Raw genomic sequence first — 48,555 nt, 5'->3', positions numbered from 1 at the left:
CCCCTCCCCACAGTCCGCTCCCCGGGCGGCCCCGTGCCTCGTCGCCCGTCGGATCGTAGAATCGACGACGGGTCCGCGCGCCGCGGGCCCGCGTTCCGTGCCCACCGTCGGTCGCGCGCTCCCGGACCGACGGCAGCGCGCACTCGCGCACCCGCGCTGACCTGGTGGAACACGTGCGCCCCGACTGTTCAGCGGGATCGGACAGCCCGTCGGCCACCACTGGTCGACGATCCCGACGCCGACCGACCCCGTGACCGAGATGAAGGAGCCCGCACCCGATGAGCCTCGTCGTGCAGAAGTTCGGCGGTTCCTCCGTCGCCGACGCCGCCTCGGTGATCCGGGTGGCCTCCCGCATCGCCCAGTACGCGAAGGCCGGCCACGAGGTGGTCGTCGTGGTCTCCGCGATGGGCGACACCACCGATGAGCTCATCGACCTCGCCGAGCAGGTCACGCCGAACCCGCCGCCGCGCGAGCTCGACATGCTGCTGACCGCCGGCGAGCGGATCTCGATGGCCGTCCTCTCGATGGCGCTGAACAACAGCGGCGTCGCCGCCCGCGCCTACACCGGTTCGCAGGCGGGCGTGATCACCGACGAGGTGCACGGCAAGGCCCTCATCCAGAAGGTCACGCCGGGCCGCATCCGCAGCGCGCTGGACGCCGGGAACGTCGCGATCGTCGCGGGCTTCCAGGGCGTCTCGCAGGGCACGAAGGACATCACCACCCTGGGTCGCGGCGGCTCCGACACCACCGCCGTCGCGCTCGCCGCGGCGCTCGACGCCGACATCTGCGAGATCTACTCCGACGTCGACGGCGTCTTCACCGCCGACCCCCGCATCGTTCCCAGCGCCCGCCGGGTCCCCGTGATCTCCTGCGAGGAGATGCTGGACCTCGCGGCCAACGGCGCGAAGATCCTCATGGGACGCAGCGTCGAGTACGCCCGCCGCTACGGCGTCCCCCTCCACGTGCGCAGCTCGTTCTCCGGACGCCTGGGCACGATCGTCTCCGACGACGCCGAGCGCATGGTCCCCGTGGACCCCGGCGTCACCGTCCGCATCGCCGATGTGCCGCACCTGGATGCGGCCGACCCCAGCAAGGAGCTGTCCGTGGACACCACCGATCCCGGCCTCGAGGCGCCGATCATCTCCGGCGTCGCCCATGACCGCAGCGAGGGCAAGATCACCGTCGTCGAGGTGCCCGACCAGCCCGGCAAGGCCGCGCTGCTGTTCGACGTCGTCGCCTCCTCCGGCGCGAACATCGACATGATCGTGCAGAACTCCTCGACGACCGACGACACGGTCGCGATCTCCCTGACGCTCCCGGAGGCCGACTCCGACGTGGCCCTCGCCGCGATCGAGCGGGCGCGGGAGACGATCGGCTTCTCCGAGGTCCGCTACAACAACCAGATCGGCAAGGTCTCCGTGGTGGGCGCCGGCATGAAGTCCTCCCCGGGGGTCTCGGCCACGCTGTTCCGCTCGCTCGGTGAGGCCGGCATCAACATCGACATGATCTCGACCTCGGAGATCCGCATCTCCGTGGTCACCGACATCTCGCGGCTCGACGACGCCGTGCGCGTGATCCACACCGCCTTCGGCCTGGACGCCGAGCAGACGGAGGCCGTGGTCTACGGAGGGACCGGACGATGACCAGCACCGACACCACCCGCACCGCCGTCGACTTCACCGGCACGCCCGGCTATGCGGCCGACGGGCCCGTGATCGGCGTCGTCGGCGCCACCGGCCAGGTGGGCCGCGTGATGCTCGCCCTCCTCGCCGAGCGCGCCCTGCCGCACTCCGCCGTGCGCGCCTTCGCCTCCGCCCGCAGCGCCGGCAGCACCGTGCGCTACGCCGGGCTCGACCTGGTCGTCGAGGACGCGGAGACCGCGGACCTCGAGGCCACGCCCGTGCACATCGCGATCTTCTCCGCCGGAGGCTCGACCTCGAAGGCTCTCGCGCCGCGGTTCGCCGCGGCCGGCGCGGTCGTGGTCGACAACTCCTCCGCGTGGCGCAAGGACCCCGAGGTCCCGCTGGTCGTCTCCGAGGTGAACCCCGAGGCGATCGCCGATCGTCCCCGCGGCATCATCGCGAACCCGAACTGCACCACGATGGCCGCGATGCCGGCGCTGAAGGCTCTGCACTCCGTGGCCGGCCTCGCGCGCCTCAAGGTCGCCACCTACCAGGCGGTCTCGGGCTCCGGCGTCGCGGGCGTGAAGGAGCTCGCCGCGCAGGTCCGCGCCGCCGCCGATCACCTCGAGGAGCTCGCCCTGGACGGCTCGGCGGTCGAGCTGCCCGCGCCCGAGACCTACGTGAAGCCGATCGCCTTCAACGCGCTCGCCTACGCCGGGAACCTCGTCGAGGACGGCTCGGGCGAGACCGACGAGGAGCAGAAGCTGCGCAACGAGTCGCGCCGCATCCTGAACCTCCCCGACCTGCCCGTCGCCGGGACCTGCGTGCGCGTGCCCGTGTTCACCGGCCACAGCGTCGCGATCCACGCGGAGTTCGACGAGGGGATCACCCCCGAGCAGGCCCGCGAGGCTCTCGCGGACGCGCCCGGCGTGACCCTCGAGGACGTCCCCACGCCGCTCGAGGCGGCCGGCAAGGACGGCACCTTCGTGGGCCGCATCCGCCAGGACCAGTCCGTGCCGGATGGCAAGGGCCTCGTGCTCTTCGCCGTCTCGGACAACCTGCGCAAGGGCGCGGCGCTGAACGCCATCCAGATCGCCGAGCTCGTCGCCGCGGAGCGCTCCGGCCAGGCCTGATCGGCCGCATTTCCGACGGGCCCGACGGACATGGCCGATTCGGCCGGCCGTCGGCTCGTCAGCCGTCACCCGCTGACGCGGATCCCCAGGTGGGCGGCGAAGTCCTCCGCCCAGGCGGTCGCCTGCGCGACGGAGACGACGGCGCCGCGCATGCCGCCGATGCCCGCGAGCGCGCTCGTCTCCAGTCCGCGCAGGTCCACGTCCGCGAGGCGCGCGCCGGTGAAGGTCACCGTCTCGGCGCGGCAGTTCTCGAAGCACACGCGCGTCGCGTCGGCCTCGCCGAGGTCGAGCTCCGTGAGCGTGCAGTCGCGCAGCACCACGTCGACCAGGTGCGCACCGCGCAGGTTCAACCAGTCCAGCTTGCAGCCCGTGAGGACGACCGAGTCGAGGTCGGCGTCGAACAGCTCGAGCGCACCGATCCGCGAGGCCGTGATCTCGGCGCCGTGCAGGGTGGCCCGGCCCGCCTTCAGCGCGGGGGCGTTCAAGCGCTCGATGCGCACCTCGGTGAGACGGGCATCCTGCAGGTCGGTCTCGTGCGCCATGACATCGACCAGCTCGCACTCGTCGAGCGCGAGCCCGTGCAGGTCACGGCCGGAGACGTCGCCCCCATCGAACCGCCGTCCCTCGAGGGACGCGTAGGAGTCGAGGGCGTCGGCGGGGGAGTCCTCGAGGTCCCGCAGCACGAGCGGATCGATGCGGGGCGCGGCGACGGCGTCGGACCGACCGGCCGAGTGCGTCCGACCAGAGGATCGGGCGGGCCGGGTGCTGCGGGGAGTCATCGGAGTCTCCTTCAGGTGAAGGCGGGGACGCTGAGCGGTCGTGATCAGGGCCAGCGGCTCCCGGCCGTGTGCGGCGTCGGACGGCAGGGCGGACCCGCGCGGGGGTGCGACGACGAACGCCATCCTCCACCCTCCTGCGGACATCCCGGGTCCCGGGCCCGGGACCAAGGTGCTCCGCAGGGCGCTGGAGCGGGTGCCACCCCTCAGCGCAGCCCGAAGATCCTCACGAACATCGGGGTATCGATGAGGACGTGCGGCGCGATCGCGTGGTAGGCCCAGACGTGCGTCCAGGCGTTCGCTGTCCGCAGGGTGATGAACGTCTTGAACATGCCCGGCCCCGTGTAGAACAGCAGCAGGTACAGCAGGGACATGGCCGCGTCCACGGGCGAGGCGAACGTCGTCCAGCCGTCGAAGAAGTGCATGAGCGCATAGGTCACGCCGCCCAGGACGACCGTCGCGGGGATCGAACCGGTCAGCCGCAGATACCTCGGGGCGAGGATGCAGTAGATGAAGACCATCGTGGGCAGCACCGTCCCGGCGAAGGACAGCGCGAAGGTGAGCGGGACGCCGAGCAGGAGCTGTCGGGCCCCGAGCCCCAGGATCGCCGCGTCGGAGGACAGCAGCTGCACGGCGGATTCGACCAGGAGCACCACCAGGACGAGAACGATGTCAGCCCGGCGATCGGACGAACGCAGGCTCAGCTGCGCGGTGGTGTACCGGCGCCGGAACACGAGGTAGGGGATCAGTGCGTAGGCGATGACGTTGTAGAGCGCCCAGCAGACGGCTTCGGCGGGCACGACGGGCTGCCCGGTGCTGATCACCATGCCGTCCAGATGGAATCCGAAGGCGTGCCATCCCATCAGCCGGCTCAGCGTGAAGCCGCCCAGCATCGCCGCCAGCCCGTACCCCAGCATGAGCGTCACCTCGCGGCGTGACGTGGCGCGCTCGGGCGCGCGAGCCGAGATGTCCGGGACCCGTCGGCGCCGTGTCAGCAGGTGCACGATCGCCATCTGCACGAACACCTCCACGAACATCGCGTCGGTGAGCAGCACCTTGTCGAGGGCCGGCGGCATCGCGAGCGAGGACGCGCGGAAGGGAAGGTGTCCGCCGGCGAGGGCGAGCAGCGCGAGGTTGGCCGCCAGCCAGGCCGCTGCGGTGATCTGGACGCTGCGGCGGCGGAGCAGGTGGAGAGGACGGAAACTCTGCGGCGGGAGGAGCGGCGTCTCCGTGGGCGTCACCCCGGTCTGTGGGGCCATGACGCGCATAATACAACCGTATTATACGGATGTATAGGTCCCGTGTATCCTGGGGCGATGGCCGAGAACAGCGTGCGGGAGCGGGTCCTGGATTCCCTCCTCGACATCATCGCCGGGCAAGGGCTCGAGCGCGTCACCATCCGTGAGGTCGCCGCCGGCGCAGGAGTGTCGATCGGGTCCGTCCAGTACTACGCGCGCAGCAAGGAGGAGATGCTGCGCCTCGCCTTCGAGCACGTCATCGACAGCGCGCTCGCCCGCGCGGACGCGATCCCTCGTGAGGGCCCTGTCGGCGAGGTGGTGCGCGCTGTGCTGCGCGAGTTCCTGCCGCTGGACGGGACGCGCATCCGGGAGACCCGGGTCTACCTCGCTTTCGCCGCGCGGGCATTGGTCGACCCGGCGCTGGCGGAGAGGCAGCAGGCGATCATGGCCAGGCTCCGCGCACTCGGCGCCGATGCCGTCCGCGTCGCACAGGAGCGTGGCCAGGCCCTTCCGGAGGCCGATCCGGAGCTCTTCGGGATCGCGACCGTGGCGCTGCTCGACGGGCTGAGCCTCCAGCTGCTCACGGAGCCCGGAGGCATCGACGCGGCGACCGCGCTGCGCCTCGCCGACCTCCATGTCACGCAGGCCTTCCGGATGGACGGCGTGGTGCGCTGAGCCGACCCTGCGGGTCGACGGGACGGCGCGCCGACCTCACGGAAGGGGTGCCGACCTCACACGCGCCGCGCCGCCCGGAAGGCAGGCAGCACGACCTCCTCGCGCAGCGCACGGCGCTGCTCCTCAGGGGCGAAGCCGTTGTCCAGGCCGATGAGCGTCGTCTGCTCGAGCTCGTCGAGCCCCCAGGAGAAGGCGTCCACGATCCGTCCGAGCTCCCGACTTGTCCAGGTCCTGCTCATGAGGCGGTTGTCGGAGCTGACGGCGACCTTCATCCCGGCTCGACGCAGCGCGTCGACCGGGTGGGAGGCGATGGTCGGGAATGCGCCGGTCTGCAGGTTCGAGCTCGGGCAGACCTCGAGCACCACGCCGTGGTCGCGGACTCGGCGGGCCGTCGGGCCGAGCTCGCCCGAGTCGATGTCGTCGATGAGGCGCACCCCGTGGCCCAGGCGCTCCGCGCCGCAGTCCAGGGCGCCGGCGATCGAGTCGACGCCCGCCGCCTCCCCGGCGTGGATCGTCACGTGGACGCCGGCGGCGCGGGCCCGCTCGAGCTGTGGGCGGAAGCGGGAGGCGGGGAAGCCGTCCTCGGGACCGGCGAGGTCGATGCCGACGACTCCGCGGCCCCGGCGCGCGATCGCGAGGTCCACGATCTCCTCGCGCGGGGCGTTCTGGCGCATCTGGCAGAGGATCTGGCCGACGAGGATCCGCCCGCCCGACGCCTCGACCTGCGCGGTGCCCTCGTCCAGGCCCGCCTGCACCGCGTCGACGGCCTCCTCCATGCTCAGCCCGCCCTCGAGGTGCTGCTCCGGGGCCCAGCGGGTCTCGGCGTAGGCGACGCCGTCGGCCGCCATGTCCTCCACGAACTCGCGGGCCACGCGGCGCAGGGACTCCGGGGTCTGCATCAGCTCGAGCACGCGCGAGAAGGTCTCGAGGTAGCGGGAGAGGGAACCCGAGTCGGCGGCCTCGGCGAACCAGTCGGCGATGCCCTCGGCGGTCGGCGCGGGCGGCTCGATGCCCAGCTCGCGGGAGAGGTCGAGGACGGTCTGCGGGCGCACGCCGCCGTCGAGGTGGTCGTGCAGGACCGCCTTCGGCAGGGCGCGGAGGTCGAGATCGGAGGCGGTCATCGCTTCTTCCTGGGTCGTGGCGGTCGTCGGACCGCAGGGCGCAGGACGCCCGGTGTGCGGTCTGAAGTCCAGTATCCCCGGCCGCTCCGACGACCGGCGCACAGCCGCGGGCGCAGAGGTTGCCGCAAGTGCTACTCGGTATTACTATCTACCGGTAGTCGGTGTTACAGAGTAGCGACGGAAGGGGTGCAGTGGGCAAGCAGCAGACCGAGATGCTCAAGGGCGTGCTCGAGGGCATCGTCCTTGCGATCATCGCCGCAGAGCCCGCGTACGGGTACCAGATCACCGCACGGCTGCGCGAGCGGGGCTTCGACGAGCTGGCGGAGGGCACCGTGTACGCCCTGTTGGTCAGGGTCGAGCAGCGCGGTCTCGTGGACGTCGAGAAGAGGCCCTCGGAGAAGGGCCCTCCGCGCAAGGTCTACACGCTCAACCCGCAGGGTCGCGAGCACCTCGAGGAGTTCTGGAGGACGTGGGGCTTCCTCGCGGAGCGATTGAACGAACTGCATGAAGGAGACGGGAACGCATGAATCTCATCGAGAAGGTCACGGGAGACTTCGGGGACAAGCGCCGATGGCGCGCATACAGGGCGCGCGTGAAGGAGATGCCTCCCCCGTACCGCACGGCGATCGAGGCCCTCGAGCGCTACCTGCTGTACTTCGGCGCCACCGCCGGCGACATCTGGCTGGACGCCTACGAGGACCTCGCGGACCTCTTCGAGCGCGCGGCCGCCGACGGGACGGCCATCCGGGACATCGTCGGTGCGGACCCCGTGGACTTCGCGGAGACCTTCGCCGCGAACTACGGCGGCGCCGGATGGATCAACACCGAGAAGAAGAGGCTCGTCGAAGCCGTGGAGCGCGCCGAGCGGGCCGAGTCGGGCGAGCGGTGATGACGGCCGCGCCGGCCGAGCGTTCCCCCGCGATCCGCGTGAGGGGCCTGGAGAAGTCCTACAGGGGTCATCGCGTCCTGCGCGGTGTGGACCTCGACGTCGCCAGGGGGAGCGTCTTCGCCCTGCTCGGCGAGAACGGGGCCGGCAAGACGACCCTCGTGCGGATCCTGGCCACGCTGCTTCCGGCCGACGCCGGGTCCTGCCTCATCGACGGTGCCGATCCCATGCGGCATCCCGAGCGGGTGCGCCGGTCCATCAGTCTGACCGGTCAGTTCGCCGCGGTGGACGAGATCCTCACCGGACGGGAGAACCTCGTCCTCATCGCTCGGCTGCGCCGCGCGCCCCGCCCGCGGGCCGTGGCGGACGACATGCTCGAGCGGTTCTCGCTCGCCGATGCGGGCGGGCGTCGAGTCGCCGACTACTCGGGCGGCATGCGCAGGCGGCTCGACCTCGCCATGAGTCTGATCGGGGACCCGGCGGTGGTGCTTCTCGACGAGCCGACGACGGGTCTGGACCCGCGGGCACGGATCGAGGTCTGGGATTCCGTGAGGGCCCTCGCCGACCGTGGAACCGCAGTGCTGCTGACCACGCAGTACCTCGAGGAGGCGGAGCGACTGGCCGACCGTGCGGCGATCCTGCACGCGGGGCGCATCCTCGTCGAGGGCTCCCTCGAGGAGCTGCGGCGGCTCGTGCCGTCGCCGGTGGTCGAGCAGGTCGAGAAGCAGCCGACGCTCGAGGACGTGTTCCTCTCCCTCGTCGGCCCGGAGAGAACGGGCCCGGAGAGAACGGACCCGGAGAGCACGGAGGAGAGCGCATGACCACACACGGACTCGCCGATACGGCAGTGCTGACGGGGCGATCGCTGCGGCACGTCCTGCGCAGTCCCGACACCATCGTCACCACGGCGCTGATGCCGATCGCGATGATGCTGATGTTCGTCTACGTGTTCGGCGGCGCGATCGGCACCTCCCTGCCGAGAGGAGTCGCCTACGTGGACTACCTCCTCCCGGGCATCCTGCTGATCACTGTCGCCTCCGGCGTCGCGTACACGGCGTTCCGACTCTTCAATGATGTGAAGAGCGGCGCGGTCGAGAGATTCCGCTCCATGCCCATCGCGCGGTCGAGCGTCCTCTGGGCACACGTGCTCACCTCGCTCGTGGCCATCCTCGCCTCGCTCCTCGTCGTCCTCGGCGTCGCGCTGATCATGGGGTTCCGGTCGACGGCGGGGCCCCTCGCCTGGCTCGCGGCCGCGGGCATCATCGGGCTCTTCGCCCTCGCCCTCACCTGGATCGCCGTGATCCCCGGACTGACGGCCCGGTCCGTGGACGGCGCGAGCGCCTTCTCCTACCCCCTGATCTTCCTGCCCTTCCTCAGCTCGGCGTTCGTGCCGACCGCGTCGATGCCCGGGCCCGTGCGCTGGTTCGCCGAGAACCAGCCGGTGACGGCGATCGTCGAGGCGACGCGCGCCCTGCTCGCAGGCGCTCCGGTGGACGGGAGCATCGCGACAGCGCTCGCGTGGTGCGGGGGAATCCTGGTCGCCGCCTCTGCTGTCGCGACGGCCGTCTACCGACGCCGCGTCGGCTGACGCGTTCGGGACCCGACCCGCGGCGCGGGTGGCCGCGGGGTGGGCTCATCGGTTTGCTCGTGCGGCCCGCGAGGGTGAGCGCGCGGGCGGGAGAGTTCGGTGAAGACCTCCCCGTGGCGTGCTCGATGCGCGATCATGCCAGGAGCGCCCGACGGATGACGGCGCTGCGCCGCCCGCCGCCGGACGGCGCCACCGACCCGGGGAGGTCCCATGCCCGCACTGCCCGTCGACCCCGAGAGCGCCCTCGCCGACTCCGCCGGCGACGGTGCCGCGCCAGCCGGCAGGATCGCTGCGCCTGAAGAGGCGCCCACACCCTCCGGCGTCCATTCCGAGGTGGGACGACTGCGGAAGGTGCTCGTGTGCCGGCCCGGGCTCGCCCACGAGCGACTCACCCCGTCCACGAGCGACGAGCTGCTGTTCGACGACGTCATGTGGGTCGAGGCCGCCCAGCGCGACCACGCCGACTTCGTGGAGACCATGACCTCGCGCGGCGTCGAGGTGCTCGAGCTGCACGACCTGCTCGGCGAGGCCATGGACATGCCCGAGGCCCGCACCTGGCTGCTGGACCGCAAGGTGATCGCCAACCGCGTGGGCCTGGGGCTCGTGGACGCGACCCGCAGCAGCCTCGACGCGCTCGACGGCCCCGAGCTCGCGCGCGTCCTCATCGGCGGCATGGCCACGACGGAGCTGCCCGCCGACCTGCGCACCGCCTACGCGAACCTGGCCCGCGAGTCCGTGGGCACCCCCGAGTACCTGCTGCCGCCGCTGCCCAACACCCTGTTCACGCGCGACACCACCTGCTGGATCGGCGACGGCCTCACCCTGAACCCGCTGTACTGGCCGGCCCGCAAGGACGAGACCCTGCTCATGCAGGCCCTCTACCGCTTCCATCCCGAGCTCTCCGGCTCGCGCGTGTGGTGGGGCGACGCGGAGCGGGACTGGGGGCAGGCGACCCTCGAGGGCGGCGACGTGATGCCCGTGGGCAACGGGACGCTGCTGATCGGCATGAGCGAGCGCAGCTCCCGGCAGGCCATCACCCAGCTCGCCGCCGAGCTCTTCGCGGCAGGCGCCGTGGAGAGGATCGTCGTCGCGGGGATGCCGCGGCTGCGGGCCGCCATGCACCTGGACACCGTGTTCACCTTCGCCGACCGCGACCTCGCGACGATCCACCCGGCGATCGTCGACGGCATCCACGCCTTCACCATCCGCCCGGCCGACAACCCCCTGGGCATGGAGGTGCGCGACGAGGGCGAGCGCCGCTTCGTGGACGTGGTCGCCGAGGCCATGGGCCTGAAGGAGCTGCGCACGGTCGCGACCGCGGGCGATCTCTACGCCTCCGAGCGCCAGCAGTGGGACAGCGGCAACAACGCCGTCGCCCTCGAGCCCGGCGTCGTCATCACCTACGACCGCAACACCCAGACCAACGCCGCCCTGCGCGACGCCGGCGTCGAGGTGCTGACGATCCGCGGCGCCGAGCTGGGCCGGGGCCGCGGCGGAGGGCACTGCATGACCTGCCCGATCGTGCGCGATCCCGTGCAGTGGTGAGGCGCGGCGTCGGCCGGTGAGGCGCGGCGTCGACCGGTGAGGCTCAGCGCCGACCGAGCCCCGACGCGTCCCAGCCGGCCCGTCGCCACGCCGCGAGATCCAGCACGTTGCGGCCGTCGATGAGGCGCCGCGCGGCGACGAGCGTGCCGACCCGCGCGGGATCGAGGTGCCGGTAGAGGGGCCATTCGGTGAGCAGCAGCACGAGCTCGGCTCCCGCGAGGGCCTCCTCGACGTCCTCGATCGCGTGCAGCGAGGGGAAGCGGGCGCGCACGTTCGCGAGCGCGGCCGGATCGGTGATGGACACGTCCGCCCCCTCGCCCACCAGGCGCACCGCGATATCCAGGGCGGGGGAGTCGCGCACGTCGTCCGTGTCGGGCTTGAAGGCGGCGCCGAGCACCGCGACCCGTCGGCCCTCGAGGCTGTCGCCGAGGGCGGCGCGGGCCCGGCGCAGCATGTACTCCCGCCGTCCGGTGTTGATCGCGTCGATGTCGCGCAGGAAGGCGAAGGAGTCGACGGCGCCGAGCTCCCCGGCGCGGGAGATGAGGCCGCGCAGGTCCTTGGGCAGGCAGCCGCCGCCGAAGCCCACGCCGGCGCGCAGGAACTTCCGTCCGATCCGGTCGTCCATGCCGATCGCCTCGGCGACGTCGGCGACGTCCGCCCCGGTGATGTCGCACAGTTCGGAGATCGCGTTGATGAAGGAGATCTTCGTGGCCAGGAACGAGTTCGCCGAGACCTTCACGAGCTCGGCCGATTCGAGCGAGTACACCTTCCGCGGGATGCTCGTGGCCAGCATCGGCGCGTACACGCGGTCCAGCAGGGCGATTTCGTGCTCGGCCTCGGCGCCCGCGGGATCGGCGAGCCCGTAGACGAGCCGGTCGGGGCGCAGGGTGTCGGAGACCGCGAAGCCCTCGCGCAGGAACTCCGGGTTCCACACCACCGTGGCCCCGGCGATGCCGGCCACGCGCGCGTGCAGGCGGCGGGCGGTGCCCACGGGCACGGTGGACTTCCCGGCGATGAGCGTCCGCGCCCCGCCGCGCGCCGCGAGCAGCGGGACCAGGGAGTCCAGCGCCGACTCGATCATGCCGAGGTCCGCGCCCAGACCGTCGGCCCGCTGCGGCGTGCCCAGCGCCAGGAAGTGGACGTCGGCCCCGGCGAGATCGGCGTAGTCCGTGGTGAAGGTGAGACGGCCGGAGGCCACGGTGCGTGCGAGCAGCTCGGCGAAGCCCGGCTCGTGGAACGGCGGACGCGCCGCGCTCAGAGCGGCGACCCGCTGCGCATCCACGTCGAGCCCGATCACGCGATGCCCCAGCTCGGCCATGGCGGCCGCGTGGACGGCGCCGAGGTAGCCGCATCCGATCACGGAGACCGTGAGGGGCGGGAGCGATCCGGGAGTGTTCACAGGTCAGGGGCCTCTCGCCGTCGGGACGGGGATGATGCGCACGACCAGGGTGCCCGGCCCTCATGGAGCGGGTGGGAAGCCGCCGGTGACGGTCGTCCGGCGCGCACGTGAACTCTCGCGTCACGCCCTGTGGTGCACATCACCGGTTCGAGGTGTGAGGATCGGGCGTGAGATGACGTCCTTCCCGTGGCGCCTCTCGCGATGTGCCCTCCGGGGCGGGTCGCGGCGGGCCCGGGCCGGCCGGCAGATCGGCCGACGGAACGACCGGCAGGACGGCCGACGGAGTGAACGGCAGGACGGCCGACGGAACGGCTTGCAGGACCAGGACGAACGATGAAGGAGCGGTGGGTGAGCGAGGCCTCCCAGGAGCGGCGCATGGATGAGCGCACCCTCGTGCTGCGCGCCCAGGACGGCGACGTCGACGCCTTCGAGGTGCTCATCGACCGGCACCAGTCCGCGCTGCTGCGTCTGGCATCGGCGGCGCTGCGCAACCGCGCCGACGCCGAGGACGTGGTCCAGGAGACCCTGCTGACCGCGTGGCGGCGCCTGCACCTGCTGCAGGACCCGGACGCCTTCCGCTCCTGGCTGCTGCAGATCTGCGCCCGGCGGTCCACGGACGTGGTGCGGCGCAGCGCGCGTCGCGGCACGGACCCGCTCGCCCCGGAGGACTTCCCCGAGCAGCCGGGCGTGGGCGGGAGCGTGGGCGCCGTCGGCTCCGGCAGCGGCGGCGCGAACGCGGGCGGCCATGGCGACCCGTTCGACGCGGTCGTGGTCGACGCCCAGATGCGCACGCTGCGCCAGCTGCTCGACGGGCTCGAGGCGAGCCAGCGGGAGTGCTGGGTGCTGCGCGAGATCGACGGCCTGGGCTATGCGGAGATCGCCTCCGCCCTGGACCTGCCGGAGTCCACCGTGCGCGGCCGCCTGGCCCGTGCCCGCGCGCACATCATCGCGAGGATGGAGGAGTGGAGGTGAGCATGCAGACGCCACACGAGCCGGAGGAGAGCGAGCAGGGCGCGCCGGTCGAGCAGGGCGCGCCCGTCGAGCACGAGCTGCCCGTCGAGACCGCGGAGCAGTCGGCCGCCTACGACAGCCTGATCCGCTCGGCCCACCAGGAATGGGCGGAGCTGGAGAAGTCCGGCGACCCCAGCGTGTCCGTGTCCTCCGGGGCGCTCGCCGCGCTCAAGCGGTCCGTGCGCGCCGAGGTGCGCCGGGGTGCGCAGGTCGCGGTCCCGCCCACGCGGCGCGGCCCGATGTCGGTCTCCGAGCTGACCCTGCACACGGTGCTGCGACGGGCCGTGGACACGGTGCCGGACGCGCGCAGCCTGCGCGCCCGCGTCGAGTACGAGGAGGAGGACGCCGCCTCGCACGGCGGCCGGTCCGGCGAGAGGGGGATGCCGCGCGCGGTGACGCTGCGGATCTCCGTCCAGCTGGGCAGCCCCGGCGCGCGCGACCTCGTGCGCCTGGCCGAGGACGTGCGCGGCGCCGTCGCGACCGCCCTGCGCCGCGACCTCGGCATCGACCCCGACCGCATCGACGTGCACATCGAGGACCTCCATGACCAGTGACAGCACCCGCATCAGTGAGAGCACCCGCATCAGCGACGACGCCCCCGCCGCGGCCGGCCCGACCGGCCGAGCCGGAGAGCGCGCGAGCAGGAGCAGCACCGGCGTCCTCACCGACGACCTCGTGCAGGCCGTGCTCGCCGTGCCGGGCGTCGGCGGTCTCGAGCCCGGGGTGACGAGCACGCTGCGGGCGCTCGACGCCCGGCTGCGGCGCCGGCCCGACGCCGTCGCCCGCTACGGCCTGCACCTCGAGGAGGCGCAGGCCCGGGTGGTCGTCGAGGTGGGGCTGCGCACCCAGGAGCCGCTGCGGCAGGTCGTCGAGGACCTCCAGGCCACGGTCTCCGAGGTGCTCGAGGACGCCGGCCACGGCGACCTCGAGGTGCTGGTGCGCGTGCAGTCCGCCTGAGCTGCAGTCCGCCGGAGAAGAGCGGACACACAGGAGTCCGTCGCCTGCTCGCAGGGGGTGCGAGCGGCGGCGGCAGGCACGGGTCCATGCGGACGCGCGGGTGTGCGCGTCGGATCGGACCCGGCCATTTCCGGGGGGAGTGCCCGGTGCTCGGGGGAGCACCGGGCGCTCGGGGGGTTCCCGTGGACACGGGATGCCTCCCGGAACCGGGGGATCCCCGGACACCGGGAAGCGAGGGGACCAGGGACCCGCGAGGGGATCGAGGGAGAACAGGGCTCTCGGCGCGCAGGTGGGCGTGCCGGGGGCCCTGAGTCATGCCCGGCCGACGGGCGACGGGCGACGGGCGACGGGCAGATGGGCCGACGGGCCGACGGGCCGGGTCAGCGGCGGGCGCGGCGGCCGTGGCCGTCGGCCGCGGCGCTCCGGCGCCGCAGCACCACGACGGCGACGCCCACGGCGCCCAGCAGCACGAGCCCCGCACCGCTGATGGCGAGGGCCGGGCCGACCCCGGCGCCCTCGCGTGCGGACGCCGCGCGCGCCTCCGCGTCCTGCGCGTCCCCGTCGCCTCCACCGGAGGAGGAGACGGGGTGCCCGTCGGCCGAGCGGCCGTCGCCGTCGGCGCTCGGATCCCCGGTCGAGCCGTCGCCCGTGTCGCTCGCGGACCCGGTGTCCTCGCCGTGGTCCGGGTCGGCCTGCGCATCATCGGCCGTGCCGCGCGAGGAGTCGTCCGACGCCGTGTCGTTCGAGGAGCCTGATCCGGAGCCCTCGGCGCGCTCGCCCTCGCCCGCATCGGACCCTGCGGCTCCCGCGCCGGACGAGTCGTCGCGGCCCGAGGCGCTCGAGGAGCCATCGGACCGGTCGGCGCCGGATCCGTCCTCGGCCGCGTCCGCGCTGCCGCGGCCCCCGGAGCCTGCGTCGTCCCCGCTCTCGTCGCTCGAGACGCCCGCACCGGAGGACGAGCCCCGACCCGAGCCCGCATCCTGCGAGGCAGAGTCGTCGGAGGCGTCGCCGCCGGTGCCATCGGAGCCGCTCGTGCTGCCGGAGTCGCCGGAGTCGTTCGACGTGCCGGAGCCGCCGGACGAGGAGTCGTCGGACCCGTCGGCGTCGCTCGCGCCGCCGGAATCGGCGCCGCCCGATCCCGCGTCACCCGAGTCCTCGCCGGCAGAGGAGCCCCCGCCGGTCGAGGACCCCGAGCCCGTGCCGGAGTCGTCGTCGGAGTCGTCCGCGTCGGAGGAGCCGGAGCCCGAGGAGCCGTCGTCGCCGGAGCCGCTGCCCGACTCCGAGCCATCGTCCTCGCCGTTGCCGTTGCCGCCGCTGCCACTGCCGCTGCCACTGCCGCCGGCGTCCGACGACCCCGAGCCGCTGCCCGTGTCGTCGGAGCCTCCGTCGGCCCCGCTGCCATCGGTCCCCGACGCGTCGTCCCCGCCGACGTGCACGCGCACCGAGCCGGACTCGCTGCTGTCGCGGCCCTCGAGGGTGATGCGCACGTCGCCGGAGTCGGGGAGCGCGACGCGCGTGCGGACCGTGCCGTCGGGCTCGACGGCGACGGGGCCCGTGGTGGTCGTGCGGTCGCCCACGATATTCACGTCGACCGAGGTCGTGGAGTCGGAGAAGCCGCAGGCCTGCATCTGGACGCTGTCCCCGGGGGAGACGTCCTCCGCGTCCGCCACCACGGTGAGCGCGCTGCACACCGTGGGGAGCTGCGCGGCCTGGGCCTGGGCGGGCAGGAGCAGGCAGGGGAGCAGCACCGCGGCGCCCGCGGCGCCGATGCGGCGTCGTCCCTGGGGCACGTGGTCGTCCTCCTCGCGGGCGGTCCTGGCCCTGTGCTGCTCGACTGCTGATGGCTGTGCGGCTCCTGGCCGCTGCGTCCCGGTCCGCGCCGGGAGGGTCCGCCGGCGGCGGCCCGTGGCCGCCGATTCCGGCTGTGCCGCGCCTGTGGCGCGACTGCGCGGTGCGTGTGCACCGCCCGGGAACCCTGGTCGGCCCGCGGGCCGCTCCGTAGAATCTATGAACAGGACAGCATCCGTGCGCGTCGGACCGGGCCAAGGTCTGGCAAACATGTGGTCCGGGTCCATGCATGCCTGTGCATCGGCGCACGGATGGGTGCGTGGGACGGTCCGCAGTGGTCGACTGTGCGCTTCGTGCCCGCCCAGCGGGCCCCGACCCCGGTCGGGACGCGACGTCGCGCGGAGCGTCCGACGTCCGCGAACGAGGAGAGCAGATGACACAGAGCCCGATGAGGACCGCGGACACCCCCGCACCCGACGGCACCGGCCCCACGGGCCGCCGTCGGGCGAACGGCGCGTCCGACGGGACCGGCAGCACGGCCGGGTCCGACGCGGCGGGCGCCTCCGACGCCCCGCTCTCCCCGGCCACGCTCGAGGAGATCGCCGGCACCGCGCGCGACGTCGTCGACGAGATCTCGACGGTCGTCGAGGGCAAGGCCGACGCCGCGTCGCTCGCCGTGATGGTGCTGCTCGCCGGCGGCCACGTGCTCGTCGAGGACGTCCCCGGCACCGGCAAGACCATGCTCGCGAAGTCCCTGGCCGCGGCGCTCGGCGCCGACCGTCACCGCATCCAGTTCACGCCCGACCTGCTCCCCGGCGACGTCACCGGCGCGAGCATCTTCGACCAGGCCGCGGGTCGCTTCGAGTTCCGCCCGGGCGCCGTGTTCACGCAGGTCCTGCTCGCCGACGAGATCAACCGCGCCTCCCCGAAGACCCAGTCCGCGCTGCTCGAGGCGATGGAGGAGCGGCAGGTCAGCGTCGACGGCCAGACCTACGCCCTGCCCGAGCCCTTCATGGTGGTCGCGACCGCGAACCCCGTGGAGATGGAGGGCACCTATCGCCTGCCCGAGGCGCAGCGCGACCGCTTCCTCGCCCAGATGACCATGGGGTACCCGGTGGCCTCGGCCGAGGCGCGCATGCTCTCCGCCCAGGCCGGGCCCGTGCCCGACGGCGACCGCGAGCTCGTGGACTCCGTGCGCGCCCGCACCGATCCCGCGACGATCGCGGCGTACGTGCGCGCGATCCGCCGGGTCCACGCCGCGCCCGCGCTCGTCGAGTACGCGGTGCGTCTCGCGGCCGCGACCCGGGAGCATCCGCGCAGCGTGCTGGGCGCCTCGCCGCGCGCCGGCGTGCACCTGCTGCGCGCCGCGAAGGCGCACGCGGCGATGGGCGCCCGCGGCTTCGTCGAGCCCGGCGACCTGCGCGCCGTGATCAGCCCCGTGTGGCGCCACCGCCTGCACCTCAGCCCCGGGGCCCTGTCCCGCGGCGCCACGGCCGACGACGTGCTCGAGGACGTGCTCGCGCAGGTCCCGGTGGCCTGATGAGGAGCGCATGATGGCGACCGCGACGACCGGAGCCGTCGGTGTGACGGGTGCGGCCGGGGCGTCGAGCGCCGTCGGCGCGGCGGGCGCCGCGAGCGCCCGCGCCCGGCGCACCCGGATCCGCCCGACGGCCCGCGGCGCCTGCCTGCTGGTCGTCGCCGTGCTGCTGTGGGCGGGCGGGGAGATCACCGGGCTCGCCGCCGGCCGCCTGATCGGCATCGCCCTCGTGCTCGCCCTGCTGCTGTCCCTGGTCGCGGTGGTCCTGCTGCGGATCGGGCTCGGGCTCTCGCGGCGCGTGCTCGACGACGCCGTGACCGCGGGCGCCCCCGCCCGCGTGGACCTGCGCCTGCTGCCCACCGCGCTCGCCGCCCGCGTGCCGCTGGGCAGCGGGACCGTGACCGCGCAGCTGCCCGCGGGCCTCGGCGGCCCCGGCGACCTCCGCCTCGCCCCGCGCATGCCCCACCACGTGCAGGTGGGCGGGCGCGGCATCCACGAGCTCGGCCCCTGCCTGATCCGGCTGCGCGACCCCTTCGGCCTCCTGCAGCTCAGCGCGCGCATCGAGCTGCCCGGCCGCATCGTCGGCCTGCCCGTCGTCGAGCCCGTGGACGACGCCGGCACCAGCCGGATCGGCATCGGACGGCGCGACCTCGAGCGCGCCGGCGCGGCGATCGGCAGCGGAGAGCTCGGCGTGATCCCGCGGCCCTACGCCCCGGGCGACGACATGCGCCGCATCCACTGGCGGGCGAGCGCCCGCGCCGGACGGCTGATGACCCGCGAGGAGGAGCCGCCCCGCAGCGAGGGCGCGGTGATCGTCCTGGACACGCGCCTGCCGCGCGACGCCGAGGGCGACGAGGTGGGCGCCGAGCGCCGCGACCCGGTGCAGGACAGGATCCTCGACCATGCCGCATCCCTGCTGGTCGGCCTCGCCTCCCACGGATGGGAGACGCGGGTCGTGGACGCCGACGGCGACGAGATCACCCGCATGGTCGGACGCGCCGGCGGGGCCTCGCCGCTCGATGCGGAGGCCGGCGCGATCGGCGTGCGCGCCGCCCTCATCGACCTCGCGGGCGTGGGCTTCGGCGACGCCCCGCAGGAGCGCGGGAAGCCCGTCGCCCTCGACCACGCCTCGGGCCGTGTGGACCTCGCGATCGCGCTGGGCCCCGACCACGGCGACCCCTTCGGCGCCCTCGAGCTGGACCGCTTCGCCGCCCGCGCCCCGCAGCGCACCGCGATCGCCGTGCGCCCCGCCGCGGCCGGCGACGAGCGCGTGCGCAGTGCCCACGACGGCACCTGGCTGCGTCTGGACGCCCCGGCCGACGCGCGCCTCGGCGACGTGCTCGAGGCCGGATCATGAGCGCCCCCGCCCCGAGCGGTGCGACCGCCGCCTCGACCGACCCCGGGAGCCGTGGGACGAACGCTTCGGCGCCGGCCCATCCGCGCTCGCCCGGCGAGGCCCTCCGCGAGAGGCTCATGGCGCGCCCCGTGCGGATGAGCCTCGTGCTCGCCGTCGCGGTGGTGCTCGCCGCGATCCCCCTCTCGCAGCTGCTCGACGGCGCCGACTGGTTCACCCTGCCGCTCGGAGCGGCGGTCGTCGTCGGCGGCCTCGGGGCGATCGTGCGGGCCTTCAGCCCTCGCCGGATGCGCGCCCTCCCCGTGCAGGTCGTGGGCCTGGTCCTGCTGTGCGTGGGGGTCGAGGCGGCCACCGGTGCGCTGCCCGCGGGCGGCCCGGCGGCCCTCGTGACCGGGCAGGTGGACGTGATCCGCCAGGGCGTGAGCATCCTCTTCCAGGCGCAGGCGCCGCTGGTCCTGGCGCCCTCCTCGCGCATCGTGGTGCTCGCCCTCATCGGACTCGTGGTGCTCGCGCTGGACATCCTCTGCGTCGAGGGCGGCTGGCACATGGTCACCGCGCTGATCCTGCTGGGCTTCATGCTCGTGCCCGCCCTCATGCGGCCCGACGGCGGCGGCTTCGCGAGCAGCGTCGGCCCGATCCTCGCCGCGCTCGCCGTCCTCGCCGTGAGCGGCCTGCCGGATCGCCTCGGCCCGCGCGGACCGCGCGGCCCGCGCGGGCAGGGGACCGACGGGGGCGAGGAGGCGCAGCCCGGCGCGGCTCGTCCCGCCGGTCCCGGCGCCGCCGGGGACCGCATGGGCCGACGCGCCGCGCTCGGCCTGATCGGCGCGGGCGCCGTGGCGGTCGCGACGCCGGCGGTCTCGGCCGTGCTGCCGCGCGCCCAGGACCCCGTGTTCCCGATCGACCTCGACCGCATCAACGCCTGGCAGGGACGCGCCGGGGCGCTCGGCGGGGCGATGATCGACGACTCCGTGTCCGTGCGCCGCAACCTCATGCAGGGCCGCGAGCGCGAGATGCTGCGCATGACGACGGACGTGGCGCAGCCCGGCTACCTGCGCCTGCAGGCGCTCACCCAGTTCGACGGCCAGAGCTTCCAGGCCGGCAAGCAGCGCGGATCGACCTCCCGGACCACCTCGGAGTCGTTCTCCGACCGACGTCTCGCCTCCTCGCGGCCCGACGGCGATCCCGTCTACGACCTGCACATCACCGAACTGATCGGCGACCGCCTGCCCACGCCGTTCCCGATCCGCTGGACCGACGCCGGGGACTCCACCGAGCTCGCGCGCACGGGCGCCAGCAACGGCGAGCTCGTGGTCGACGGGGGAGCCCGGGACCTCTCCGGCATGCGCTACTCGGTCGCCGTCGACGACACCTCCTTCGGCCCCGACGAGCTGCGCGACGTCTCCGACGCGGACATGCGCATCCCGTACGACAACGGGTACGTGAACGTCAGCTCGACCCCGTCGATCCACGCGCTCGCCACCGAGATCTCGCAGCAGGCCGATTCCGAGGCCGCCTACGACGTCGCCACCGCGCTCGCCGCCTACTTCCACGAGAACTTCGAGTACTCGCTCACGGTCACCTCGAAGCCCGGCGAGAACCCGATCGACGCCTTCCTCGCCGAGCGCGTGGGCTACTGCGAGCAGTTCGCCGCCACGTTCGCCCTGGTCATGAACGACCTGAGCTTCCCCACACGCGTGAGCATCGGCTTCACCGCGGGCGATGTCGACGGGGACGCGCGCACCATCACCAACCACCACGCGCACGCCTGGCCCGAGACCTGGTTCGGCCCCGACCACGGATGGGTGCGCTTCGAGCCCACGCCCGCCGCGGCCGACAACGGCGTCTCGACCCCGACCTTCGCCACGGACACGCCCGACCCGGACGAGAGCGCCGAGGACACCCCCAGCAGCGAGGCGACGCAGGCCGAGGACACCACGAGCGCCGACGAGGAGACCACCGAGGCCGACACCACCACGGAGGACACGACAACATCGAGCGAGAGCAGCTCCGCGAGCGACGACGGCGCGGGCCCCGCCGCCGCCGTCCCCTGGTGGGGATGGGGCCTGGGCGGCGTCGGCGTCGCCGGAGCCCTCGTCGGCGGAGGGGCGCTCGCCCGCTCGGGCGTGCGGCGACGTGCGCTGGCCGCCCGCGAGCAGCGCTGGGCGCAGCTGGACGCGTCGCAGGCCGCCGAGCTCGCCTGGACCGACGTGGTGCGCGCCGTCGACTACCGCGCCTGGGCACTCCACCTGCTGGTCTGGACCCGGCTCTACGGGAAAGATCCGGTGGTGCTCGAGCTCGATGCGGCGCGGCCTCCCGGTGAGGCACTCACCAGGCTGCTCGATGACGCGGAGGCGGCGGGCCTGGAGGTGCCCGACGGGACCCGCGAGGCAGCAGCGCGGATCGCGGCGGCGGTCACCACGGCGCGGTACGCCCCCACGCCGACGGCGGGGGACACGACCTCAGGGAAGGCGGGAGCCGCGGAGCAGGGCGAGGCCGATCCCGAGGGCGAGGGCCCTCGGGGCCGGCGGGAGGCGCAGGGCCTGCGCGAGGATGCGGATGCGGTGCGTGCCGTGGTGCTCTCCCGCGCCCAGCGGCGCCCCGGAAGCGACGATCTCCGGGATTGATGCCTCGTCGCTGCCGGCGTCCCCGCTCCTCAGTGCGGCCCGGGGACCGGCGACCCGGGCGCTCCCGCGATGAAGCTGTGCTGGATGCCCGCGATGCGCCAGTCGCCGTCGACCCTCACCATGCTGAACGTGGTGCGCGTCGTGGGAAGGGGATGGCCCCGTGCTTCTCCGCGGACATCGAGGCGAGCGATCACGAGGGCGCAGTCGCCGTGCTCGCGGATGGTCACCTCGTTCAGCGAGAGCGCGTCGTAGCGGAGGTCGCCGCTGCGGAGACGGTCGATCCAGGCGTCACGGGGGAGCTGGAACCCGACGGGGCCGATGCCCTGGAAGTCCTCCGTCAGCAGGGTCTCCGTGGTGCGGGCGTCGCACCCGCGTTCGGCGTCGGCCCAACGGGTGATGGTCTGATCGATGGTGTTCATGACGGCTCCTTCGGTGTGGTGATACGGGGCGCGGTGGTGCGGGTCCGGGTGGCTCCGGACAGTGCGAAGCCGATGACGACGAGCCAGACGAGCGCGGCGAAACGGCCGAGGAGGGCTAGGAATCCCAGTGGGGCGATCACCAGCGAGAGGACGCTGACCTCGCAGATCGCGGCGACGACGAGGCCCGCCCAGGGGAGCGGCGCGGGAAGCATCCGCCCGAGGAGCCCCGGGACCGCGATCCCGGCCACGAGCAGACCGAGGCCGAGGGTGTGCGCGACACCGCCGGAGCTCTGCGCGAGGAGTTCCGACGCCCGTGCGAGTCGGGGATCGGAGGCGATCGCCTCGTGGCTCAGCGTCCATGTGACCAGGGCGGACAGCATGAGTATCGACGAGGCGACGATGCCGCCGAACAAGGCGATCGCCGGTCCGGGAACGCGGAACCCCTGTCCGCGCAGGTGCGAGTAGAGCGTCGCCGCGAGGATGCCCAGCGGGACCGCCGAGCCGAGCAGCAGCATGGCCGACCACTGCATCGCGGTGCCGTACTGGTCCTGGGGTGCACCGGCGAGGCTTCCGAACGATGGGGAGCCGCCCATCGGCGCGGCCACGAGCAGGCTCGCGATCACGAGTGCGAGGGACACGGCGCCGACGATCCCCGGGTGCGGGCCCATGGGTCTGTGTCGTGCATGGGCGGCGGGGGTCGTACGAGGGACGTCTTTGAAGTTCATGCCAGCGATAGTACACGCTATGAATGATGTGTCCAGTGCTCTATTCTCGTGGCATGACGCCCTCGCCACCGCCTCGCCACCGAATCGCGTTCCTGCTCTCCCAGCTGGGGTCCGACGCCTCGGCCGGCTTCGAGCGGGCGCTCGGGGAGCTCGGGATCACGCCCGGGGACGCGGGGGTGCTGCGCCTGGTGGGGCGGAATCCCGGCGTCAGCCAGCGAGCGGTGAGCGAGCAGGTGGGAGTGGGGCCCAGCCGGATCGTCGCGGTGCTCGACCGCCTGGAGGGCAAGGGGCTGCTCGAGCGCCGCCGCAGCCCCCGGGATCGCCGCAGCCACGAGGTCAGCCTCACCGAGCACGGCAGGGAGGTGCTCGAGAGGCTGGGTCCGATCGCGCGGGATCACGAGCGTGCGTACATCGAGCCCCTGGAGCCCGAGGAGGTCCACCAGCTCCAGTCGCTCCTGGAGAAGGTCGCCACGGCCCGGCAGCTCTCCGTCGAGGTGCATCGCGGGACCTGAGGCGGTCACCGGCCGATGTGCCGGAACCGGTCCTCATCGGTCGCCCCTCGTTGGGGCGCGTTGTTCAGTTCAGCTCCCCACGGCCACGGCCACGGCCACGTCCGCGCTGGGCTGCCAGCCGAGCCGCACGGCGCGGACCCACGCGGGGCGGTCGGCGGGGATCGGCGACGCGGCGCAGTGGATTCTCCACGCGCGTCCATCGGGGACGGGGGAGCCGATTGCGTTCCTCGGTGAGCCCATGCTGTCCGCGGCAGACGGCGGGACCTCGGGCTCGTGTGCCGCGGGCGGGTCATCGGACCAGATGATGGTGGCGGAGGATTCGCTGCAGCGGGCTTCGACCGCGCCGTGCGCGACGACGACCTCGGGTTCGGGTGTGCGCGGCCAGTCTCCGCCGGGGCGCCAGCGCTCCTGCAGCTCGTCCTCGGTGAGGAAGCCCAGGTCGCCGATCCGCTCCTGCCAGTCTGTGAGAGCGGTCGAGAGCCGGGCCAGGGTCTCTGCGTGCTCTCGATCTCCCGCGAGGTCGTGCTCCTCGTGCGGGTCCTCGAGCAGGTCGTACAGCTCCTCCTCGGGTTTGCTGGGGGCGACGAGGGTCCTCTGCAGCGGCGTGAGGGAGCTCGGCAGATCGCCGATCGCCCGCTGGGTGACCTCCGCGGTCGCCAGCCGTCGCATCTCCGCCCAGGTGCTCAAGCCGTCGGGGTAGGTGCAGTGCTGCATCGGCGAGCGGTCCGGGTGGTAATGCCGGATGTAGCGGTAACGGGAGTCCCTGACGGTGCGGGACATGTCGTGCAGATCGCCCATCCTGTCCCTGCTGGCGAAGACATAGTCGTTGGTGTGCTCGTCGAGGCGGCCCGAGCTGTCGAGGAAGGGTCTCGCCTGCATGTGGTCGGGAACCTCGAGACCGGCCGCAGCGAGCATGCTCGGGGCGAGATCCATGAGGTGCACGAGCGCCTCTGTCCTCGCGCCTGGGGTGATGCGACCAGGCCAGCGGATGATGAGAGGTTCGTGCAGGCCGGAGTCGTTCGCCCAGCGCTTGGCACGGGGCATCCCGCGACCGTGGTCGCTCCAGAAGACGACGATGGTGCTCTGCGCGAGACCGTCGTCCTCGAGCTGCTGGAGGATCGTGCCCACCCAATGGTCCATCTCGCCGATGAGGTCGAGGTAGCGGGCCCAGGCGACCCGGAACACCTGGGTGTCCGGATAGTAGGGCGGCAGTTCGACGTCCTCCGGGGCGTGGCGGTCCTCGGGGCGCACGTGCGGCACGCGCTCCTCGAAGGACTCGTCGTCCAGATGGATCTGCGACTCGTGGGTGATGAGCCCATGGAAGGTCGCGAAGAACGGCTGGTCAGGGTCCGGACGGTCTCGCCAGTGCGCGGTGTCGCTGCACTCGTCGAAGGCGCTCGACGGCGTCGCCATCTGGAAGTCCGTGAAGGAGTTGTTGGTGACGTAGTAGCCGGCCTCGCGGAAGTGCTCGGTGAACATGCGGACACCGGCCGGCGGGACGGCCTTCGAGCGCATGTGGATCGTCCCGATGGACGCAGGATGGCAGCCCGTGATGATCGCCGAGCGCGAGGGCGCGCAGATCGGCGCCGAGGCGAACGCATTGTCGAAGCGGAGTCCCTCGGACGCGAGATCGTCGAGGTGCGGGGTCACCGCGTGCTCCGCGCCGGGGTAGGCGCCGGCGTAGCAGCCCAGGTGGGGATTGATGTCGTGGGTCGTGATCCACAGGATGTTGGGTCTGCGAGGCGGGGACTGCGTCTTCTCGTGTGTCATCCGAGGTCCTTTCAGGCGGAGGGCACGGCGCTGCGACGACGCGCCTCGAGCTCGTCGGTGACCCTCCGGGCGTCCCGAGGGTAGGTGAAGTAGAGGGCGCCGAGGATGACCCCGTTGACGGCCATGAGCACGAACAGCACCCAGAAGAACACGCCCTGGATGCCCAGTGCCTCGGCGAGGTACCCGGCGGAGAGCGAGAACAGCGCCCAGGCGATCGTCTGGAAGAACGACAGGAAGATCGCGAAGGCCTGGCCGCGCAGCTCCGGCAGCACCACGGACATGACGATCGGGCGGTTCACCGGCGGGTTCATGCCCTGCGTCGCCCCGAACAGCGCCCAGAAGATCGCATACACCCCGATCGAGCCCCATTCGAACTGAGTGCCGAGCAGTGCTGCGATCGCGAAGAGGAACTGAGCCGCCTGGATGAAGACCACGCGACCGTGGTCGGGCAGGACCCTGTCGAGGAGCTCGACGGCGTAGCCGCTGAGGAAGGTCGCGATCACGTATCCCAGTCCGAAAGGCACGAGGACCGTCGCGGCGGTGGCATTCGAGAACCCCCGCTCGGTGACGAGGAACTGGATGCCGAAGACGGTGATCAGGAGGTGTCCCGAGAGCAGGCGCGAGAGCATCATGATCGAGAAGGTGGGGATGCGGAAGAGCGCGAGGACGCCGCGGAGTGTCACCTTGGACGCTCGGCGCGACTCATCGAGATCCGCGAGCTGGGCCTCCGCCGCCCCGATGCCCGGCTCGCGGTAGAAAGCGGTGATCAGCAGGGAGGACAGCAGACAGATCCCGCCGATGATCCACATGCCCCAGCGCCACCCGTCCGGGTGTCCGGAGAACAGTGCGAGGACGGGGCCGATGAAGGACGAGACGGCGGTGAGCACGCCGTAGTAATAGCCGGTGGCCCGCGCCCGGGACCGCTCGTCGAACGAGTCGGCGATGATCGCGTTCGTCAGCGGCTGTCCCGAGCTCACAGTGCCGGCCAGGAGAGTGTTGAACAGCAGCAGGCTGATGAAGCCCGGGGACATGCCGGCGGCGATGCCGAGCAGTCCGCCGATGACGTTGTTGAGGACGAGCGCCTGCTTGCGGCCGATCCGCGTGGCGATCCAGACCCACATCGGACCGAACGGGATCGCCGCGAACTTGCCCAGGGCGCTGAGGATGCCCAGGTGGCCGTTGTCGAGGCGCAGCGCGGCGGCGATCGAGGGGAACAGAGTGTTCAGCAGGCCGGCCTCGGTGTTGTCCACGACCTCGGCGCCGGTGATCGTGATGAGGTTCCGCCAGCGGTGGGGCACCTTCGTGGAGGGGGTGGGTCCGGTGGGTTCGAGTGCGGGTGCAGCCGTGCCCTGTGCGGGATGGGTCATGGTGACTCCTGTCGTCGTCGTCAGGTGCGGGGCGTGACTGCTCGCCGACGAGCGGTCCGGGCCGACGGGGGGCTTCCGCGTCGGGCATGACACAATGCGAATGCCCTGCTGCGCAGACGATGACACAACTGGAACGGTTCCGTCAATGGATCCGTCGGCGATGCTCCGTTGCGCAATCCATTCCACATGTGTAATGGTGGGGAAGCCACAGCTGCAGCTCCGAAGGAGGACGCGTTGAAGCTCGAGCACCTGCTTCTCGGTGTGCTGGCCATGAAGCCCGCGACCGGCTACGACCTCAAGAAGTACATGGACACCCACGGGCGATTCCTGCGTGCCAACACGCAGATGAGCCAGGTCTACCGCTCGCTCGCAGGGATGGAGCAGCGCGGGTGGGTCGTGCACGACGTCGAGCCGCGTCCCGGTGCGACGGACGCGAAGCGCTACCGCCTCACCGAGGAGGGGTCGACCGTCTTCCTCGAATGGCTCACCGGCCCGTACAGCCCGCCCACGCGCTTCGAGGAACCGGATCTCCAGGCGCGTCTGGCCTTCGCCGGGTTCATGTCGCGGGAGGACCTGATCGGTCTCCTGGACACGGAGCTCGCGGCGCGCACCCAGGAGGTCGCGCGCTACCGGTTCCGCGACAGGCGCCTCGAGCGCACCCCGGAGCTGCCCTTCGACGAGGAGCTGGCGGACGCGGTCGGGGAGTGGTCCCACCGTGCCGGAGCGGAGGCCAAGGACGCGCACATCGCGCGGATCGCGGCGCTGCGCGATCAGATCCAGGATGCGCCCTCGCTCTCGCCGAGGAAGCCCGCAGTGCAGTCCGACGATCCGCAGACCACCGAGGAGCCCGCCCGATGAAGGCCATCATCCTGATGTTCGACAGCCTGAACCGGCACATGCTCGAGCAGTACCGCGACACGATCGTACAGGCGCCGAACTTCGCCCGCCTCGCCGAGCGCGCCGTGACCTTCGAGAACTTCTACGCGGGCTCGATGCCGTGCATGCCCGCCCGCCGGGAGATGCACACCGGCCGGTACAACTTCCTGCACCGCTCCTGGGGTCCGCTCGAGCCCTTCGACGACTCGATGCCGCAGATCCTCAAGGACCACGGCGTCCACACGCACCTCGCCTCCGACCACCCGCACTACTGGGAGGACGGCGGCGCCACGTACCACACCCGGTACTCGACCTGGGAGTTCTTCCGCGGCCAGGAGGGGGATCCATGGAAGGGCGTGGTCACGCAGAGCGCCCCCGACGCCCCGCTGCACGAGCGCATGGTCGCCCAGGACAGCGTGAACCGCACCCACATGGCGACCGAGGCCGACCACTCCCAGACCCGCACGGTCGACGCGGGCATCCACTTCATCGACACCAATGCGGCGGCCGACGACTGGATGCTGCAGATCGAGCTGTTCGACCCGCACGAGCCCTTCTTCAGCCACCAGGCCTACAAGGACCTCTACCCCCACCAGTACGACGGCCCCGCCTTCGACTGGCCCGGATATCAGAAGGTCACCGAGCCCGAGGCGCAGGTCGAGCACGCCCGCCGCGAGTACGCGGCGCTGGTCTCGATGTGCGACCGCTCGCTGGGGCGGGTGCTGGACGCCATGGACTCCCACGGCCTGTGGGAGGACACGATGCTCATCGTCAACACCGACCACGGCTTCCTGCTCGGCGAGCACGGCTGGTGGGCGAAGTCCGTGCAGCCCTGGTTCAACGAACTCGTGCATCTGCCGATGTTCCTGTGGGACCCGCGCGCCGGTGCGGCCGACGAGCGCCGCGGCGATCTCGCCCAGACCATCGACATCGCCCCCACGATGCTGCGCTTCTTCGGCATCGAGCCGACGCCCGACATGCAGGGACGGGACCTCGCGCATCCGCTGGCCCGTGAGCGCAGTGCGCTGTTCGGCGTCCACGGGGGGCACGTGAACATCACCGATGGCCGGTACGTGTACATGCGCTCGAGCGCGGGCAGGGACAACGCCCCGCTCGAGGAGTTCACGCTGATGCCCACGCACATGCGCTCCCGCTTCGGCGTCGAAGAGCTCACCTCATGGGAACCGGCCGAGCCCTTCGCGTTCACCAAGGGTCTGCGCACCATGCGGATGGACGCGCTCGGCGGCTGGATGAACCCCTGGCAGCACGGCACCCTCCTGTTCGACCTCGAGGCCGATCCCGACCAGCTCGAGCCGATCATCGACGACGAGCTGGAGCTGCGGATGGCGGGCCGTCTGGTCGAGGCGATGCGTGCCGCGGACGCTCCGCGCAGCCAGTACGAGCGCCTGGGCCTGCCCGACGAGGGCGAGGTGACGCAGGAGCACCTGCTGGTCCGAGCGCACGCCGAGCGCGCGGCGGAGATGGCGATCGCCATGCCCTCGCGCGACGACCTGCCCGGCGCCGATCTGCTCGAGCTCCCGCTGCTCGAGCTCGCCTCCCGCTCCCGCGCCCGCGAGGCCCTCGCGCGCGAGGTCCCGGGCGTCATCCACACCGAGGCCGTCAACGTGCCGGCGGGCATGAGCCTGTACGACATGGCCGTCGCAGGACTGGTGAGCGTGGCGCAGCTGCGGCGCGTGGGGGAGGCGCTCGCCGCGCGCTGAGCATGCGACGCCCCGCCGCTGGTGGGCCGGGTCGTCGCCGGCCCGCAGAGCCGCGAGGGCCGGATCCGATCCCCGGATCCGGCCCTCGCGCTGTCAGCGGGCTGTGCTTACCGGCTGGTCGCGTCGATCTCGGCGACGTACTGCGCCACGCGGGCGAAGACCTCCTCGTCATACGGTCCCCACTCCGGGCGCGGGGTGTCCTCGCCGCGGTAGGGCTCGTCGGCGTAGCGCTGCTGGTACTCGGCGAGCTTCGCCTCCATCTGGGCCCGCACCTGGGCGTACGCGGGGTCGTCGACGACGTTGCGGACCTCCGTCGGGTCCGACTGCAGGTCGTAGAGCTCCCATTCGGGCTCGAAGATCCGGTCCGACGCCCCCGGCACCCCGAGGCCCGCCCCGTAGTAGTGGATGTACTTGAAGCGGTCGGTGCGGATCCCGTAGTGGGCGGGGGCGTGGTGGATCGGGTCGTCGTGCTCCCAGTAGCGGTAGTACATGGCGTCCGGCCAGTCCACGACCTGCTCGCCGCGCAGCAGCGGCAGGAAGCTGCGCCCCTGGGACGTGGGCAGGACGGTGCCGGCGTCCAGGCCGCAGACGTCCAGGAAGGTGGCCGCGAAGTCCACGTTGGTGATGATGGAGTCGCAGCGCGAGCCGGCCTCGATCTGCGAGGGCCAGCGGATGAGCATCGGCATCTGCAGCGACTGGTCGAACATCAGGCGCTTGTCGAACCACCCGTGATCGCCGAGGAAGAATCCCTGGTCGGACGTGTAGACGACGAGCGTGTTCTCGGCCAGGCCCTGCTCCTCGAGGTGATCCAGGAGCCGGCCCACGTTGTCGTCGATCGACTGGATGCACTGCAGGTAGTCGCGCATGTAGATCTGGTACTTCCAGCGCATGCGCTCCTCGCGGTTCTCCTCGCCGCGCAGGTGCTCGGGGACTTCGGTCTTCAGGTCGTCGGCGCCCATGTCGTCGGCGATCGTCATGTGCACGCCGCGCACCGCCTTGGAGCGGGACTCCAGGTCGTCGAAGAAGGTCTCGGGCTCGGGGATCGACCCATCGGCGTAGAGGTGGTGGTGCTTCTCGTCGGGCACCCACGGACGATGGGGCGCCTTGTGGTGGACCATCATGCAGAACGGCTCGTCCTGCGCACGCTCGTCGACCCAGTCGATCGCGAGGTCGGTGACGATGTCGGTCGCGTATCCGGGGACGGTCGACTCGCCGTCCTCGTCGATCATCACGGGATCCACGTAGTCGCCCTGGCCGGGGAACACCTTCCAGGCGTCGAAGCCGCGCGGGCGGGAGACGCCGTGCTCGCCCAGGTGCCACTTGCCGAACATCGCGGTCGCGTAGCCGTCGTCGTGGAGGGCGTCGATGAAGGTGGGCACCCGGTAGTCCATCTCCGTCCAGATGGAGGAGACGCCGTTGACGTGGCTGTAGGTGCCGGTGAGGATCGACGCCCGCGAGGGGCTGCAGATCGAGTTCGTGCAGAACACGGCGTCCATGCGCATGCCCTCCTGGGCGATGCGGTCCAGGTTCGGGGTCGAGTTCACGCGGCTGCCGTACGCGGAGATCGCGTGCGCGGCGTGGTCGTCGCTCATGATGAAGACGATGTTCGGGCGGGTCATGGGGTGCTGCTCCTTGCGGGGTGTCGTGCGGAATGGTCTGAGGGGACGGATGGCGCGACGCGGGGACGCCCCGGTCCCGCGGGCGAGAAGAGGTCAGGACGAGGACAGCGCCTCCGGCGGGAGGAGCACGTGCTCGTGGCCCGCGTCGGGCGTCAGCTCCTGCACGAGCAGACGAGCCGCGGTCTCGCCCGCCTCCTCGAGGGGAAGGCGCGAGTAGGTGAGGCCGGGCCAGACCTCGACCCTCGGCCAGCCCCCGGCCAGGGCCGCCACCGTGGCGCCCGGGGCGATGCGCTGGACGACGCTGAGCGCCACCTCGACGTCCGCGCCCCACGAGCAGAGCACGGCGACGCGAGCGGCCTGCTCATCGAGGTCCTCGAGCGCTGCCGTCAGCCGCGCCGCCTGGTGATGCAGGTAGTCCCCATGACCGCCCGCGGCGTCGAGCTCGGCGAGATCGGCATCCTTCAACCCGGTGCTGACGACCTGCAGGGAGATGCGGTCGTGCGATCCCAGGACGCGCATGAGCGCGATCTGCCTCAGCCGCTCCGCCCTCGACGAGACCTCCGGCCGCACATGGAGCACGGTGGTGATCCCGCGCCCGGCCAGGTGCTCGATCATCGATACGGCACCGAGCTCGTAATCGAAGTCGACGCTCGAGAAGGGAGTGTCGGCGTCCGCGGCCCCGCAGTCGATGGCGACCATCGGTGCGAGGCCCGATCCTGCGGCGTCGACGAGCTCCTGGGGGACGGTGACGTCGTCGTGGCCCACGAAGATGATGCCCTCGAGGAAGCCGCTGCGGCAGTCGTCCAGATACCCGGCGGCGTCCGGCCGGGGCAGGACCGTCATCCGCAGCCCCCGATCCATCAGCGCGGTGCCCGTGCCATGGACGATCGCCGCGTAGCGCGGGTTGGTCAGGGGCTTGCTGACCACGACCCCGATGGTCCTGCTGGATCGCGCCTGCAGCGAGCGCGCGAAGAGGTTCGGCGTGTATCCGAGCTCCTTGGCGATGCGCCGCACGCGGCCGCGGGTCTCCGCCGACAGCTGCACGCGGGATGCGTCGTTGAGGGCGTAGGAGACCGTGGAGACGGATACTCCTGCCCGGTGGGCCACATCCTTCAGGGTCGGGCGTGCCATCAGATCACCTCGTCGGTCGCGGCGCGCCGATCGGCGAGCACGGAGACGTTCTCCTGGACCTTTCGGCGGCCGAGCGGGTAGAGCACCAGCAGTATCAGCGCAGCCGCGATGTACAGGAGGCCGGGGACGAGGGTCGAGACCATGTAGATGCCGTCGATCGTGGCGGCCGACTGGACCGAGGACGCGGAGCGGAATCCGATCGCGGACAGGGCGAACCCGCCCAGACCGCCGGCGACGGCCTGTCCCACCTTGCGCGCCCAGGTGTTCACCGCGTACACCGTGCCGTCGTCCCGGTGCCCGCTGCGCACCTCCTCGGCGTCGATGATGTCCCCGATGAGCGCCCAGATCAGCAGGTTGTAGAAGCCCAGGCCGAAGCCCGCCACGAACATCAGGCCGATGAAGATCCACGGATCGGAGATGTGCAGCAGGGACAGGAGGACGTAGAGGATGCCGGCGCCGAAGAGCGAGACGGTCACGACCTCCTTCTTGCCGAACCGAGCGGCGAGCCGGGCGGCGACGAACGAGAGCAGCAGGCCGGGGAGGAACGACGTGAGCTGTGCGGGACCGGAGAGGGTCCCGTCATTGAAGTGGTAGAGCCACAGGTACGCGGCCATGGTGCCGACCAGGAGCGAGGCCAGCATGATCAGGATGTTGGCCGCGATCAGCGAGAGCAGGGGGCGGCTGGTGGTGAGGGAGCGGAAGAGCGCGAGAAGGCCGGGCTTGTCGACCCCCTGGGTCGGCGCGGCGACGCGCTCGGTGGTGTTCGCCCAGCACAGGATGTACCAGAGCGCGGCCAGCAGCGAGAAGACGACGGCGACGCCGAAGAGTCGCCCCGGCTGGAGTTCCGAGGAGCCGTCCACCATGGCGTAGATGAACAGCGGGGGCACCAGCGAGACCAGGAGCCCGGCGCTGTTGGCCCCGATGCCCCGGAACACGGAGAGGGACGCGCGCTTCGCAGGCACGATCGTGAGCACCGAGGCCATGGAGCCGTAGGCGATGTTCGTGGTGGTGTAGAAGACCGACCCCCACAGCAGATAGGTCGCCCCGGCGTAGGCGAGCTTCAGCCCGTAGTCCCATCCGCTCGTGAACGGGACGTACATCAGGGAGCTCGCGATGGCGACGGGGATCGCCATTCTCCCGATCCACGGCCTGAACCGCCCGCCGCGCCCGGGAGTGTGGCGATCGAGGAACCGACCCCAGCCGATGTCCGTGAAGGCATCGATGAATCGCGCGATCAGGAACAGGAGCCCCACGTGGGCGGCGGCGAGCCCCGCGACGTTGGTGAAGTAGATCATCAGGTACGACGACGCGAGGAGGAACGTGAAGTCGTTCCCGAGGTCGCCGAACATGTAGCCGACCCGGTCCCGTGCCCCGAAGGGCCGGGAGGGTGCTTCGAGGGGCGGGGACGCGAGTTCTGCGGAGGTGGACATGGCTCTCCTTCGAGCACGTTCAAGGGCAGGTCGCTCGAGCTGTCGGCGACTCCGGATCGACGCTAAGGACTCAATCGTTTGAGGGGAATCCTCAAAGGTTTGAGGCCCGTTGCCGGTGATCGCGCGGGGAACGCGAGCGCCTTCCCGCGAAGGCGGAGAACGGGGAAATGGGCAGGTCAGCGGAGACAGGTGGGCGGGAGCACGGAGTGACGTGATGTGGCGCACACGGTGGTCCGCGGTGGGTCGCGGCGGCGCGGCGCGCACGAGGCGCGAGCCGGCGCCTCTCGGTCCTCTCCGGACCTGAGAAGATCGGGGACGGACGAACACGGCGCGAGCCACGGAGAGAGGAGCTCGATGAGCGAGCACACGGGATGCGGATGCGGTTGCGGCATGCCGGAGCGCGAAAGCCTCGAGCTCGTGAGCGCGCCGGAGTCCGCGACCCCGCACCGTCCGCACGCAGGGCCGACCGGCCCGGCGCATGACCCCGCCACCCGCCACACCATCGCCCAGGCCCACGTCCCCGCCGGCACCTTCACCATGGGCGACTCGTCGGGGGACAGGAACCGGGCCGACGGCGAGGTGCCGCGCCACCTCGTCGCGATCAGCGCAATCGACGTCGATGCGACCACGGTGACGAACGCCGACTTCGCCCGCTTCGTCGAGGCGACCGGGCACCGCACCGAGGCCGAGGCCTTCGGCTACTCCGCGGTCTTCCACCTCGCGATCGCGGCCGACGACGCCGACATCATGGGACCCGCCTCCGGGACCCCCTGGTGGGCCGGCGTCCAGGGCGCCGACTGGCGGCACCCGGGCGGCAGGCGCTCGAGCATCGACGGGTTCGAGGACCACCCGGTGGTGCACGTCAGCTGGAACGACGCCCAGGCGTACTGCGCGTGGGCGGGTCGGCGCCTGCCCACCGAGGCCGAATGGGAGTACGCCTCCCGCGGCGGCCTCGAGGGCGCCAAGTATCCGTGGGGCGACGAGGAGCCGGACACCGGCGGCGACGCCGAGCGCGGCGGCTGGCGCGCGAACATCTGGCAGGGCGACTTCCCGCGCACGAACACGCGCGAGGACGGCTTCCTCACCACCGCCCCCGTGCGCGCCTTCGCACCCAACGGCTTCGGGCTCTTCCAGAGCGTCGGCAACGTGTGGGAGTGGTGCGAGGACTTCTTCCACCCCGCGACGTACCGTCGGCCCGGGATCACGCCGGCCGCCGACGGCGCCGTGCACGACCCCACCGGACCCGAGGAGGGGCAGGCGCGGATCCTGCGCGGCGGCAGCTACCTCTGCCACATCTCCTACTGCAACCGCTACCGCAACTCCGCACGCTCCCAGAACACCCCCGACTCCTCGATGGGCAACGCGGGCTTCCGCACCGTCGCCCTCACCGCCCCTGCCGACGCTGCCCCTGACGACCCCGCCTCTAGCGACACCGCCCCCGGAAAGGCCACCGCATGACCGCCCCCCGCCGCTTCCCCGCTTCCGTCTACCGCGACGGGGACGAGCCCGACCCCCGCTTCAGCCTCGCCAACGAGCGCACCTTCCTGGCCTGGCTGCGCACGGCGCTCGCGATGTACGCCGGGGCCTTCGCCCTCGAGGCGCTCGCCCTGCCCGAGGCCGTGGGCTGGCGAGCCGCCGCCTCGATCGTTTTCCTGGTGCTCGGCACCCTCGCCGCCGTCCAGGCCTGGCTGGGATGGAAGGCGACCGAGAAGTCGCTGCGCGCCGGCACCCCGCTGCCGGGCCTCGCCGTCGGCGGGATCCTCGTGGTGGGGGTCGTGGTCGCGGCCGCGCTGGTCACGATCGGTCTGTACGCGTGAGTCCCGATCCGGCCGACGGGTCCGACGGGTCGGCGGCGCCCGGCGGGTCGGCAGCGCCCCCGCCCGCCGAGCCCGACGCCGTCTTCGACAAGGGGCTCCAGCCCGAGCGCACGCTGCTCGCCTGGCGCCGGACCTGCCTCGCCTTCGGGGTCGCGAGCCTGGTGGGCATGCGCTTCACCGTCGGGGCGATGGGGATCCTCGCGGTGGTCGTCGGCGTGATCGGCGCGGGCCTCGCCGTCCTCGCCTACGCGCTCGCCGCCACCGGATACCGGCGCGCCCACCACAGCCTGCGCGGCCAGGGGATCCTCGCCCGCGGCGGTCTGCCGATGCTCGCCGGCACCGCTGCCGTGCTCGTCATCGGGGTCCTCTGCGCCGGCTACCTCGCCCTCGGCCTGCTCGGCGCCTGAGGGCGGAGCGGCCGCGCGTGGGCCCCGATGCCTCCGCGTCCTGCGCGCCCCGCTCCGATCCCTGCCGCCTCGCGGCCGCGATGATGTTGCGCGCCATCGAGGGGAACACCAGGGCGTGGAACGGCGAGATGCCCCACCAGTAGAGCCGCCCCAGCAGCCCGTCGGGGAAGTAGACCGCCCGCTGCCGGTAGACGGCCCCGCCGGCCCCATCGGCCCCGCCAGTCCCTTCGGCCCCGTCGGCCGCGTCGATCCCTTCGACGCCCAGCTGCAGCCAAGCCCGTCCGGTCATCCGCATCTCCGCGCGCAGGGTGAGCAGCCGGCCGGGCTCGACCCTCTCCACCCGCCACCAGTCCACCGCATCGCCCTCGCGCAGATGCCACGGGTCCCGTCGACCGCGCCGCAGCCCGGGTCCGCCGACGAGCCGGTCCGCGAGCCCGCGCAGCGACCACAGCAGGGGAGTGGAGTGCCAGCCGGATGCTCCGCCGATCCCCTCGATGACCTGCCAGATCCGTGCCGGGTCGACGCCCTCGGCCCTCCGTTCCCGCACATCGGTGAAGACGGTGTGTCCCGCCCAGTCGGGGTCCTCCGGCAGAGGCGCCTCGGGTCCGCGCGCGGCCGCGGTGTCGTCGTCCCAGCTCGAGGCGAGGTCGCCGGACTTCTGCGCCTCCAGGGCCGCCCGCACCGCCCTGCGGTAGGGCAGAGGGCCGCCGGGCGGTGATCCCAGGACCTCCTCGGCGAGGGGGCGGTGCGAGATCGCCTCGTGGCGCATGGACTGCGCGAGCGGCACCGCGATCGCCAGCGGCACCGGGGTGACCAGTCCGATCCACAGTCCCGACAGCAGCGGCGCCGGCAGAGGCAGCGCGAACACGCGGCGACGCGGCAGACCGGCCTCCTGCGCGTACTCCTCGAGCAGGTCGGCGAAGCGCAGATCGCGCTCGCCGCTGCCCAGGCCGTACGTCCCCGCCACGGGGTCGGGGACAGCGACCGCGCGGGTCAGATGGTGCAGCACGTCGGTGATCGCGACCGGTTCGATGCGGTTGAGCACCCAGCTCGGAGCGGGCATCACCGGCAGGCGCTCGGCCAGATGGCGGATGATCTCGAAGCTCGCCGAGCCTGCGCCGATCACGGTCGCCGCCTCCAGCACCAGCGCGGGCACCACGCCGTCGCGCAGGATCTGCGCGACCTTCTCCCGCGAGGCCATGTGCTCGCTGAGCTCCTGGGAGCGCGGGTGCAGCCCGGAGAGATAGACGATCCGGCCGACGCCGGCGCGCTGCGCCTCCTCGGCCATGATCCGCGCCATCCTCGCCTCGCGCTCCTGGAAGCTGCGGCCGCCGGCCATCGCGTGCACGAGGAACACGACGGCGTCGACGTCCGCGAGGGCACGCCGCACAGCGGCACGGTCGTCGAGGTCCGTCACCGCGATCTCGACCTCGTCCGACCACGGTCGCGCGCGCAGGCGCTCGCCGCTGCGTCCGGCCACGCGCACCGTCAGCCGCTCCTCGAGCAGGCAGGGCACGAGCCGGCTGCCCACGTAGCCGGTGGCGCCCGTGACGAGGACGCGCCGGGTCCGTCCGGCGTCGCTCATGCCTGCGCCCCACTTCCCTCGAGCGCTCGGGCGAGGCCCTCCTGCCCGAGCGCCGCGCGCGCATCCGCCGCGGAGTCCAGGGCCGAGGTGGTCGGGCGCGCGCTGGCCCTGGCGCTCCCGGAGAGGCAGCAGGCGGTCCCGCACACGTCCGCCGTGCCCCCGAAGTCCGTCGCGCACCGTCGCGGCGCATCCTCGCGCATCCGCTCCTCGACGAGGTCCGCGAGGGCGGCGACGAAGCGCGCATCGGTGCCGGGCGTCGGCAGGCGGAGGCACGCGACCCCTTCCTCCTCCGCGGTCTGCGCGGCCTCGGTGTCGAGGTCCCAGATCACCTCGACGTGGTCGCTCACGAAGCCGATGGGCACGAGCATCACGGCGTCCGCAGCACCCGAGCGGGCGATCTCCCGGATGGCGTCGTTGACGTCCGGCTCGAGCCACGGCACCTGCGGCGGCCCGGAGCGCGACTGGAAGACGAGCCGCCACGGGACGGGGGAGGCAGGGGTGGGGGAGGCCGGCTCGCCCTCCTCGGCCCTCTCCATGACGTACCGGCAGGCGGCCTCGTGCTGGGCGACGTACCAGCCGCCCGTCGTCCTGTGCCCCTCCTCGTCGGGCCCGGACGCCGTGGCCATGGCGAGCGGGATCGAGTGCGTCGTGAACAGCACCTGCACGCGCTCGCGGGGCGTGCCGCGGCGCTCCAGGGACGCCAGGGCCTCCGTCAGATGCTCGACGAAGGGGTCGAGGAAGCCCGGATGGTCGAAGTACGGCCGCACCTTGTCGATCCGCATCCGGCCCAGCATGCCGGTCTCGATGAGCGCTCCGGCCACGTCCTCGCGGTACTGCCGGCACGAGGAGTACGACGAGTAGGCGCTGGTCGCGATCGCCAGCACGCGCCGATGCCCCTCCTCCCGCATCCGCTCGACGGCCTCGCGCATCGTCGGGGTCCAGTTGCGGTTGCCCCAGTGCACGGGCACCGCGATGCCTCGCTCGTCGAGCTCCGTCCGCAGCGCCGCGAGCAGGCGGCGGTTCTGCGCGTTGATGGGGGAGCGCCCGCCGAGCGCCCGGTAGTGCTCGCCGACCTCCGCGAGCCGCTCGTCGGGGATGCCGCGGCCGCGGGTGACGTTGCGCAGGAACGGCATCACGTCGTCCTGGCCCTCGGGGCCGCCGAAGGACGCCAGCAGCACGGCGTCGTACGGCTGGGGAACGGCGCGGCGCCCGCGGGGCGAGCCCTCCGTGTCCTCCCGGAGGTCGGCATGGAAGGGGTTCTCGATGTGCTTGTCCACAAGACCTCCGTTAGAGTACCGAATACTTAGGCAGGCTACGGAAAGAGGTCGGGCGTGTCCATTCGACCCCGCGCGGTCGGGCACAATGTGCTCAGCGACATCGGCGAGAGGCAGGAGGTGGCCGGTCGTGGACTCCGCATCGGCCGACGGCTTCTGGTACCCGCCCTCCCAGGAGGCCTCGCCCACGGCGACCGAGCTGCTCGAGGAGCTGCGGGTCTACCAGGAGTCCGGCCACCGCATGCGCTCCCGGATCCGCGCGCACATGCAGATGGGCGAGAAGGACCTGCTGGCCATGCGCCATCTGCTCGCCGCCCGCAGCGCCGGGACCGTGCTGCGGCAGAGGGATCTCGCGGCCAGGCTCGAGGTGCGCGAGGCCTCGGCGAGCGCCCTCGTCGACCGGCTGGTGCGCCACGGCTTCGCCGAGCGGACACCGCATCCCGACGACCGCCGCTCGACCGCCGTCGCCCCCACCCCTCGCGGGGAGCAGCAGGTGCGGCGCACACTGGAGGACACCCACACGCGCATGCACGAGGTGGCGTCCTCCCTGAGCCCGCAGGAGCGGGCCGTGGTCATCGACTTCCTGCGGCGCATGAACCACGACGTCGACAACAGCTGATCGCCCGCGCGGGCGATGAAGGGCGGAGGCGCTGATGAAGCACAGCCTCCAGCAGCAGGCGGCCGACGACTTCCGCCGCACCGCCGAGGCCGCCGCCGAGCGCGTGATCGGCCGCTACTCCTCGAGCTTCGGACTGGCCACGCGCCTGCTGCGCGAGCCCGTGCGCACCCGCGTCCGCAGCATCTACGCCCTCGTGCGGATCGCCGACGAGATCGTCGACGGCGCCGCGGCCGGCAGCGGCGCCGGCGCGCACCTGGTCGCGGCGGCCCTGGACGACTACGAGAAGCGCACCGAAGCAGCCATGGACTCGGGCTTCAGCACCGATCTCGTCATCCACGCCTTCGCCGCGACCTCCCGCGCCTGCGGGATCGGCACCGATCTCACGCGTCCCTTCTTCGCCTCCATGCGGGCCGATCTCGAGGTGACCTCCCATACCGACGCGAGCTTCGCGCGCTACGTCGACGGCTCCGCCGAGGTGGTCGGGCTGATGTGCCTGCGCGTCTTCGCGACCGACGGGGCCGACCGCCCCGTGGAGCCGAGCCCCTCCCTCGTCGAGGGCGCGCGCAGCCTGGGCGCCGCCTTCCAGAAGGTGAACTTCCTGCGGGACCTGCGCGACGACGCCGACGGGCGCGGACGCGCCTACTTCCCCGGCATCGACCTGCACGGACCCACCGAGCGCCAGAAGCTCGCCCTGCTCGACGACATCGACGGGGACCTCGCGCGCGCCCAGGGCGCGATCGCCCACCTGCCCGCCTCGAGCCGAGCGGCCGTGCAGTCCGCCCACGATCTGTTCGCCGCGCTCTCGACGCGCCTGCGGCGCACGCCCGCCGAGGTCCTGCGCGCACGGCGCGTGCGCGTCCCCACCGCGCAGAAGGCGCTCATCGCCGCGCGCGCCGCCCTGCCCGGGCGGCGGGTCTCCGCGGGCCCGGCCGCGGGCCCGAGGTCGGCCCCGGCCCCAGCCGCGGGTCCGGGCTCGGCCGCGGCTTCGGAGCAGGCCTCGGACTCAGCCCCGCGCGCCGATGCCCGACGGGTCGTGATCATCGGCGGCGGCATCGCGGGGCTCGCCACGGCCGCGCTGCTCGCGACCGAGGGGCACCGGGTCACGGTGCTCGAGCGCGGGCAGGAGGTCGGCGGGCGCGCGGGCACCTGGCGCGAGGGCGGCTTCACCTTCGACACCGGGCCCTCCTGGTGGCTCATGCACGAGTGCTTCGAGCACTTCTTCGCGCTGCTGGGCACCCGCCTCGAGGACCATCTGGACCTGGTCGAGCTGGACCCCGCCTACCGCGTCTTCGGCGAGGAGTACGAGCGCCCGCTGGACCTGTTCGGCGACCGGGAGCGCTCGGCCGCCGCCTTCGAGGCGGAGGAGGAGGGGGCGGGTGACGCGCTGCGCCGCCACCTCGACTCGGCCGGGGCGGCCTACCGCATGGCCACCTCCCACTTCCTCTACACCACGTTCTCGACGGTCCCCGCGCGCACGCTCCGGGAGCTCGCCCCGCACGCGCCGGCCCTCGCCCGTCTGCTGGGCGAATCCCTCCACGACCTCGCCGCGCGCACCGTGCGCGACACCCGACTGCGCCAGGTGCTCGGCTATCCGGCGGTCTTCCTCGGCGCCACCCCGCGGACCGCGCCGAGCCTCTACCACCTGATGAGCGCCATGGACCTCGAGGACGGCGTGCGCTACCCGCGCGGCGGGTTCACCCGGTTCGTCGAGGTGCTGCGCGCGCTCGCCGAGGACGCGGGCGCCGAGATCCGCACCGGCCACGAGGTCACCGCGATCCGCACCGCGCCGGGAGGGCGCGGCGTCGGCTCGCGCCGCGCACGGGTGACGGGCGTCGAGGTGCGTGCCGCGGGCGGGGCCTTCGCCGCTGATGGGGCACGCACCGCGGACGAGGCCCACGCGGCAGGGGCATCGACCGAGACGATCGACGCGGATGTCGTCGTCTCCGCGGCCGACCTCCACCACACGGAGACCGCGCTGCTGCCACGGGAGCTGCAGACCTCCCCGGAATCCGCGTGGACGACGCGCACCTCCGGGCCGGGAGCGGTGCTCGCGATGCTCGGCGTGCGCGGGAGGGTGCCCGAGCTGCTGCACCACTCCCTGTTCTTCACCGACGACTGGGATCGGAACTTCGCCCAGATCACCCCTGCGGACGCACGCGGCGCCACCCGGGCGCCGGACCCGGCGAGCGTCTACGTCTGCGCGCCCTCGCGCACGGACCCGACGGTCGCGCCCGAGGGCAGCGAGAACCTCTTCGTGCTGATCCCCGTCGCCCCGGAGACGGCCGACGGCCGGGGCATCGGCCGCGGCGGCCGGGACGGCGCGGGCGACGCGGAGGTCGAGCAGGCGGTGGACCGCGCCATCGCGCAGATCGCCGAGAAGGCGCACGTGCCTGACCTCGCCGAGCGCATCGAGCTGCGCCGCACCGTCGGCCCCGGCGACTTCACCGATGCCTTCCACTCCTGGCGCGGCAACGCCCTCGGGCCCGCCCACACGCTGCGGCAGTCCGCGTTCCTGCGCGGCAGCAACCGCAGCCGGAGGGTCGACGGCCTCCTGTACGCCGGGGGAACCACTGTGCCGGGCGTCGGGGTGCCGATGTGCCTGATCAGCGCCGAGAACGTGCTCAAGCGCCTGCGCGGGGACACCACCAGCACGCCGCTCCCGGAGCCCCTGTAGACCGCAGGGATCTCATGCAGACCGCGGGGATCTCATAGAGACCGCGGGGCTCTCACGGCCGCCGGGGCCGCCGGGACCGGGCGCGGCGCAGCACGCCCGTCATCGGCACCGTCCACCAGTCCTCGCCGCGCACGCCCCAGCGGGCGAGCAGACTGTTCGCCGCCCGCACCCCCGTGAGCGCGGCGCGCTCCATGAGGGCGACCGGCTCCCGTGTGCGCAGCCAGTCCCCGGCGACGACGATGCGGGCGTCCGGCGTGTCCACGCCCGGGCGCTCGTCCCACGGCTCGGTGCCCACGAGCGGGCAGTCGTCCTCGACCAGCCACTGCTCGTGGAGGATGCGCGCGTCGGCGAGCTCAGGGTGCAGGCGGTGCATCTGCCGCAGCAGCTTGTCGCGCAGCCTCCCGCCTCGAGAGGTGTCGTCGGCGGACTCGTCGGCGGACCCGTGGGCGGACGCGTGGGCGGAAGGCGCGGCGGCGCCGTCGAGCGCGTAGGCGTGCAGCTCGACCACGCTTCCGTGGTGGCGCTGCGCCCAGTCGTGCGCGGTCCGCTCGAAGCGGTCCACCATCGAGACGTTGTCCAGCGGCCCGAAGCCGCTGGTGCCCAGGAACGCGGGGGAGTCCGGCGCGGCGGGGCGATCGAGCCACAGCCGCAGCACGGCGAAGGGCGGTGCGTTGCGCTGCGCGGAGACGCGATCGAGCCAGCCCTGCCACCCCGGCACGGCCGCGGCGGTGGAGCCCAGGAGGGTGCGCGCGGAGCGGGGATCGGCGGCCATCACCACGGCGTCGGTGCGCAGGTCGCCCTCGGCGGTCCTCACCAGGAGATCGCGCGGCGTCCCTGACCCGTCGGCCGCCCGGCGCGGCAGGCTCTCGATGCCGTGCACGACGACGGACGTGCGGGCGTCCGCACCCAGGGAGCGCAGGCGCTCGACGAGCGGATCCCAGAGCGTGGGGGAGTAGGTGTCGCAGGGAACGTCGAAGATCAAACCCTCCGCGGACCCCATGAAGTAGGCGTGGAACATGCCCACGAGCTCCCCGCCGGAGAACTCGCGGGGGTCGGCGAAGAAGGACCGCGCGAAGACCTCGAGCGCGAGGTGCCGGGCGTCGTGGGGGAAGCGCAGCGCATCGAGCACGTCCTGCGCGCTCGTCCCGTCGAGCGCGCGGAAAGTGCCGGGGAAGTCGACGCGCAGCAGGTCCAGGGCGCGGCGCACGTCGACCCGGGCGAGCTCGCGCAGCGGGAAGCTGTCGCTGCGCAGGGCGAAGGCCGCGACGCTCCACGGCGGGGTGCGGGGGATGCCGCGGAAGGTGTCGCGGGGCCCGTCCGCGAGCTGCAGCGGATAGTCGCCGATGTCCCGCAGGCGCGTCAGGGACGGGTCGGCGCGGGCGAGCAGACGGCGCAGCGTGTAGTACTGGCGGAAGAAGGCATGGAAGCCGCGGCTCATGGAGCGTCCGTCGCCCAGGTCCCACGAGCGCGCCCTGCCGCCCCAGGTGCCGCGCGCCTCGAGGAGGTGCACGCGCACGCCCCGCTCGGCGAGCACGGTGGCGGCCGAGATGCCCGCGATCCCGCCGCCGACCACCACGACGTCCTTCGCCGGTGCGCTCGCGCGCCCCGTCGGCCCGCGATGCAGGACGGCGCGGCGGTCGCGGCCGGGACGCGCGCTCATCGCTGCGCCCTGCCGTGCTCGTCCGCCGCCTCCGATGATCCCGCGCGCGTCCACAGCAGCATCGCGAGGGTGACCATCGCGGCGCCGAATCCGAAGTCCTCGATCGGGATGTCGAAGGGGAAGCGGATGCCCAGGGTCATCGCGTCGTCGTAGAGGACGATCGGGGCGGAGAGCTTCGTCAGCCAGCCGTCCACGAGCACCTGGAAGCCGAGCACGATGGCCATCGAGATCCAGTAGGCGGGGCGGCGGAACAGGCCCGTGCGCAGCCACAGCAGCTCGAGCGCGGGGACGGCGAGGAGCGCGATGACGGTGAGGATCGTGTACTCAGGCACTCCGGCTCCTCCTCTCCTCGTCGGCGGGGCGGGCCCGACGGCGGGTCCGTCGGCGGATCCGGCCGAGGAGGATCTCCACGGCCTCGAGCGTGAGCAGTGCGCAGATCGGGATCACCAGGAAGAACAGCAGCTCCTCGAGCGGCATGCCGCCGGGCAGCGTGACCCCGGAGATCTTCGCGGGGTCGTACCACCAGTGATGCCTGTGGATCCCCACGTAGTCCCAGGCCAGGAAGATGATCGCGGTCGGGAGCAGGGCCGCGAGCAGACGACGCGGGCTGCGGTGCACGCGCGCTCCGATGACGAACTCGAGCGGCAGCGTCACCAGCAGGCACAGCCCCAGCAGGATCAGGTACTCACCGTGCATGCGGTGCTCCAGCGCTCCTCGTCGAGCCCTCCGCCCAGTCCAGACCCGCAGGGGACAGCTCGCCGGCCATGTCGAGCAGGAAGCGGGTGACGGTCCCGCGCTCCTCCGAGCTCAGACGCGCAGCGGCGCGCACTCGCCCCGCCTGCTGGCGGCCCATCGAGTCCATCGCCGCGCGGCGGGTCGCGGGGGAGACGGCGATCGTCACCGCCCGACGGTCCGCGGGGTGGTGCCCGCGCGTGATGTGCCCGCCCCGGGCGAGCCGGTCCAGCAGCTTCGTGGTCGCGCCCGAGGAGATGCCCAGGTGCTCGCCGAGGGCCCCCGGCGTCGCCAGCTCACCCGTGTGGGCTGCGGCGATGAGGTAGTGCAGGGCGCGCATGTCCGTCGCGCCGAGGTCCATGAAGGCGCGCGATGCGGAGGAGAGCTCCTCCTCGGCCCGACGCAGGGCGACGAGCGCCGCCATCAGGTCGTCGATCTCGCGCTCGGCGGTCTCGTCGAGTCCCGAGCGGTCGGCCAGCTCGCCCTCGGGATCGCTCGCGGCGAGGTCGTGGACGCGCCAGGGCCGACGGTCGGGCGTGCTCGTGGGCGACTCGGGTGCGGCGGTGTCGCGCGTGCCGGGCTCGGTCATGGCGGCCACCCTACTGCCGCCCGATGAATTCTGCTTCCATGGCTGGAATCTTCCCGAGGAAGATGACATGCTGAGGCACTCCGCGGCGCCGCTCGGTTCCGTGAGGCGCGCGGTGCAGGCACCATGCAGACAAGGGGACGATGGTGGAGATGAGCAGCGAGCCGATGGAGGAGATCGATGCCGTCGAGGACCAGGTCGACGCCGCGGCGCACGACGTCCGCGTCCCGGGGGATCTCCGCCTGGCCGGAGACCTCCCCGCCAGCTCCGGCGATCCCGTGATGGACGTGAGCGAGGACGTCCGCCGGGCGACGGCACGGCTGATGGACGAAGGGTCCCGGCGCGCACGCCGTCACGGGGCGGAGGTCCTGCAGCTCTGGGAGCTCGCCGCCGCGCAGCTCCCGGGAGGGAAGCTCCTGCGCCCGCGACTGCTGCTGGAGACCTTCGACGCCCTGAGCGCCGACCTCCCCTCGCGCACGGGCCGTCCCGTCGCCGAACGCGCCGAGGCGGTGCGTCTCGCCGCGGCGCTCGAGGTGCTCCACTTCGCCTTCCTCCTCCACGACGACGTCATCGACAACGACCTCACCCGGCGCGGCCGCGCCAATCTCGTCGGCGCCCTGATCGCCCAGGAGCGGGGCTCTGATTCGGACTCGGATTCTGGGTCGGGCTCGGGCCCGGCGGGGACGGACTCGGACTCGGGGTCGGCGGGGACGGACGACCGTCGCAGCCACTGGGCCCGCAGCACCGCCGTCCTGGTCGGCGACCAGATGCTCGCCCTCGCCCACCAGGTGTTCGCGCGCGTCGACCTGCCCCGCTCCGAGCGTCTCGCGCTGCTGGACGCTCTGGGCGATGCCGTCGCCGAGTCCGCCGTCGGCGAGTTCCTCGACGTCTCGCTCAGCGACGGCATCGTCGCCCCCGAGACGGACGTGATCGCGGAGATGACCCGCACCAAGACGGCCACCTACAGCTTCGAGCTGCCCCTGCGCGCGGCCTGCGTCCTGGCCGGCGCCCCCGAGCCCGCGCGCGAGGCGCTCACGAGCGCCGGACGGCAACTGGGCATCGCCTTCCAGCATCAGGACGACGCGCTCTCCGTGTTCGGGTCCGCCGCCGAGCACGGCAAGGACCCCAGCTCCGACCTGCGCGAGGGCAAGCAGACGGCGATCACCGACTTCGCCCGCGGCACCTCGGACTGGCCGCGCATCGAGGCGGCCCTGGGACGCGCGGACCTGCGCGCTCCCGACGGTCGGCACGTGCGCTCCCTGCTCGCGGACTGCGGCGCCGAGGCGCATGTGCAGGCGCTCGTCGCGCGGGAGGTGGCGCAGGCGCGCGCCGTCCTGACGGAGGCCGAGGACGCCGTCCCCGCACCCGCCGCCCGCGTGCTCGGCGCCGTGATCGCGGAGCTCGACGGGAGGCTGCGGTGAGCCGCGACCCCACCGGCTCCGACGACGCCCGCGCGGACCCCAGTGGCTCCGGCGCCGACCCCACCGGCCCCGGTGCCGATCCTGCCGGCTCCCGACGCTCGGATCGGCCCGAGGAACGCGGCTGCCCGCTGCACAGCGACATCCCCGGCGCGGGCCCTCTCGGCCTGCGGTCCCTGCTGAAGGGTCCGCGCGTCCCCGGTGCGGATCCGGGCGCTGACCGGCCCGGCGGCTCCCGAGTCCCGCGTGTCTGGCGGATCCGTTCCCACACGGCTGGGCGAGAGGTGCTCCGGCGCCGCGAGGGCACGACGCAGGCAGGGTTCACCGCGGAGGCGATCCCGCGCGGCCGACTGCGCCGCCACCCGATCCTGCTGTCCGACGGACCCGGCCACGACGCCCAGCGCCGCGCCGTCGGCCGCTTCTTCTCCCCGCAGGGCGTCGAGCGCTCCAGCGCGGAGACCATGGAGCGCGAGGCCGTCCGCCTCGTCGGTGAGGCGGTCCGCGAGGGTGGCTGCGACCTCGGTCACCTCGCGTTGCTCTACTCGGTGGCGGTGAGCCGCGAGATCGTCGGCCTCACCGCCTCGCCCCTGGAGGCGATGTCGCGCCGGCTCGTGCGCCTGCAGCGGCAGCCGGACGTCGACCTCACCCGCCCGCGCTGGGGCCGCTCCTTGCCGCAGTGGGCGCTCGCCGCCGCACGCGGGCTCGGACCGCTCGCCGCCTTCCACCTGCGCGACGTCCGCCCGGCGATCCGCCGGCGACGCCGACATCCCGCCGACGACGTGATCAGCCACCTGCTCGACCAGGGCGCGCGCGGCGCCGACATCCTCGTCGAATGCGTCACCTACGCGAGCGCCGGCATGATCACCACCCGCGAGTTCCTGGTGATGGCGTGCTGGCGCCTCCTGGACGACGAGGCGCTGCGCACGGAGTTCCTCGCCGGCGACCGCGAAGAGAAGGCCGCGATCCTGCGGGAGATCATCCGGCTCGAGCCCGTGGTCGGGCACCTCTACCGCCGTGCCCGGGAGCCCTTCGACGTGTCCGGATGCCCCGCGGCGGCCGACGTCCGGCCCGGTGACCTGATCGACGTCCATGTCCGGGACGCCAACGCGGACGCGCAGGTCATGGGGGAGGATCCGCTCGAGCTCCGGCCCCACCGCCCGCTGCCGCGCGGGGTCTCGCCCGCCGGGCTCAGCTTCGGCGCGGGGCCCCATCGCTGCCCCGGCGAGCACCTCGCGATCACCGAGTCGGCGGTGCTGCTGGAGCATCTGCTCGCCGCCGCTCCGCGCCTCGTACGCGCCCCTGAGATCTCGTGGGACGACGTCGTCGCGGGATACCGCCTGCACGGCATGAGGGTCGAGTTCCCCGACCGCGTCGCCTGAGGGCGCCGCGGTGTTCACACCGCGACACCGACTTCTCGAGCACCCGGATCGCGGTGCTAGTGTCGCTCGCGAATGAACCACATTCTCCGGGGTCAGTGAAACTCTGAACCGGCGGTGACAGTCCGCGACCCGGCTCCCTCGGGAGCCGGTTGACCTGGTGGAACTCCAGGACCGACGGTAAAAGTCCGGATGGGAGGAGATGTGGCGTCGCTGTGCGCGGCGTCGGCTCGCCGTCGTCCGCCCCGGTGACGCTTCTGCCGCCGTGCCATCGCCCCGGACCACCGCCGATCCGGAGGCTTCCGTGCACGGGCACCACACGCCCCCATCCGCCGCATCCGCGACGCCCGACGAGCGCGCCGCGATGGACCGCGCGCTCGCGCTCGCCACGCGCGGGCCTGCCGAGGATGCGAACCCCCGCGTGGGCTGCGTCCTCCTCGCGGCCGACGGGACGACCCTCGGCGAGGGCTGGCACCGCGGCGCCGGCACGCCCCACGCCGAGGTCGCGGCCATCGCCGACGCGCGCTCCCGAGGCGGCGAGACCCGCGGCGCGACCGCCGTGGTCACCCTCGAACCCTGCGCGCACACCGGCCGCACCGGCCCCTGCACGAGGGCGCTGCGCGACGCCGGGATCGCCCGCGTCGTCTTCGCCCTGGCCGACCTCGGCGCCGCCTCGGGCGGAGGCGCCCGCGAGCTCGCGGCGGCCGGCGTCGACGTGGTGGGCGGCCTGCGGGAAGAGCAGTCGCGCGAGCTCCTGGCCGGCTGGCTCGATCAGGCCGCTCGGGCAGCTCGGGACGCAGCCGGGGCGTCGGAGCCGGAGCGGGCGACAGCCCCGGAGCAGGCATCGGACTCCGAGCAGCCGCTGAACCCCGAGCAGACCACCGTGCACCTCGTGCTGAAGACGGCGACGAGCCTGGACGGCAAGGTCGCCGCGGCCGACGGCACCAGCCGGTGGATCACCGGCGAGGCGTCCCGCGCCCACGCCCACACGGTGCGCGCCCGGACCGACGCGATCATCGTCGGCACCGGCACCATGCTCGCCGACGACCCGTCGCTCACCGCCCGAGCGGAGCCTGCCGCCCGGCCGGACGCTGCCGCCCGGCCGGACCCTGCCGCTGGCCCCGAAACTTTCGTGCAGCCCCGACCTTCCGTGTCCAGCCAGCCGCTGCGCGTCGTCGTCGGACGTCGCGACGTCCCCGAGGACGCTGCAGTGCGCGGCACCGACGGGCGATTCCTGCACCTGCGCACGCACGAGCCGCAGGAGGTCCTCGCCGCGCTCGCCGCCCGCGGCGTCGGCCACGCCGTGCTGGAGGGCGGGCCGGGGCTCGCCACCGCCTTCCTCCGCGCGGGCCTGATCGACGAGATCCACGCCTACCTCGCGCCCCTGCACCTCGGGGAGAGCGGTCGATCGGCGATCTCCGACCTCGGCATCCCGACCCTCGCCGACGCCCCGCGCTGGCACACCGAGGACGTGCAGCGCCTGGGCGAGGACGTGCTCCTCATCGCCCGTCGCGCCGCTCCCGCGCACGCCTAGGGGACCTGATCCCCGTCCCCGTCGTCCGCTCGCCCAGGCGCTGCACGTC

43 protein-coding genes and 1 riboswitch are annotated in these 48,555 nt (G+C 72.9%); of the genes, 25 read left to right on the top strand and 18 right to left on the bottom strand.

Translation table 11 applies throughout. The features are described 5' to 3' along the window. Positions 1-278: 278 nt before the first annotated feature. A complete protein-coding gene (locus MHY49_RS09955; RefSeq protein ID WP_228359444.1) occupies positions 279-1,643 on the top strand; it encodes an aspartate kinase in 1,365 nt (454 codons plus the stop codon). Then, positions 1,640-2,755 (top strand): aspartate-semialdehyde dehydrogenase, encoded by a 1,116-nt coding sequence (locus tag MHY49_RS09950; RefSeq protein ID WP_239203835.1) that lies wholly within the window; start codon positions 1,640-1,642, stop codon positions 2,753-2,755. The genes MHY49_RS09955 and MHY49_RS09950 overlap by 4 nt, the downstream gene beginning before the upstream one ends. 65 nt (positions 2,756-2,820) lie before the next feature. On the opposite strand, the gene MHY49_RS09945 is transcribed toward MHY49_RS09950, so the two are convergent. Both MHY49_RS09945 and MHY49_RS09940 read right to left on the bottom strand, forming a co-directional pair. Continuing rightward, a complete protein-coding gene (locus tag MHY49_RS09945) occupies positions 2,821-3,534 on the bottom strand; it encodes a pentapeptide repeat-containing protein (RefSeq protein WP_239203834.1) in 714 nt (237 codons plus the stop codon). Positions 3,535-3,737: 203 nt separating this feature from the next. Then, positions 3,738-4,790 carry a hypothetical protein gene (locus MHY49_RS09940; RefSeq protein ID WP_239203833.1) on the bottom strand — a complete coding sequence of 351 codons (1,053 nt, stop codon included), beginning with the start codon at positions 4,788-4,790 and terminating at the stop codon, positions 3,738-3,740. Between the two features lie 57 nt (positions 4,791-4,847). Between MHY49_RS09940 and MHY49_RS09935 the strand changes: the two genes are divergently transcribed. Beyond that, complete coding sequence (locus MHY49_RS09935) at positions 4,848-5,444, top strand: TetR/AcrR family transcriptional regulator (RefSeq protein ID WP_239203832.1); 597 nt, start codon at positions 4,848-4,850, stop codon at positions 5,442-5,444. Between the two features lie 56 nt (positions 5,445-5,500). Here the strand turns inward: MHY49_RS09935 and MHY49_RS09930 are convergent, their stop codons facing one another. After that, on the bottom strand, positions 5,501-6,565 hold the full coding sequence (locus MHY49_RS09930) for an adenosine deaminase (RefSeq protein ID WP_239203831.1): 1,065 nt from the start codon (positions 6,563-6,565) through the stop codon (positions 5,501-5,503). 191 nt (positions 6,566-6,756) lie between these two features. Between MHY49_RS09930 and MHY49_RS09925 the strand changes: the two genes are divergently transcribed. The 5 genes from MHY49_RS09925 to MHY49_RS09905 all read left to right on the top strand — a co-directional run bounded on the left by MHY49_RS09925 (position 6,757) and on the right by MHY49_RS09905 (position 10,584). Next, positions 6,757-7,092 (top strand): PadR family transcriptional regulator, encoded by a 336-nt coding sequence (locus MHY49_RS09925; RefSeq protein WP_370646091.1) that lies wholly within the window; start codon positions 6,757-6,759, stop codon positions 7,090-7,092. After that, complete coding sequence (locus tag MHY49_RS09920; RefSeq protein ID WP_239203830.1) at positions 7,089-7,454, top strand: DUF1048 domain-containing protein; 366 nt, start codon at positions 7,089-7,091, stop codon at positions 7,452-7,454. Before MHY49_RS09925 ends, MHY49_RS09920 begins: the two co-directional genes overlap by 4 nt. Beyond that, complete coding sequence (locus MHY49_RS09915; protein WP_239203829.1) at positions 7,454-8,272, top strand: ABC transporter ATP-binding protein; 819 nt, start codon at positions 7,454-7,456, stop codon at positions 8,270-8,272. Before MHY49_RS09920 ends, MHY49_RS09915 begins: the two co-directional genes overlap by 1 nt. Beyond that, on the top strand, positions 8,269-9,039 hold the full coding sequence (locus tag MHY49_RS09910) for an ABC transporter permease (protein ID WP_239203828.1): 771 nt from the start codon (positions 8,269-8,271) through the stop codon (positions 9,037-9,039). Before MHY49_RS09915 ends, MHY49_RS09910 begins: the two co-directional genes overlap by 4 nt. Before the next feature lie 210 nt (positions 9,040-9,249). Next, complete coding sequence (locus tag MHY49_RS09905) at positions 9,250-10,584, top strand: arginine deiminase (protein WP_239203827.1); 1,335 nt, start codon at positions 9,250-9,252, stop codon at positions 10,582-10,584. Positions 10,585-10,627: 43 nt separating this feature from the next. Here the strand turns inward: MHY49_RS09905 and MHY49_RS09900 are convergent, their stop codons facing one another. Next, the gene (locus MHY49_RS09900) at positions 10,628-11,983 is read right to left on the bottom strand and encodes a UDP-glucose/GDP-mannose dehydrogenase family protein (RefSeq protein WP_370646090.1); all 1,356 of its coding nucleotides are present in this window, start codon (positions 11,981-11,983) and stop codon (positions 10,628-10,630) included. A gap of 348 nt (positions 11,984-12,331) precedes the next feature. On the opposite strand from MHY49_RS09900, the gene MHY49_RS09895 reads away from it, so the two are divergent. The 3 genes from MHY49_RS09895 to MHY49_RS09885 are packed head-to-tail and all read left to right on the top strand — an operon-like array spanning position 12,332 to position 13,951. Further along, positions 12,332-12,955 carry an RNA polymerase sigma factor gene (locus MHY49_RS09895; protein ID WP_227488074.1) on the top strand — a complete coding sequence of 208 codons (624 nt, stop codon included), beginning with the start codon at positions 12,332-12,334 and terminating at the stop codon, positions 12,953-12,955. Positions 12,956-12,957: 2 nt separating this feature from the next. Further along, complete coding sequence (locus MHY49_RS09890; protein WP_239203826.1) at positions 12,958-13,548, top strand: hypothetical protein; 591 nt, start codon at positions 12,958-12,960, stop codon at positions 13,546-13,548. Further along, entirely contained in the window at positions 13,538-13,951 is a 414-nt protein-coding gene (locus MHY49_RS09885; RefSeq protein WP_239203825.1) for a hypothetical protein, read from the top strand. Before MHY49_RS09890 ends, MHY49_RS09885 begins: the two co-directional genes overlap by 11 nt. Before the next feature lie 380 nt (positions 13,952-14,331). Here MHY49_RS09885 and MHY49_RS09880 read toward each other — a convergent pair whose 3' ends face one another. Further along, on the bottom strand, positions 14,332-15,741 hold the full coding sequence (locus MHY49_RS09880; protein WP_239203824.1) for an MSCRAMM family adhesin SdrC: 1,410 nt from the start codon (positions 15,739-15,741) through the stop codon (positions 14,332-14,334). Between the two features lie 431 nt (positions 15,742-16,172). On the opposite strand from MHY49_RS09880, the gene MHY49_RS09875 reads away from it, so the two are divergent. The 3 genes from MHY49_RS09875 to MHY49_RS09865 are packed head-to-tail and all read left to right on the top strand — an operon-like array spanning position 16,173 to position 21,254. Further along, a complete protein-coding gene (locus tag MHY49_RS09875) occupies positions 16,173-17,279 on the top strand; it encodes a MoxR family ATPase (protein ID WP_239203823.1) in 1,107 nt (368 codons plus the stop codon). 13 nt (positions 17,280-17,292) lie between these two features. Further along, positions 17,293-18,633 (top strand): DUF58 domain-containing protein, encoded by a 1,341-nt coding sequence (locus MHY49_RS09870; RefSeq protein ID WP_239203822.1) that lies wholly within the window; start codon positions 17,293-17,295, stop codon positions 18,631-18,633. Continuing rightward, the gene (locus MHY49_RS09865) at positions 18,630-21,254 is read left to right on the top strand and encodes a DUF3488 and transglutaminase-like domain-containing protein (RefSeq protein WP_239203821.1); all 2,625 of its coding nucleotides are present in this window, start codon (positions 18,630-18,632) and stop codon (positions 21,252-21,254) included. The genes MHY49_RS09870 and MHY49_RS09865 overlap by 4 nt, the downstream gene beginning before the upstream one ends. Before the next feature lie 29 nt (positions 21,255-21,283). On the opposite strand, the gene MHY49_RS09860 is transcribed toward MHY49_RS09865, so the two are convergent. Together MHY49_RS09860 and MHY49_RS09855 are read right to left on the bottom strand one after the other, a co-directional pair. Then, a complete protein-coding gene (locus tag MHY49_RS09860; RefSeq protein WP_152352461.1) occupies positions 21,284-21,673 on the bottom strand; it encodes a nuclear transport factor 2 family protein in 390 nt (129 codons plus the stop codon). Continuing rightward, positions 21,670-22,311 (bottom strand): hypothetical protein, encoded by a 642-nt coding sequence (locus MHY49_RS09855; RefSeq protein ID WP_239203820.1) that lies wholly within the window; start codon positions 22,309-22,311, stop codon positions 21,670-21,672. The genes MHY49_RS09860 and MHY49_RS09855 overlap by 4 nt, the downstream gene beginning before the upstream one ends. A 140-nt stretch (positions 22,312-22,451) precedes the next feature. On the opposite strand from MHY49_RS09855, the gene MHY49_RS09850 reads away from it, so the two are divergent. Then, the gene (locus MHY49_RS09850; RefSeq protein ID WP_152352460.1) at positions 22,452-22,910 is read left to right on the top strand and encodes a MarR family winged helix-turn-helix transcriptional regulator; all 459 of its coding nucleotides are present in this window, start codon (positions 22,452-22,454) and stop codon (positions 22,908-22,910) included. Positions 22,911-22,979: 69 nt separating this feature from the next. On the opposite strand, the gene MHY49_RS09845 is transcribed toward MHY49_RS09850, so the two are convergent. Further along, positions 22,980-24,680, bottom strand: coding sequence for a sulfatase (locus MHY49_RS09845; protein WP_239203819.1), 1,701 nt, complete (start codon positions 24,678-24,680; stop codon positions 22,980-22,982). An 11-nt stretch (positions 24,681-24,691) separates the two neighbouring features. After that, entirely contained in the window at positions 24,692-26,047 is a 1,356-nt protein-coding gene (locus MHY49_RS09840; RefSeq protein WP_239203818.1) for an MFS transporter, read from the bottom strand. Positions 26,048-26,281: 234 nt separating this feature from the next. On the opposite strand from MHY49_RS09840, the gene MHY49_RS09835 reads away from it, so the two are divergent. Both MHY49_RS09835 and MHY49_RS09830 read left to right on the top strand, forming a co-directional pair. After that, the gene (locus tag MHY49_RS09835) at positions 26,282-26,905 is read left to right on the top strand and encodes a PadR family transcriptional regulator (protein ID WP_239203817.1); all 624 of its coding nucleotides are present in this window, start codon (positions 26,282-26,284) and stop codon (positions 26,903-26,905) included. After that, positions 26,902-28,644, top strand: coding sequence for a sulfatase (locus tag MHY49_RS09830; protein WP_239203816.1), 1,743 nt, complete (start codon positions 26,902-26,904; stop codon positions 28,642-28,644). The genes MHY49_RS09835 and MHY49_RS09830 overlap by 4 nt, the downstream gene beginning before the upstream one ends. A 107-nt stretch (positions 28,645-28,751) precedes the next feature. On the opposite strand, the gene MHY49_RS09825 is transcribed toward MHY49_RS09830, so the two are convergent. The 3 genes from MHY49_RS09825 to MHY49_RS09815 all read right to left on the bottom strand — a co-directional run bounded on the left by MHY49_RS09825 (position 28,752) and on the right by MHY49_RS09815 (position 32,824). Beyond that, a complete protein-coding gene (locus MHY49_RS09825) occupies positions 28,752-30,263 on the bottom strand; it encodes a sulfatase (protein WP_239203815.1) in 1,512 nt (503 codons plus the stop codon). A gap of 93 nt (positions 30,264-30,356) precedes the next feature. Next, positions 30,357-31,394 (bottom strand): LacI family DNA-binding transcriptional regulator, encoded by a 1,038-nt coding sequence (locus MHY49_RS09820; protein ID WP_239203814.1) that lies wholly within the window; start codon positions 31,392-31,394, stop codon positions 30,357-30,359. After that, positions 31,394-32,824 (bottom strand): MFS transporter, encoded by a 1,431-nt coding sequence (locus MHY49_RS09815; protein WP_239203813.1) that lies wholly within the window; start codon positions 32,822-32,824, stop codon positions 31,394-31,396. The genes MHY49_RS09820 and MHY49_RS09815 overlap by 1 nt, the downstream gene beginning before the upstream one ends. A 390-nt stretch (positions 32,825-33,214) precedes the next feature. Here MHY49_RS09815 and MHY49_RS09810 point away from each other — a divergent pair, with 390 nt between their 5' ends. Genes MHY49_RS09810 through MHY49_RS09800 form a run of 3 tightly spaced genes read left to right on the top strand, consistent with a single transcriptional unit; the run spans position 33,215 to position 35,048 of the window. Further along, on the top strand, positions 33,215-34,282 hold the full coding sequence (locus MHY49_RS09810; protein WP_239203812.1) for a formylglycine-generating enzyme family protein: 1,068 nt from the start codon (positions 33,215-33,217) through the stop codon (positions 34,280-34,282). Further along, positions 34,279-34,641, top strand: coding sequence for a YidH family protein (locus MHY49_RS09805; protein WP_152352452.1), 363 nt, complete (start codon positions 34,279-34,281; stop codon positions 34,639-34,641). Before MHY49_RS09810 ends, MHY49_RS09805 begins: the two co-directional genes overlap by 4 nt. Then, positions 34,638-35,048 (top strand): DUF202 domain-containing protein, encoded by a 411-nt coding sequence (locus tag MHY49_RS09800; protein ID WP_239203811.1) that lies wholly within the window; start codon positions 34,638-34,640, stop codon positions 35,046-35,048. Before MHY49_RS09805 ends, MHY49_RS09800 begins: the two co-directional genes overlap by 4 nt. Here MHY49_RS09800 and MHY49_RS09795 read toward each other — a convergent pair. Then, entirely contained in the window at positions 34,996-36,633 is a 1,638-nt protein-coding gene (locus MHY49_RS09795; RefSeq protein WP_239203810.1) for an SDR family oxidoreductase, read from the bottom strand. The genes MHY49_RS09800 and MHY49_RS09795 overlap by 53 nt on opposite strands. Next, entirely contained in the window at positions 36,630-37,910 is a 1,281-nt protein-coding gene (locus MHY49_RS09790) for a ferrochelatase (RefSeq protein WP_370646087.1), read from the bottom strand. The genes MHY49_RS09795 and MHY49_RS09790 overlap by 4 nt, the downstream gene beginning before the upstream one ends. A gap of 127 nt (positions 37,911-38,037) precedes the next feature. Here MHY49_RS09790 and MHY49_RS09785 point away from each other — a divergent pair, with 127 nt between their 5' ends. Together MHY49_RS09785 and crtI are read left to right on the top strand one after the other, a co-directional pair. Continuing rightward, complete coding sequence (locus MHY49_RS09785) at positions 38,038-38,526, top strand: MarR family transcriptional regulator (RefSeq protein ID WP_239203809.1); 489 nt, start codon at positions 38,038-38,040, stop codon at positions 38,524-38,526. Between the two features lie 34 nt (positions 38,527-38,560). Further along, a complete protein-coding gene (crtI, locus tag MHY49_RS19070; protein WP_255719834.1) occupies positions 38,561-41,200 on the top strand; it encodes a phytoene desaturase family protein in 2,640 nt (879 codons plus the stop codon). Between the two features lie 52 nt (positions 41,201-41,252). On the opposite strand, the gene MHY49_RS09770 is transcribed toward crtI, so the two are convergent. The 4 genes from MHY49_RS09770 to MHY49_RS09755 are packed head-to-tail and all read right to left on the bottom strand — an operon-like array spanning position 41,253 to position 44,181. Beyond that, positions 41,253-42,860: an FAD-dependent oxidoreductase gene (locus MHY49_RS09770; protein ID WP_239203808.1), complete on the bottom strand. Its 1,608-nt coding sequence runs from the start codon at positions 42,858-42,860 to the stop codon at positions 41,253-41,255. Then, positions 42,857-43,192 (bottom strand): lycopene cyclase domain-containing protein, encoded by a 336-nt coding sequence (locus MHY49_RS09765; protein WP_239203807.1) that lies wholly within the window; start codon positions 43,190-43,192, stop codon positions 42,857-42,859. Before MHY49_RS09765 ends, MHY49_RS09770 begins: the two co-directional genes overlap by 4 nt. Next, entirely contained in the window at positions 43,185-43,556 is a 372-nt protein-coding gene (locus MHY49_RS09760) for a lycopene cyclase domain-containing protein (protein ID WP_239203806.1), read from the bottom strand. Before MHY49_RS09760 ends, MHY49_RS09765 begins: the two co-directional genes overlap by 8 nt. Further along, the gene (locus MHY49_RS09755) at positions 43,546-44,181 is read right to left on the bottom strand and encodes a MarR family winged helix-turn-helix transcriptional regulator (protein WP_239203805.1); all 636 of its coding nucleotides are present in this window, start codon (positions 44,179-44,181) and stop codon (positions 43,546-43,548) included. The genes MHY49_RS09760 and MHY49_RS09755 overlap by 11 nt, the downstream gene beginning before the upstream one ends. Positions 44,182-44,330: 149 nt before the next feature. On the opposite strand from MHY49_RS09755, the gene MHY49_RS09750 reads away from it, so the two are divergent. From MHY49_RS09750 to MHY49_RS09740, 3 genes are all read left to right on the top strand, one after another. Then, a complete protein-coding gene (locus tag MHY49_RS09750) occupies positions 44,331-45,599 on the top strand; it encodes a polyprenyl synthetase family protein (protein WP_239203804.1) in 1,269 nt (422 codons plus the stop codon). Beyond that, the gene (locus MHY49_RS09745) at positions 45,596-46,975 is read left to right on the top strand and encodes a cytochrome P450 (RefSeq protein WP_239203803.1); all 1,380 of its coding nucleotides are present in this window, start codon (positions 45,596-45,598) and stop codon (positions 46,973-46,975) included. The genes MHY49_RS09750 and MHY49_RS09745 overlap by 4 nt, the downstream gene beginning before the upstream one ends. A gap of 77 nt (positions 46,976-47,052) precedes the next feature. After that, positions 47,053-47,180, top strand: a riboswitch (FMN riboswitch). A 96-nt stretch (positions 47,181-47,276) separates the two neighbouring features. Further along, a complete protein-coding gene (locus MHY49_RS09740; protein ID WP_239203802.1) occupies positions 47,277-48,506 on the top strand; it encodes a dihydrofolate reductase family protein in 1,230 nt (409 codons plus the stop codon). Positions 48,507-48,555 lie beyond the last annotated feature (49 nt).

This window comes from Brachybacterium sp. ACRRE (assembly GCF_022346485.1).
GTDB lineage: Bacteria > Actinomycetota > Actinomycetes > Actinomycetales > Dermabacteraceae > Brachybacterium > Brachybacterium halotolerans.
The sequence above is the reverse complement of the archived record's forward strand: the minus strand, read 5'-3'. Positions and strand labels throughout refer to the sequence as shown.

What these genes read in the sequence shown, in the direction of transcription:
- MHY49_RS09830 (WP_239203816.1), top strand. Translation starts at nt 26,902, where the DNA reads ATGAAGGCCATCATCCTGATGTTCGACAGCCTGAACCGGCACATGCTC.
- MHY49_RS09805 (WP_152352452.1), top strand. Translation starts at nt 34,279, where the DNA reads ATGACCGCCCCCCGCCGCTTCCCCGCTTCCGTCTACCGCGACGGGGAC.
- MHY49_RS09755 (WP_239203805.1), bottom strand. Translation starts at nt 44,181, where the DNA reads ATGACCGAGCCCGGCACGCGCGACACCGCCGCACCCGAGTCGCCCACG.
- MHY49_RS09930 (WP_239203831.1), bottom strand. Translation starts at nt 6,565, where the DNA reads ATGACCGCCTCCGATCTCGACCTCCGCGCCCTGCCGAAGGCGGTCCTG.
- MHY49_RS09850 (WP_152352460.1), top strand. Translation starts at nt 22,452, where the DNA reads ATGACGCCCTCGCCACCGCCTCGCCACCGAATCGCGTTCCTGCTCTCC.
- MHY49_RS09810 (WP_239203812.1), top strand. Translation starts at nt 33,215, where the DNA reads ATGCCGGAGCGCGAAAGCCTCGAGCTCGTGAGCGCGCCGGAGTCCGCG.
- MHY49_RS09945 (WP_239203834.1), bottom strand. Translation starts at nt 3,534, where the DNA reads ATGACTCCCCGCAGCACCCGGCCCGCCCGATCCTCTGGTCGGACGCAC.
- crtI (WP_255719834.1), top strand. Translation starts at nt 38,561, where the DNA reads ATGAAGCACAGCCTCCAGCAGCAGGCGGCCGACGACTTCCGCCGCACC.
- MHY49_RS09885 (WP_239203825.1), top strand. Translation starts at nt 13,538, where the DNA reads ATGACCAGTGACAGCACCCGCATCAGTGAGAGCACCCGCATCAGCGAC.
- MHY49_RS09840 (WP_239203818.1), bottom strand. Translation starts at nt 26,047, where the DNA reads ATGACCCATCCCGCACAGGGCACGGCTGCACCCGCACTCGAACCCACC.
- MHY49_RS09860 (WP_152352461.1), bottom strand. Translation starts at nt 21,673, where the DNA reads ATGAACACCATCGATCAGACCATCACCCGTTGGGCCGACGCCGAACGC.
- MHY49_RS09770 (WP_239203808.1), bottom strand. Translation starts at nt 42,860, where the DNA reads ATGAGCGCGCGTCCCGGCCGCGACCGCCGCGCCGTCCTGCATCGCGGG.
- MHY49_RS09820 (WP_239203814.1), bottom strand. Translation starts at nt 31,394, where the DNA reads ATGGCACGCCCGACCCTGAAGGATGTGGCCCACCGGGCAGGAGTATCC.
- MHY49_RS09890 (WP_239203826.1), top strand. Translation starts at nt 12,958, where the DNA reads ATGCAGACGCCACACGAGCCGGAGGAGAGCGAGCAGGGCGCGCCGGTC.
- MHY49_RS09940 (WP_239203833.1), bottom strand. Translation starts at nt 4,790, where the DNA reads ATGGCCCCACAGACCGGGGTGACGCCCACGGAGACGCCGCTCCTCCCG.
- MHY49_RS09905 (WP_239203827.1), top strand. Translation starts at nt 9,250, where the DNA reads ATGCCCGCACTGCCCGTCGACCCCGAGAGCGCCCTCGCCGACTCCGCC.
- MHY49_RS09950 (WP_239203835.1), top strand. Translation starts at nt 1,640, where the DNA reads ATGACCAGCACCGACACCACCCGCACCGCCGTCGACTTCACCGGCACG.
- MHY49_RS09815 (WP_239203813.1), bottom strand. Translation starts at nt 32,824, where the DNA reads ATGTCCACCTCCGCAGAACTCGCGTCCCCGCCCCTCGAAGCACCCTCC.
- MHY49_RS09915 (WP_239203829.1), top strand. Translation starts at nt 7,454, where the DNA reads ATGACGGCCGCGCCGGCCGAGCGTTCCCCCGCGATCCGCGTGAGGGGC.
- MHY49_RS09910 (WP_239203828.1), top strand. Translation starts at nt 8,269, where the DNA reads ATGACCACACACGGACTCGCCGATACGGCAGTGCTGACGGGGCGATCG.
- MHY49_RS09760 (WP_239203806.1), bottom strand. Translation starts at nt 43,556, where the DNA reads ATGCACGGTGAGTACCTGATCCTGCTGGGGCTGTGCCTGCTGGTGACG.
- MHY49_RS09870 (WP_239203822.1), top strand. Translation starts at nt 17,293, where the DNA reads ATGGCGACCGCGACGACCGGAGCCGTCGGTGTGACGGGTGCGGCCGGG.
- MHY49_RS09865 (WP_239203821.1), top strand. Translation starts at nt 18,630, where the DNA reads ATGAGCGCCCCCGCCCCGAGCGGTGCGACCGCCGCCTCGACCGACCCC.
- MHY49_RS09875 (WP_239203823.1), top strand. Translation starts at nt 16,173, where the DNA reads ATGACACAGAGCCCGATGAGGACCGCGGACACCCCCGCACCCGACGGC.
- MHY49_RS09935 (WP_239203832.1), top strand. Translation starts at nt 4,848, where the DNA reads ATGGCCGAGAACAGCGTGCGGGAGCGGGTCCTGGATTCCCTCCTCGAC.
- MHY49_RS09750 (WP_239203804.1), top strand. Translation starts at nt 44,331, where the DNA reads ATGAGCAGCGAGCCGATGGAGGAGATCGATGCCGTCGAGGACCAGGTC.
- MHY49_RS09845 (WP_239203819.1), bottom strand. Translation starts at nt 24,680, where the DNA reads ATGACACACGAGAAGACGCAGTCCCCGCCTCGCAGACCCAACATCCTG.
- MHY49_RS09825 (WP_239203815.1), bottom strand. Translation starts at nt 30,263, where the DNA reads ATGACCCGCCCGAACATCGTCTTCATCATGAGCGACGACCACGCCGCG.
- MHY49_RS09795 (WP_239203810.1), bottom strand. Translation starts at nt 36,633, where the DNA reads ATGAGCGACGCCGGACGGACCCGGCGCGTCCTCGTCACGGGCGCCACC.
- MHY49_RS09955 (WP_228359444.1), top strand. Translation starts at nt 279, where the DNA reads ATGAGCCTCGTCGTGCAGAAGTTCGGCGGTTCCTCCGTCGCCGACGCC.
- MHY49_RS09920 (WP_239203830.1), top strand. Translation starts at nt 7,089, where the DNA reads ATGAATCTCATCGAGAAGGTCACGGGAGACTTCGGGGACAAGCGCCGA.